Source organism: Xanthomarina sp. (genome assembly GCF_035306605.1).
Lineage (GTDB): Bacteria > Bacteroidota > Bacteroidia > Flavobacteriales > Flavobacteriaceae > Xanthomarina.
Map to the genome: position 1 here is coordinate 1 of NZ_DATGNR010000012.1, position 57,671 is coordinate 57,671.

The 57,671-nt window shown below is 34.8% G+C and carries 59 protein-coding genes, 1 tRNA gene and 1 riboswitch; of the genes, 45 read left to right on the forward strand and 15 right to left on the reverse strand.

Annotated features, from left to right (window positions below):
• Window positions 1–459, reverse strand: a 459-nt coding sequence (locus VKY41_RS01710) for an RrF2 family transcriptional regulator (protein WP_500812705.1), incomplete at its 3' end; no start/stop codon positions are given.
• A 280-nt stretch (window positions 460–739) separates the two neighbouring features.
• Window positions 740–1,216, reverse strand: coding sequence for a CBS domain-containing protein (locus VKY41_RS01715; protein WP_500812706.1), 477 nt, complete (start codon window positions 1,214–1,216; stop codon window positions 740–742).
• A gap of 113 nt (window positions 1,217–1,329) precedes the next feature.
• Between VKY41_RS01715 and VKY41_RS01720 the strand changes: the two genes are divergently transcribed.
• Window positions 1,330–3,627, forward strand: a complete 2,298-nt coding sequence (locus VKY41_RS01720) for a M28 family peptidase (protein WP_500812707.1) — start codon at window positions 1,330–1,332, stop codon at window positions 3,625–3,627.
• A 77-nt stretch (window positions 3,628–3,704) separates the two neighbouring features.
• Entirely contained in the window at window positions 3,705–4,403 is a 699-nt protein-coding gene (locus VKY41_RS01725; RefSeq protein WP_500812708.1) for a hypothetical protein, read from the forward strand.
• A 210-nt stretch (window positions 4,404–4,613) separates the two neighbouring features.
• Here the strand turns inward: VKY41_RS01725 and VKY41_RS01730 are convergent, their stop codons facing one another.
• From VKY41_RS01730 to VKY41_RS01740, 3 genes are all read right to left on the reverse strand, one after another.
• Window positions 4,614–6,242: a T9SS type A sorting domain-containing protein gene (locus VKY41_RS01730; RefSeq protein ID WP_500812709.1), complete on the reverse strand. Its 1,629-nt coding sequence runs from the start codon at window positions 6,240–6,242 to the stop codon at window positions 4,614–4,616.
• Between the two features lie 328 nt (window positions 6,243–6,570).
• On the reverse strand, window positions 6,571–8,667 hold the full coding sequence (locus VKY41_RS01735; protein WP_500812710.1) for a M13 family metallopeptidase: 2,097 nt from the start codon (window positions 8,665–8,667) through the stop codon (window positions 6,571–6,573).
• Between the two features lie 108 nt (window positions 8,668–8,775).
• On the reverse strand, window positions 8,776–9,285 hold the full coding sequence (locus tag VKY41_RS01740) for a hypothetical protein (RefSeq protein WP_500812711.1): 510 nt from the start codon (window positions 9,283–9,285) through the stop codon (window positions 8,776–8,778).
• 155 nt (window positions 9,286–9,440) lie between these two features.
• On the opposite strand from VKY41_RS01740, the gene VKY41_RS01745 reads away from it, so the two are divergent.
• Window positions 9,441–10,394, forward strand: coding sequence for an NAD-dependent epimerase/dehydratase family protein (locus VKY41_RS01745; protein ID WP_500812712.1), 954 nt, complete (start codon window positions 9,441–9,443; stop codon window positions 10,392–10,394).
• Window positions 10,395–10,488: 94 nt separating this feature from the next.
• Window positions 10,489–11,091 carry a hypothetical protein gene (locus tag VKY41_RS01750; protein ID WP_500812713.1) on the forward strand — a complete coding sequence of 201 codons (603 nt, stop codon included), beginning with the start codon at window positions 10,489–10,491 and terminating at the stop codon, window positions 11,089–11,091.
• A gap of 38 nt (window positions 11,092–11,129) precedes the next feature.
• Here the strand turns inward: VKY41_RS01750 and VKY41_RS01755 are convergent, their stop codons facing one another.
• Window positions 11,130–12,380, reverse strand: a complete 1,251-nt coding sequence (locus VKY41_RS01755) for an NAD(P)/FAD-dependent oxidoreductase (RefSeq protein ID WP_500812714.1) — start codon at window positions 12,378–12,380, stop codon at window positions 11,130–11,132.
• Window positions 12,381–12,474: 94 nt separating this feature from the next.
• Between VKY41_RS01755 and flxA the strand changes: the two genes are divergently transcribed.
• From flxA to VKY41_RS01925, 34 genes are all read left to right on the forward strand, one after another.
• Window positions 12,475–14,001 (forward strand): flexirubin biosynthesis tyrosine ammonia-lyase FlxA, encoded by a 1,527-nt coding sequence (gene flxA, locus VKY41_RS01760; protein ID WP_500812715.1) that lies wholly within the window; start codon window positions 12,475–12,477, stop codon window positions 13,999–14,001.
• 136 nt (window positions 14,002–14,137) lie between these two features.
• The gene (locus tag VKY41_RS01765; protein WP_500812716.1) at window positions 14,138–15,265 is read left to right on the forward strand and encodes a WG repeat-containing protein; all 1,128 of its coding nucleotides are present in this window, start codon (window positions 14,138–14,140) and stop codon (window positions 15,263–15,265) included.
• Between the two features lie 47 nt (window positions 15,266–15,312).
• The gene (gene flxB, locus VKY41_RS01770; protein ID WP_500812717.1) at window positions 15,313–16,044 is read left to right on the forward strand and encodes a flexirubin biosynthesis SDR family reductase FlxB; all 732 of its coding nucleotides are present in this window, start codon (window positions 15,313–15,315) and stop codon (window positions 16,042–16,044) included.
• Between the two features lie 13 nt (window positions 16,045–16,057).
• A complete protein-coding gene (locus VKY41_RS01775; RefSeq protein WP_500812718.1) occupies window positions 16,058–17,272 on the forward strand; it encodes a beta-ketoacyl-[acyl-carrier-protein] synthase family protein in 1,215 nt (404 codons plus the stop codon).
• A 10-nt stretch (window positions 17,273–17,282) separates the two neighbouring features.
• Window positions 17,283–17,525: an acyl carrier protein gene (locus tag VKY41_RS01780; protein WP_500812719.1), complete on the forward strand. Its 243-nt coding sequence runs from the start codon at window positions 17,283–17,285 to the stop codon at window positions 17,523–17,525.
• Window positions 17,526–17,545: 20 nt separating this feature from the next.
• On the forward strand, window positions 17,546–18,427 hold the full coding sequence (locus VKY41_RS01785; protein WP_500812720.1) for a lysophospholipid acyltransferase family protein: 882 nt from the start codon (window positions 17,546–17,548) through the stop codon (window positions 18,425–18,427).
• A gap of 10 nt (window positions 18,428–18,437) precedes the next feature.
• On the forward strand, window positions 18,438–19,358 hold the full coding sequence (locus tag VKY41_RS01790) for a dialkylresorcinol condensing enzyme DarA (protein ID WP_500812721.1): 921 nt from the start codon (window positions 18,438–18,440) through the stop codon (window positions 19,356–19,358).
• Between the two features lie 13 nt (window positions 19,359–19,371).
• Window positions 19,372–20,505, forward strand: a complete 1,134-nt coding sequence (gene darB, locus VKY41_RS01795) for a dialkylresorcinol biosynthesis protein DarB (RefSeq protein WP_500812722.1) — start codon at window positions 19,372–19,374, stop codon at window positions 20,503–20,505.
• A 2-nt stretch (window positions 20,506–20,507) separates the two neighbouring features.
• A complete protein-coding gene (locus VKY41_RS01800; protein ID WP_500812723.1) occupies window positions 20,508–20,942 on the forward strand; it encodes a hotdog family protein in 435 nt (144 codons plus the stop codon).
• Window positions 20,942–21,394: a hotdog family protein gene (locus tag VKY41_RS01805; protein WP_500812724.1), complete on the forward strand. Its 453-nt coding sequence runs from the start codon at window positions 20,942–20,944 to the stop codon at window positions 21,392–21,394. The genes VKY41_RS01800 and VKY41_RS01805 overlap by 1 nt, the downstream gene beginning before the upstream one ends.
• 7 nt (window positions 21,395–21,401) lie before the next feature.
• Entirely contained in the window at window positions 21,402–21,812 is a 411-nt protein-coding gene (gene DarG / locus VKY41_RS01810) for a flexirubin biosynthesis protein DarG (RefSeq protein WP_500812725.1), read from the forward strand.
• Window positions 21,802–22,800 carry a BtrH-related acyltransferase DarH gene (gene darH, locus VKY41_RS01815; RefSeq protein WP_500812726.1) on the forward strand — a complete coding sequence of 333 codons (999 nt, stop codon included), beginning with the start codon at window positions 21,802–21,804 and terminating at the stop codon, window positions 22,798–22,800. Before DarG ends, darH begins: the two co-directional genes overlap by 11 nt.
• A gap of 5 nt (window positions 22,801–22,805) precedes the next feature.
• Window positions 22,806–23,549: an ABC transporter ATP-binding protein gene (locus VKY41_RS01820; RefSeq protein ID WP_500812727.1), complete on the forward strand. Its 744-nt coding sequence runs from the start codon at window positions 22,806–22,808 to the stop codon at window positions 23,547–23,549.
• Window positions 23,542–24,810 carry an ABC transporter permease gene (locus VKY41_RS01825; protein WP_500812728.1) on the forward strand — a complete coding sequence of 423 codons (1,269 nt, stop codon included), beginning with the start codon at window positions 23,542–23,544 and terminating at the stop codon, window positions 24,808–24,810. Before VKY41_RS01820 ends, VKY41_RS01825 begins: the two co-directional genes overlap by 8 nt.
• Window positions 24,788–25,240, forward strand: a complete 453-nt coding sequence (locus tag VKY41_RS01830; RefSeq protein WP_500812729.1) for an acyl-CoA thioesterase — start codon at window positions 24,788–24,790, stop codon at window positions 25,238–25,240. Before VKY41_RS01825 ends, VKY41_RS01830 begins: the two co-directional genes overlap by 23 nt.
• The gene (locus VKY41_RS01835; RefSeq protein WP_500812730.1) at window positions 25,233–26,381 is read left to right on the forward strand and encodes a beta-ketoacyl-[acyl-carrier-protein] synthase family protein; all 1,149 of its coding nucleotides are present in this window, start codon (window positions 25,233–25,235) and stop codon (window positions 26,379–26,381) included. Before VKY41_RS01830 ends, VKY41_RS01835 begins: the two co-directional genes overlap by 8 nt.
• A 5-nt stretch (window positions 26,382–26,386) precedes the next feature.
• A complete protein-coding gene (locus VKY41_RS01840; protein ID WP_500812731.1) occupies window positions 26,387–27,448 on the forward strand; it encodes a methyltransferase in 1,062 nt (353 codons plus the stop codon).
• A 6-nt stretch (window positions 27,449–27,454) separates the two neighbouring features.
• The gene (locus VKY41_RS01845) at window positions 27,455–28,072 is read left to right on the forward strand and encodes a 3-oxoacyl-ACP synthase (protein ID WP_500812732.1); all 618 of its coding nucleotides are present in this window, start codon (window positions 27,455–27,457) and stop codon (window positions 28,070–28,072) included.
• A gap of 1 nt (window position 28,073) precedes the next feature.
• Complete coding sequence (locus VKY41_RS01850; RefSeq protein ID WP_500812733.1) at window positions 28,074–28,331, forward strand: phosphopantetheine-binding protein; 258 nt, start codon at window positions 28,074–28,076, stop codon at window positions 28,329–28,331.
• Window positions 28,332–28,455: 124 nt separating this feature from the next.
• On the forward strand, window positions 28,456–29,658 hold the full coding sequence (locus VKY41_RS01855; protein WP_500812734.1) for a beta-ketoacyl-[acyl-carrier-protein] synthase family protein: 1,203 nt from the start codon (window positions 28,456–28,458) through the stop codon (window positions 29,656–29,658).
• Window positions 29,659–29,697: 39 nt separating this feature from the next.
• Window positions 29,698–30,762, forward strand: coding sequence for a beta-ketoacyl synthase N-terminal-like domain-containing protein (locus VKY41_RS01860; protein ID WP_500812735.1), 1,065 nt, complete (start codon window positions 29,698–29,700; stop codon window positions 30,760–30,762).
• The gene (locus VKY41_RS01865; RefSeq protein ID WP_500812736.1) at window positions 30,756–31,532 is read left to right on the forward strand and encodes a polysaccharide deacetylase family protein; all 777 of its coding nucleotides are present in this window, start codon (window positions 30,756–30,758) and stop codon (window positions 31,530–31,532) included. Before VKY41_RS01860 ends, VKY41_RS01865 begins: the two co-directional genes overlap by 7 nt.
• Window positions 31,525–32,142, forward strand: coding sequence for a flexirubin biosynthesis/transport protein LolA2 (lolA2, locus tag VKY41_RS01870; protein WP_500812737.1), 618 nt, complete (start codon window positions 31,525–31,527; stop codon window positions 32,140–32,142). The genes VKY41_RS01865 and lolA2 overlap by 8 nt, the downstream gene beginning before the upstream one ends.
• A complete protein-coding gene (lolB2, locus tag VKY41_RS01875) occupies window positions 32,123–32,734 on the forward strand; it encodes a flexirubin biosynthesis protein LolB2 (RefSeq protein ID WP_500812738.1) in 612 nt (203 codons plus the stop codon). Before lolA2 ends, lolB2 begins: the two co-directional genes overlap by 20 nt.
• Window positions 32,731–33,357: a porin family protein gene (locus VKY41_RS01880; protein WP_500812739.1), complete on the forward strand. Its 627-nt coding sequence runs from the start codon at window positions 32,731–32,733 to the stop codon at window positions 33,355–33,357. Before lolB2 ends, VKY41_RS01880 begins: the two co-directional genes overlap by 4 nt.
• Window positions 33,358–33,574: 217 nt before the next feature.
• Window positions 33,575–33,940, forward strand: coding sequence for an ApeI family dehydratase (locus VKY41_RS01885; protein WP_500812740.1), 366 nt, complete (start codon window positions 33,575–33,577; stop codon window positions 33,938–33,940).
• A 9-nt stretch (window positions 33,941–33,949) separates the two neighbouring features.
• A complete protein-coding gene (locus VKY41_RS01890) occupies window positions 33,950–34,450 on the forward strand; it encodes a hypothetical protein (RefSeq protein WP_500812741.1) in 501 nt (166 codons plus the stop codon).
• A 26-nt stretch (window positions 34,451–34,476) separates the two neighbouring features.
• A complete protein-coding gene (locus VKY41_RS01895; protein ID WP_500812742.1) occupies window positions 34,477–35,133 on the forward strand; it encodes a hypothetical protein in 657 nt (218 codons plus the stop codon).
• 81 nt (window positions 35,134–35,214) lie between these two features.
• Window positions 35,215–36,411 carry a DUF2062 domain-containing protein gene (locus VKY41_RS01900; protein WP_500812743.1) on the forward strand — a complete coding sequence of 399 codons (1,197 nt, stop codon included), beginning with the start codon at window positions 35,215–35,217 and terminating at the stop codon, window positions 36,409–36,411.
• Window positions 36,404–40,096 carry an MMPL family transporter gene (locus VKY41_RS01905; protein ID WP_500812744.1) on the forward strand — a complete coding sequence of 1,231 codons (3,693 nt, stop codon included), beginning with the start codon at window positions 36,404–36,406 and terminating at the stop codon, window positions 40,094–40,096. Before VKY41_RS01900 ends, VKY41_RS01905 begins: the two co-directional genes overlap by 8 nt.
• Entirely contained in the window at window positions 40,093–41,637 is a 1,545-nt protein-coding gene (locus VKY41_RS01910; protein WP_500812745.1) for a phytoene desaturase family protein, read from the forward strand. The genes VKY41_RS01905 and VKY41_RS01910 overlap by 4 nt, the downstream gene beginning before the upstream one ends.
• Window positions 41,634–43,304 (forward strand): C45 family autoproteolytic acyltransferase/hydrolase, encoded by a 1,671-nt coding sequence (locus VKY41_RS01915; protein ID WP_500812746.1) that lies wholly within the window; start codon window positions 41,634–41,636, stop codon window positions 43,302–43,304. The genes VKY41_RS01910 and VKY41_RS01915 overlap by 4 nt, the downstream gene beginning before the upstream one ends.
• Window positions 43,301–44,599, forward strand: coding sequence for a flexirubin biosynthesis putative acyl-CoA ligase FlxY (gene flxY / locus VKY41_RS01920; RefSeq protein ID WP_500812747.1), 1,299 nt, complete (start codon window positions 43,301–43,303; stop codon window positions 44,597–44,599). The genes VKY41_RS01915 and flxY overlap by 4 nt, the downstream gene beginning before the upstream one ends.
• Window positions 44,600–44,762: 163 nt before the next feature.
• Window positions 44,763–45,434, forward strand: coding sequence for a hypothetical protein (locus tag VKY41_RS01925; RefSeq protein WP_500812748.1), 672 nt, complete (start codon window positions 44,763–44,765; stop codon window positions 45,432–45,434).
• 113 nt (window positions 45,435–45,547) lie between these two features.
• Here the strand turns inward: VKY41_RS01925 and VKY41_RS01930 are convergent, their stop codons facing one another.
• Entirely contained in the window at window positions 45,548–45,988 is a 441-nt protein-coding gene (locus VKY41_RS01930; RefSeq protein ID WP_500812749.1) for a DsrE family protein, read from the reverse strand.
• 309 nt (window positions 45,989–46,297) lie between these two features.
• On the opposite strand from VKY41_RS01930, the gene VKY41_RS01935 reads away from it, so the two are divergent.
• Window positions 46,298–47,794 carry an MDR family MFS transporter gene (locus VKY41_RS01935; protein ID WP_500812750.1) on the forward strand — a complete coding sequence of 499 codons (1,497 nt, stop codon included), beginning with the start codon at window positions 46,298–46,300 and terminating at the stop codon, window positions 47,792–47,794.
• A 69-nt stretch (window positions 47,795–47,863) separates the two neighbouring features.
• Here VKY41_RS01935 and VKY41_RS01940 read toward each other — a convergent pair whose 3' ends face one another.
• Both VKY41_RS01940 and VKY41_RS01945 read right to left on the reverse strand, forming a co-directional pair.
• The gene (locus VKY41_RS01940) at window positions 47,864–48,379 is read right to left on the reverse strand and encodes a hypothetical protein (protein ID WP_500812751.1); all 516 of its coding nucleotides are present in this window, start codon (window positions 48,377–48,379) and stop codon (window positions 47,864–47,866) included.
• Window positions 48,380–48,463: 84 nt separating this feature from the next.
• Entirely contained in the window at window positions 48,464–49,399 is a 936-nt protein-coding gene (locus VKY41_RS01945) for a metallophosphoesterase (protein ID WP_500812752.1), read from the reverse strand.
• 201 nt (window positions 49,400–49,600) lie between these two features.
• Window positions 49,601–49,699, forward strand: a riboswitch (SAM-I-IV-variant riboswitch).
• 208 nt (window positions 49,700–49,907) lie between these two features.
• Between VKY41_RS01945 and VKY41_RS01950 the strand changes: the two genes are divergently transcribed.
• From VKY41_RS01950 to VKY41_RS01965, 4 genes are read left to right on the forward strand one after another with little or no spacing between them, the layout of a single operon-like run.
• Window positions 49,908–50,117 carry a hypothetical protein gene (locus VKY41_RS01950; protein ID WP_500812753.1) on the forward strand — a complete coding sequence of 70 codons (210 nt, stop codon included), beginning with the start codon at window positions 49,908–49,910 and terminating at the stop codon, window positions 50,115–50,117.
• The gene (locus VKY41_RS01955; protein WP_500812754.1) at window positions 50,108–50,548 is read left to right on the forward strand and encodes a hypothetical protein; all 441 of its coding nucleotides are present in this window, start codon (window positions 50,108–50,110) and stop codon (window positions 50,546–50,548) included. Before VKY41_RS01950 ends, VKY41_RS01955 begins: the two co-directional genes overlap by 10 nt.
• A 20-nt stretch (window positions 50,549–50,568) precedes the next feature.
• Window positions 50,569–50,976 (forward strand): DUF6557 family protein, encoded by a 408-nt coding sequence (locus tag VKY41_RS01960; RefSeq protein ID WP_500812755.1) that lies wholly within the window; start codon window positions 50,569–50,571, stop codon window positions 50,974–50,976.
• Window positions 50,977–51,031: 55 nt separating this feature from the next.
• Window positions 51,032–51,904 carry a hypothetical protein gene (locus VKY41_RS01965; protein ID WP_500812756.1) on the forward strand — a complete coding sequence of 291 codons (873 nt, stop codon included), beginning with the start codon at window positions 51,032–51,034 and terminating at the stop codon, window positions 51,902–51,904.
• Between the two features lie 90 nt (window positions 51,905–51,994).
• Here the strand turns inward: VKY41_RS01965 and VKY41_RS01970 are convergent.
• A tRNA-Lys gene (locus tag VKY41_RS01970) sits at window positions 51,995–52,067 on the reverse strand.
• Window positions 52,068–52,201: 134 nt separating this feature from the next.
• Here VKY41_RS01970 and VKY41_RS01975 point away from each other — a divergent pair.
• Window positions 52,202–52,720 (forward strand): shikimate kinase, encoded by a 519-nt coding sequence (locus VKY41_RS01975; RefSeq protein WP_500812757.1) that lies wholly within the window; start codon window positions 52,202–52,204, stop codon window positions 52,718–52,720.
• Here the strand turns inward: VKY41_RS01975 and VKY41_RS01980 are convergent.
• Both VKY41_RS01980 and VKY41_RS01985 read right to left on the reverse strand, forming a co-directional pair.
• Window positions 52,712–53,215, reverse strand: coding sequence for a phosphoribosyltransferase family protein (locus tag VKY41_RS01980; protein WP_500812758.1), 504 nt, complete (start codon window positions 53,213–53,215; stop codon window positions 52,712–52,714). The two genes, VKY41_RS01975 and VKY41_RS01980, sit on opposite strands and share 9 nt — an antisense overlap.
• A gap of 68 nt (window positions 53,216–53,283) precedes the next feature.
• Window positions 53,284–53,655 (reverse strand): RNA-binding S4 domain-containing protein, encoded by a 372-nt coding sequence (locus VKY41_RS01985; protein WP_500812759.1) that lies wholly within the window; start codon window positions 53,653–53,655, stop codon window positions 53,284–53,286.
• 81 nt (window positions 53,656–53,736) lie between these two features.
• On the opposite strand from VKY41_RS01985, the gene VKY41_RS01990 reads away from it, so the two are divergent.
• A complete protein-coding gene (locus VKY41_RS01990; protein ID WP_500812760.1) occupies window positions 53,737–54,822 on the forward strand; it encodes an FKBP-type peptidyl-prolyl cis-trans isomerase in 1,086 nt (361 codons plus the stop codon).
• A 76-nt stretch (window positions 54,823–54,898) separates the two neighbouring features.
• Here the strand turns inward: VKY41_RS01990 and VKY41_RS01995 are convergent, their stop codons facing one another.
• The 3 genes from VKY41_RS01995 to VKY41_RS02005 form a co-directional block, all read right to left on the reverse strand.
• The gene (locus tag VKY41_RS01995; RefSeq protein ID WP_500812761.1) at window positions 54,899–55,489 is read right to left on the reverse strand and encodes a porin family protein; all 591 of its coding nucleotides are present in this window, start codon (window positions 55,487–55,489) and stop codon (window positions 54,899–54,901) included.
• A 45-nt stretch (window positions 55,490–55,534) separates the two neighbouring features.
• Entirely contained in the window at window positions 55,535–56,488 is a 954-nt protein-coding gene (locus VKY41_RS02000; RefSeq protein WP_500812762.1) for a transketolase family protein, read from the reverse strand.
• A 101-nt stretch (window positions 56,489–56,589) separates the two neighbouring features.
• A complete protein-coding gene (locus VKY41_RS02005) occupies window positions 56,590–57,435 on the reverse strand; it encodes a transketolase (RefSeq protein ID WP_500812763.1) in 846 nt (281 codons plus the stop codon).
• Window positions 57,436–57,671 lie beyond the last annotated feature (236 nt).

The following is a 57,671-nucleotide window of genomic DNA, read 5'->3' on the forward strand; positions in this document are numbered from 1 at the left end:
TAAAGAATCCTCCAGCACATCAAACCTTTTTAAGGAAATGTACCGGCCTTTTTCCTTAAACTCGTTTACAAATTGCGTTAGGGTTTTGTCTTTAAAATCTTTAAAAAGTTTTTGTTTGAAGGCTTGCACTGTAAAATGTACAGGACAGGGATTGTCATCGCCACACTTAGAAAGTCCTAAAAAACACTGATTAAATTTATCGTGGCCATCTATAGCTAGAACGACATCCCACACTGTTTTTTCCTTATTTTCAGGGCTTATATAAAAACCGCCATGCGGGCCTTTGTTGGAAGTTACTAGGTTGTTTTTGTTTAATTTCTGAAGTATTTTGGCCAAAAATGCTTGAGGCGCTTCTAATTCTTCAGAAATAACTTTTACGCCAACTTTATGGTTTTCATCTGAGCACATTTCTAAATACAGAATGGATCGAATGGCATATTGACAAGCGTTAGATAACATGGTTGTTTTTCTTCAAATATATAACAAGATGTTTTTATCCTCTATTAATTAACAATAAATTAGGCTCTACCTAATGTGTTTATTCAGGATATTGTTGAAGAGGCCTAAAACTATCGCTCGGGATTATATTTATACCTAAAAGAAGTTGATATAGATAGGAGTAAGAAGTAACAGCGGGGTGGCTTTATATTGGGATTGCGCACTAAAGCATGTACGAAGTACTGGCTGATTGCCGAAAGCCTGTATTTGTTTGGGTGTTATTTACACCAAGGCTGTGGCATTAGTAGGAATTGTTCCCCGTCATTCCTCTTAATTTCAGGGCTACTATTAAAATGTCTTTCTGACTAATTTGTCCGACAAGCTTGCCATCTTCTACTATAGGGAATCGTCTTCTTTTAGATTCTAGGAATTTGTTGGCCGCGTCAAGCACATTCATATTTCCATCAATGGTTTCAACGTCTTTTATCATGCGTTTTTCCACTAAATTATTTTCTATAGGCATGTTGTAATATCTGCTTTCGCTTATTTGTTTTAAACAATCTCCTTCAGAAATCATTCCTACCAACTCGTTATTATCATTTACTACGGGACCACCAGAAATTTTATGTTTAATTAATATATCTATTACTTCTTCTAGCGATTGCTTCGGTTTAAAAGTAATCAACTCTCTTGTCATGATGTCGCTTACTTTAAACGGAAACGCATCAGGTGTAATCGGTTGTTGCTTTCTAGCTCCTTGAAAACTCTTTATTGCCATATTGATTTTATTTACGGGTTAGTCTTAAATATACTAATTATTAGCGAGTTATCCTAAATTAATTAAGTAAGAAAATTTCTCTATTTTTATAAACCAAACCCATCGAAGAAATCATGATTAAAAAAGCAGTTTCCCTTTTATTACTTATAGCGGCTATTTATTGGAGTTTTTCGGCTTTAATGCCTCAAACCATTTCTACTCTAGATGCCCCTGACCAAAATTTTTCGACCCAACGTGCGCTAGTTCATTTAAAGGAACTATCTAAAACCCCGCATTATGTTGGAAGTCCAGATCATGAACGGGTAAGAAACTACCTTGTAGACGCTTTAGAACAACTTGGTTTGGAAACGCAAATACAAACAGATTATGTTTTAACCGATTGGGGCACCCTTACAAAACCCAAGAACATTTTAGCTAGAATTAAAGGATCGGACAATTCAAAAGCCTTGATGTTGCTAGCGCATTACGATAGCAAATCGCACGCATCTTTAGGAGCAAGTGATGCTGGTTCAGGCGTTGTTACTATCCTAGAAGGACTGCGAGCCTATTTGCATGAAAATAAAACGCCGAAAAACGATTTGATTATCTTGTTTTCCGATGCCGAAGAATTGGGATTAAATGGCGCTTCGCTCTTTGTTAATAAGCATCCTTGGGCCCAAGATGTGGGCTTGGTTTTAAACTTTGAGGCTCGTGGAAGTGGTGGGCCGAGTTATATGCTGATGGAAACCAATGGCGGAAACCAGAAGTTAATTTCTGGGTTTAAAGCTGCCAATCCGCAGTATCCTGTAGCCAACTCTTTGGCCTATAGCGTGTATAAAAAACTGCCTAACGATACCGATTTGACCCGTTTTAGAGAAGATGGGGATATAGAGGGTTTTAACTTTGCTTTTATAGACGATCATTTTGACTACCATACCTCGTTAGACTCCTACGAGAGGTTAGATAGAAACACCTTGGAGCACCAAGGCAGTTATTTGATGCCTTTATTACACTATTTTGCCGATGCCGATTTAACAGATTTAAAAAGTAAGCAAGACGATATTTATTTTAATGTTCCCCTGTTTAAATTGGTAAGCTATCCTTTTTCATGGATTAGCCCCATGCTTGTTTTTGCTTGGTTGGTATTTATTGCCCTCGTGTTTTACGGCATGAGTAAACGACGCTTAAACGCCAAAGAGATTGGTAAAGGAACGCTTGTGTTTTTGGCGAGCCTTATAATTAATGGCGGGATTGGTTATTTAGGATGGAACTTGTTATTGGTTATTTATCCAGAATACACCGAAATTCTCCATGGCTTTACCTATAACGGGCATGTTTATATTTGGGTATTTAGCTTGTTAGCGCTTGGGATATGTTTTTGGTTGTTCCACAAAGTTTATAAACCAGAAAACACCGCTAGTTTATTAGTTGGGCCGTTGTTTGTTTGGTTGCTTATTTGTGTATTTCTAGCCTTCGAGCTTCCAGGAGCTAGCTTTTTTATTATTCCCGTGTTATTTGGTTTAATTAGTTTGTTTGTTTTGGTTAGACAAAAACAACCCAATCTTTTTTTAATGGTATTTTTAGCGTTACCCCTTTTAAGTATCATGACGCCTTTTATTCAAATGTTTCCAGTGGGATTGGGCTTAAAACTTTTAATGGCCGCTTCGGTTTTAGTTAGTTTGATTTTTGGTTTATGTCTACCTATTTTTGGGTTTTACAGACATAAAAACAGGTGGTCATATCTCTTGTTTTTTATAACAGGTATCCTTTTTGTTTCGGCACATTTGCAATCTGATTTTAATGAGGAACGTCCAAAACCAAATAGTTTGATTTATTATTTAGATACAGATAATAACGATGCTGTTTGGGCTAGTTATGATAAGCTATTAGACCCTTGGACTAAAGCCTATTTATCGGATCATCCTGACAGCGATCACGCTATAACCAAAACCAACTTTGGCAGTAAATACAATACAGGATTTAGTTTTAGCAAAAAAGCAGAGCTTAAATCGATAGCACCCCCTTTTGTAGATATTAAAACCGATACCCTTATTGGTGAGCAAAGACATGTTAGCCTGTTTATTTCACCTCAACGCCCAGTGAACAGAATGGACCTACACACCACTTTTAAGTCTGCATTTAGCTCCTTTAAGGTAAACGGTTTAGACGTTACAGAAGATTTAAACAAGTCTGTTTTAAGCCATAGCAACCAAATTAGACTGTTTGAGTATTATGTGGTTGACGACAAGTTTTTAGAGCTAGAATTTTCTATTCCGAAGGGAGAGACCATTGACTTTACGTATTACGAAGCTTCCTTCGATTTGTTAAGCAATGCGTTGTTTAACCTTCCTGAAAGGCCGAAAAACATGATTCCGAAACCTTTTATTCTGAACGATGCCGTGCTGCTTAAAAAAAGTATTGAATTCAATTAATGTTTTACAAACAATTAGCATGACTTTAAGATAATACCCCGTGATTTTTTTTAGTTTTGAAAGTAAAACAACTAAAAATGAAACACATTACCTTAATTATCTGTATGGCCATGAGTTTTGGTTTAAGCGCCCAAAACAACCAAGAGTTACTAAAACACTTTGAAGCCTATTATAAACAAATGAAAGCTCAAGGGGATATTCAGGGTGCTATAAATGGATTGACACATTTAAACCTTTTAAAACCTTCAGATGCGAGGCAAGATACTTTAGCCTATTTTTATATGAATGAGGGGAAGTTTGTACAAGCTTTAAATGTTATTGGTGCTGATTTGTATGCTACAGATTCCGACATGGCCGTTGAGATTAAAGCTATTTCCTTAAAGGCTATCAATCGGCCAAAACTAGCCATAAAACAGTTTGAAGAGCTATTTAGACGACGTCCAGACGTAACCATTGCTTATGACTTGGCAGAGCTTTATATTCAAGATCAAAATTTAGCCGAAGCTTCTAAAAAAATAGAATACGGCTTAATGCATGTAGAAGCTACTACAACTAAAACCTACTACGAAGCAAGACAGCCTTATCAAGTGCCGTTAAAAGCTGGGTTTTTATACCTTAAAGGCTTACAGGTTTTTAATGAAAATAAAGAAAAAAATATTGATTTAGCCGTTTCCTACTTAGAGCAGGCATTAACTTTAGCCCCTAATTTCAATTTAGCTTTTGTTAGCAGGTCGGCCTTACTAGGGCAAAAAGAGCAGCCAAATAAAGAAGATTAATTGGTTTTGTGACGCGTATTTAGATTGAATGCCTCTCTGTTTTAAGGCATCCCTATATTTATAGCATAGTTATCGATTCGTGGCTTTACTAACTACCATCAGTACCAAAAAAAAAGCTGAACAATGAAAATCATTGCTCAGCTTTTGTTGTTCCTTATAATCTTTGAATACGCTGTACCGATTCCAAGATCTTTCTTCTAAAGGGTTGGGTTATTCTTTAACCAATCTAAGGGTATGCGTTTCAGTACCATGTTTAAGCGTTACCAAATACACTCCAGAGTTTAACTCGTTGTTTAAAGAAACTGTTACTTTATTGTCTGCAGCCGTTAAGGTGTTCGTAAAGATTCTTCTTCCTGCCATATCTGCAATATTCACTTCTACCTGCTGACCATTTAATTTTGGTGCATGCACATAAAAAGTATTATCGCTTAATGGGTTAGGGAATACACGTGTACCTACTAACATGTTATAATCATTAATACTTGTTGTTGCATCTTGTACTAAAACCGTATAATCTTCAATTTCTCCCCAATCGAACGAATTACATGGATCTGCCACATCTTCGTACCATCCAACTTTAACACGCATACGTGTGTTTCCAAGTACTGCATCAGCAGGAACCGTGATATCCATTGTGTGAGGACCCACACTACTTGTTGCTGAAGCTAGGGTGTACACCTCACCAGCATCATCTAGGGTTCCGTTTTGGTTCCAATCGATAAATACATACAGGTAATCATTTCCATCCACAGTAAGTTGTACTGAGATTTGATTTGTATCTCCTACATTTACGGTTGCCACTTGATTGGTAAAATCATTATACGGGGCATGCGAGGAGGTTGTATTATTAATTCCTGCATAAGTAACATTTGTAATATTCTCAAAATTTGGACTAGAATCTGCTGATTCACAATAAGCAATCACTGTTGTGAAAGTTGCCACTGTTGACATGGCTGTATCTCCAGATGCCGTACATGTTGAAACTAATCTCCATTCAACCACATCTCCAACTTCAGCAGGCGCTGTTGCGTTATACGCTAACACTTCATTTGTTGCCGCTCCTTCATCTACCCAACCTTGACCATTGGTATTAGATTGCCATTGAAATGACATTTCGGTTGCAGAAGAATATCCTGTTGCTGATACGCTATAGGCAGAACCAACTCCACCTGATGTCGGGCTAACTTGTGCCACTCCAGCGTCCGGCATCCCACTACATGCTGTAATGGCATCACAATCTCCATAAAAAGAGATAACCCCATCAGCCGTTTCATCAAATCCATTAACCGGATCTGAACCAGGTACCCAGACTCCATCAGCCAAGAAATAACTTTCATTAGGTGTGTTCATTGCTGTAACTACTTCTATATAAGAATTTCCGCCAGCTTGTACCAAAACTCCAATCCAAAAAATTGTATCTGTGGTTTCTCCCATAAAAGTAAACGGCACGGCTAAATCTAAATTTACCTGCACACGGTCGTGTCCGAATGCCTCACCAATAACTGTAGCAGATGTTGGAGCCTGCATAGCGGTAGCGCTTAATTCAACTCCTGGTCCGGTTCCTGATGTGGAATTTTTATAAAAATGTAATTTCACTCCATCAATAGAAACGCCTAGTGGAACCAAGGCATTAAATTGAACAGAATTAAGTGTAAACGCTTCATTTGCATTTACAACTAAATCGTTTGCAAATATCAGCGTATTAAGGTAACCATATCCATTCTCCACTGTAGTACCGGCCATGGTTTCCTGCGAACAGGACACAGACTGTGCATAAGTAGAAGTCCACATAAGCATGCTAGCCATGCTTACAAAAAATAGCAAAGTAATTTTTCTCATAATAATAACATTTTAAAATAATTAATTAGGTTTTATAAATACCGTCCAATTTCATGGAGACACGGGTTCAATTCTTCGTAAACTTATAATAAACATCTAACTGGCACTAGGTGATTTACTAATAGTATTACTGAAATATTTATTAAATTAACAAAGATTTAATACAATAAACAAATTAATAATTAAAAAATATATATAGTCTTCAAAAACCACCTCTAAGTCCAACTAAAGTTGCGCTTTCTTTGATTTAAAATTTCCTTTCTGACTGAAAACAAAAAAGCCAGCAGTTAGTGCTGGCTTTTTGATTAATAACATCTCAAAAAAGATGTTACCAAATTTTCACTCGTTTTTCTGGAGCTAAATACATGTTATCACCTTCTGAAATATTAAATGCCTCGTAAAATGCATCTACATTTTGTAAAGGCATTACTGCACGGTACATCCCTGGAGAGTGTGTATCTGTTTTAATTTGATTTCTTAAAGCATCTTCCGTGTATTTGGTTCTCCACACAGTAGCCCAGCTCATAAAGAAACGTTGTTCAGGAGAGAACCCATCAATATTTTCTGGTCTTCCGTTTTCAGCTAAATAAAGTTGAAGTCCATCATAAGCCGCATTTACACCACCTAGATCCCCAATGTTTTCACCTAAAGTAAAATCACCGTTTAACTTTACGTCTGGCAATGCATTTACTTCGCTATATTGAGCAGAAAGTTCTTTCCCTAAAGCTGTGAATTGCTCTAAATCTGACTCCGTCCACCAGTTATTTAAGTTACCATCCGCATCGTAACGAGAACCAGAATCGTCGAAGCAATGAGAAATCTCATGACCGATTACGGCACCAATACCACCATAATTTACTGCTTCATCCGCTTGGAAGTTATAGAAAGGAGGTTGTAAAATAGCTGCTGGGAACACAATCTCGTTGTAAGGAGGCATAAAATATGCGTTTACAATTTGAGGAGCCATTAACCATTCTGTTTTATCAACAGGTTTTCCTAATTTACCTAAGTCTTCTTTAAATCTCCATTCAGAAACATGGTTCATGTTTTCAAAGTAAGATCCACCTTCAGCAACATTTTTAACCTCTAAAGCGGAGTAGTCTTTCCATTTATCTGGATAGGCTATTTTCACGCTCATTTTATGAAGTTTTTCTATCGCTTTCTCCTTGGTTTCAGGTGTCATCCAATCTAAATTCTTGATTCTATTTTCAAAAGCAAGCATGATGTTTTTAATCATGTTCTCTGCTTTCTCCTTAGCTTCTGGTGGAAACATTTTATCCACGTATAATTTTCCTAAAGCTTCACCAACCGTTCTATTTAAGGTGTTTAATGCACGCTCTTCTCTTGGTCTTTGTTCCTTAGAACCTGTTAAATCTCTACCGTAGAACTCCCAGTTAGCCGTTTCCATTTCTGTAGTTAATTGTCCGGCTGCACCTCTTACAAGAGTCCAATTTAAATAGTCCTTCCAAACTTGAACGTTGTTTTGAGAAAACAAGTTATTTAAGGCTTTAAAATATCCAGGATCAGTTACAATTACAGTATCTAAATTAGCCACTCCAATTCCTGTAAAATATGCTTTCCAATCTATAGAAGGAGTCATTTTGTTTAAATCGTCAATCGATTTTGGATTGAAGCGTTTTCTTGGGTCTCTACTTTCTTCTTTCGTCATTCTAGGCTCCGCCATGCTTGTTTCGAAATCTAAAATTTCAACTGATTTCTTTTGAGCACTCTCTTGGTCTACGCCAATATATTGCAACATTCTAGCAATATGTGAACGGTACTTATCGCGTTTATCCTTTGTATCATCATCTTGATCTACGTAGTAATCTCTACTTAAACCTAAAGAACCACCCCCTAAATAAGCTGTGTTTAAATTACTGTCTTTAGGATGAGCACCCACTCCAAATCCAAAAAAACCAGCACCACCTTGTGGTTCCATTTCAATTAGATAGGCTTGTAAATCGTCCAGATTTTTGATGGCATTAATTTTCTCTAAATAAGGTTTTAGAGGTTCGATACCTAGATTATCTCTAGATACTGTATCCATGATGGTTTGGAAGATTTCTACTGCTTTTTCTTGATCGGATCCTGGAAGCACGGTAATTTTATCCATATCCTTATTATCGGACATGGCCGACTTTAAAATAGACAAAGCATCGGCATCTGTTTTTTTACGAAGCTCGTCGAAACTTCCCCATCGGGTTCTGTCTGCTGGAATTTCATTAGTTTTTAACCAAGTTCCGTTTACGTAATTGAAAAAATCTTGATTTGGGGCTACCGAAGTATCCATGTACTCTAGATTAATTCCCGGGACTTTTTCCAGATCGGCTTGCGCCAAGTCTTTCTTTGAATCGTCTTTACAGGCTACTAAGCCAGCAAAAGCCACAGCTCCATAAAGAGAAAGCTTTAAAAAATTTTTGTTCATAAGGTTTAGGTTGAATTTTAAAATGTGAAATTTACTAATAATTAAGAGTGATTAATACCGCTACTTAAATATTAACAAAAAGTTAAGAATTAAGTAATTGCATAATATCTAAGGTTTTATAATTTTTTGAGATTCCCTTTCTAGCTTTTTATTCATTTGAAGATTTAGGTCGGAGAAGGACACTAACACCTCTTTTATATGGCTTATTATGGCATCTGGTGTGGTATTAGAAAGGTTTACTACGCTTTCTAGTTTGTATAATTTCGTTTCTAAAGCAATTAGTCGCGACATAATACTAGGCGCGTTTAGTTGCTCGGGAATGTTTGCTTTTAAATCTTTAGTTAAGCTTTCTAAAATTTCATGGTTATCTTTAAAATAAGCCACATTAGCCTGTTTTAAATTCTCCATAATATTTTCTAGTTCATTATACTGCACCCAATTTTGTGTATAGGCTTTTACTTTAGCATCTTGAAGGTATTCGGTGAATTTTAAGTTTTGAACCTGTTCTTTCGTCAGGTTTGGTAAATTTGAATCCTCTTCTACATTGCCCGTGTTTTCTTCGGTGTTCCCGCAAGAAAGCAAACAGATAAGCAAACAAAAACTAATAAGTATTTTCATATTGACATTATAAGGAACAGCAAATATATAGATTTCGGTTTTTTATATGCTACTGTTTAGCACTTGATTAATAATTAAGAATGTTTTTTTAAGTTAATTTTATCAGTCTTGAGCAAAAATCTTATTATTTTTGACCCCAATAAAACCTTAAAAAAATGACTCCTAAAATATTGATTATTGGTGCTTGTGGACAGATTGGATCTGAGTTAACACAAAGGTTAAGAAGCATCCACGGAATAGATAATGTTGTTGCTAGCGACATTAGTTACAACAATTTGGATGTAGTAAATTCTGGTCCTTTCGATATTTTAGACGCTCAAGACTACACTGCTGTGAAGATATGTGTAGACAAACACCAAATTAATACGGTGTATTTAATGGCTGCCATGCTAAGTGCTACGGGTGAAAAATTCCCAATGAAAGCATGGGATTTAAACATGGATTCTTTATTTCATGTTTTAAACTTAGCCAAAGAAGGTTTTATTAAAAAAGTATTTTGGCCTTCGAGCATTGCTGTATTTGGCCCAACTACGCCTACAGAAAACACCCCTCAGCACACCATTATGGAGCCTACCACGGTATATGGTATGACCAAGCAAGTTGGAGAACGTTGGTGTGAATACTACAACAAACAATACCAGGTAGATGTTAGAAGTGTCCGTTATCCTGGAATTATTAGTTGGAAAACGTTACCTGGAGGAGGAACGACTGATTATGCTGTAGAAATTTATCATAAAGCTTTAGAAGAAAACACCTACGAATGTTTCCTTTCAAAAGACACAGAACTTCCAATGATGTTTATGGATGACGCCATTAAAGCTACCATAGATATTATGGATGCCGAACCAGAAGCTATAAAAATACGATCGTCTTACAATTTATCGGCGATTAGTTTTACTCCTGAGGACATTACAAAATCTATACAACAACATCTTCCAGATTTTAAGATTTCATACAAGCCAGATTTTAGACAAAACATTGCCGATACATGGCCAAACAGCATCGACGATTCTAGAGCTCGTGCGGATTGGAATTGGAAACACAGTTTTTCATTAGACGATATTACTAAGGAAATGCTTACTAATTTAAAGGAAAAACAAAGCGTATAAATCCTTGAATTTCTAAGAAATAGAAAAAATAAAGTTCCTGATTTTTAATAAAGTTATTTTATATTAGCTTTAAAATTGAAAAAAGCTAATACACATGAACAAACTATTACTATTTGCATTATTTATTTCGACCTCTGTTGCCTTTTCTCAAAAAGCGAAAGTTACGAAGGGCGATTGGTCTGATTTAAAAGGCATCACTGAATACAACCTGGTATTTGACTATTCTAATTTAGAAATCCCTAAATATGATTCTGAGGAGGCTTTTTTAGAAGATAAAATGGCTAAACGTGATGAGAAAGAGCCAGGAAGAGGTGAGAAATTTAAAGAATCATGGTTTTCAGACCGAGAAGAATTTTACGAGCCAAGATTTATTGAAACCTTTAACGACCGTTATAAGGATGGTTTAGTAAGTGTTGATAAAGACTTAGGAAGTGCCGAGTACACCATGAAAATCCATACAACCTTTATGTATCCAGGATACAATGTTGGTGTTGTTAGGCAAAACTCGAAAATTGAAGCAACCATAAGTGTTTACAAAAATGACCGTCCAAATGACGTTATTTTCTCGGCAGACTACACAAAAATCCAAGGTGCTGGTAATGGTGGTTTTGACTATAATTCTGGTCAAAGAATTGCTGATGCCTATATTATTTTTGCAAGAGCCTTAGTAAAACACATGTACAAAAACACAAAATAAACTTCCTCTTTATACCAATAAAAAAGCGAAACTACCTATCAATTAGTTTCGCTTTTTTGTTTTTCCATATCTATTAAATGCGCCAAGGATTTAACTATCCTATCGTGTTTTTTAACAAAGGGGTTGGTTTGGTCCCAAACATATCCTGCTAACACCGCACATATTTGACGTTTAACTTCTGGATTTTCTGGTCTGTGAAAAAATAAAGTTTGTAAATTTCCTGTGTACCATTCCTTCACATAAGTAGCGAAGACAGCCACTCCTGATTTTATATACTCCGAATAATCTGTTTCCCAATCTACTTTTTTACCTTGTAATTCTTTGGTGATTAATTTAGCTGATAGCAAGGCCGATTCTGTAGCAAAGGTGACCCCGGAAGAAAACACCGGATCTAAAAATTCGGCACTATTTCCAGTTAAAACAAATCCTTTTCCGTATAATTTCTTAACAGATTTGGAGTAGTTTTTTATATTAATTGGTTCGAATAAGAAATCGAGTCCTTTAAATCTGTCGTAATAATAATCAGATAGTTTTAGCATTTCCTGCATACGTTCTGTGGTACTTCCTTTAAACGAATCTAAATATTCCGTTTTACCCACAAATCCTAAGCTGGTAACGCCATTAGAAAACGGAATCACCCAAAACCAGGTATCCTTATCTAACACATCGAAAGTAATAAGTGTGCCTTCTTGACCTTCTGCTCTATTAACATCCTTTACATGTGTAAATAAAGATGAATGATCTGGCAAAGCAGAAGGTTTATCTAAATCTAACAATCTAGGCAACACCCGTCCGTAACCACTAGAATCCACTATGTACTTAGCCTGAATGTTATACATTTGCCCTGTTTCATCTTTAACCGTTGTTTTAGAAGTACCATCCTGGGCAATATCCACTCCTACCACTTCATGGTTAAACGACACATCCACCCCTTTTTTAACAATTTCCTTTGCTAAAATATGATCGAAATCGGCTCTTGGCACTTGCCAGGTCCAGTCCCATCCTTCGGTATGTTTTTCACTAAAGTCGAAATTACAAACAACATCGCCTCTTAAAAACCTTGCACCGGGCTTCAATTCAAAATTAGCTGCTTTCAAACACTCTAAAAGACCTACCTCTTCAAAATGATCCATACATCTTGGCAACAGACTCTCACCTATCACAAATCTAGGGAACACGCCCTTTTCTACCACTTTTATTTTAAATCCTTGACTATTTAAATATGACGCTGCGACACAACCAGATGGCCCAGCTCCAATAATTAAGACGTCAACATGTATATCGCTCATAGTCTTTAGTGTATTAATTAATTAATTATTATAAATTTGCAACCCAAATTAACTATTTTAGTTTTAAGATATAAAAATACAGAATAAATTATAGATGCTAACATTTAACGGAACATTAGAAGTAAAAGATTTTTATAAAGTTATTTTTGAAAATAGCAAGATAAAAATAGATAACGAGGTTTATAAAACCGTTGAAGCTAGCTTCCAGTTTTTAAAATCATTTTCAGAAGACAAGGTTATATATGGGGTTAACACGGGATTTGGTCCTATGGCCCAATACAAAATTAAAGATTCTGAACGCATTCAACTACAATATAATTTAATAAGAAGTCACGCATCTGGAACCGGACAACCTATAGCCCCTATGTATGTAAAAGCGGCTATGCTTGCTAGGCTAAACACCCTATCATTAGGTCATTCTGGTGTCCATAAATCTGTTATTGAATTAATGACAGAACTTATTAACCAAGATGTGACTCCGTTAATTTACGAACATGGTGGTGTTGGAGCTAGTGGAGATTTGGTGCAATTAGCCCATTTAGCCTTAGTATTGATTGGTGAAGGAGAAGTGTTTTATCAAGGTAAAAGGCAAGCAACACAAGAGGTGTTTCAGGCTTTGAACCTAAAACCTATTTCTGTAGAATTACGTGAAGGCTTAGCCTTGATGAATGGGACGTCCGTCATGACTGGTATTGGTATGGTAAATACCATTTACACGAGAAGGCTGTTGGATTGGATGACGTCATGTTCGGCGGCTATCAATGAAATTGTTAAGGCTTATGACGATCATTTATCATTTGAATTAAACCAATCGAAAAAGCATGGTGGGCAGCGTCAGATTGCGGAAGCTATGCGTACTCATTTACAAGACAGTCAGCTAACTAGAAAAAGAGAACATCATTTATATACTAAAAATGATGATGTTGATGTTTTTGAAGATAAAGTTCAAGAATACTATTCCTTACGTTGCGTTCCACAAATTTTAGGACCTGTTTTAGATACCTTAAACAACACGGAGCGTATTTTAATTGAAGAAGTAAATTCTGCCAACGACAATCCTATTGTTGATGTTGAAAAGAAACATGTGTACCATGGCGGAAATTTCCATGGAGATTACGTGTCCTTAGAAATGGATAAGCTAAAACTGGTAGTAACCAAATTAAGCATGCTTTCAGAAAGACAGCTTAACTACCTCCTTAATTCCAGATTAAACAACATGCTTCCTCCATTTGTTAATCTTGGGAAACTCGGACTAAATTTCGGGATGCAAGGTGTGCAATTTACAGCAACCTCAACAACGGCTGAAAACCAGATGTTATCAAATCCTATGTATGTTCATAGCATCCCTAACAACAACGATAACCAAGATGTTGTTAGTATGGGAACTAATGCTGCCTTAATTACTAAAAAAGTAATAGAAAATGCTTTTGAGGTGGTTGCCATAGAGTTAATAACCATAGTACAGGCTATAGAATACCTAAAAGTTCAAGATCAAGTATCATCAAAAACTAAAAAATTGTACGATGAAATTAGAGATTTAGTTCCTATCTTTACGGAAGACACTGTTATGTATCCTTATGTTAACCTTGTTAAAGATTACATCATTAACAATAGAACATAAATCTCAATTATTAATTTAAAATTGGGCTACATCCATTAAAATCATTGAAAATCAATTGATTTGAAAAAGTTTTGCAAATCACTTACTAAAAGCGCAAAACTTGGTAGGGCTTTATTTTTAGGAAAATCTTAAAATCATGAAAACAAAAATGCTATTAATCGCCATGCTATTTTTAGGCATGCAATTTCACGCTCAAGAATTGGCACTTGCCAATCAGAAAGGTAAATTCGGATATATTTCCAAAACTGGAGATTGGAAAATTGAGCCTACTTTTAAGGTGGCAAAAAATTTCTCTGGTGATTTAGCCGAAGCATCAGAAAACGGAAAAACTTGGGGGTTTATCAACCGAAAAGGAGAATGGGTGATTCAACCGACTTTTGACAAAACCAAAGAATTCAATTCTGGAATTGCTGTGGTGTTAAAAGACAAGGAATGGATTTACATCAACACTAAAGGAGAACAAATATTAAGCCATGTAAGTACTGATAAAGTATACGATTTTAAAGATGGTCTTGCTATCATTAGACAAGGGGATTTGGTAGGATTTATCAATACCAAAGGAGACATTGTTGTCCCTGTGAAATTTAAAAAAGTATTTGATTTTGAAAACGGTTATGCCAAAGTTTTGGAAGATGAAAAATGGGGCTTGGTAGATCCAACTGGAAACTATTTTGTGAAAACAGAATACGATGGTGTAAGTAATTATTACGACGGGAACGTAGTTGCCAATATCGGATCTGAGTATGGTTTGATTATCAACAAAACGTTTAAGGTAGTTCCAGGCGCAGAGAAAATATGGGATTTCTCATACGGATCCAAATTAACCTACGCCAAAAAAGATGGTAAATTAGGCTATATAAACAATCAGGGAGATTGGGTTATAGAACCTGCTTACGACAAAGCCCGTGCGTTTATTAATGGTCTAGCACCTGTTATGAAAGACAAAAACTGGGGTTATATTAACACCAAAGGAGAAACTGTTATTCCTTTTGAGTACAGGGATGCCGAAATATTTAGTGAAGACGGTTTAGCTCCTGTAAAATCATCTAAATTATGGGGCTTTATAAATAAAGAAGGTAACATGGTTATCCCAGACAATTACGACATTACCGCTGGTGGATTTTCAGTCTTCCAAAAAAACAATCCGAAAGGTTTTATAAACGGACTGGCTAGAGTAAAAGAGAAAAAATCTTGGGTATACATTAATACTAAAGGTGAAGTTCTTAAAGATTTACGCTTTGAAAACTTAGAGCTTTTCAATTAAGCCATGGCCTCCAAAACGAAACGAAACTTAACAATACTTGCAAGCAGATGAAATGTGCCTTAATAACTGGTGGCTCTAGAGGGATTGGGAAAGCCATTTGTATTCAATTAGCTAAAGACACCGATTACCATATTTTAATTAATTATAATAGCAATCAAGAAGCCGCACTTGAAACCTTAAAAGCCGTTGAGGCCGAAGGAAATACTGGTGAGATTCTTCAATTTAATGTTGCTGATGCCGAGCAGGTTACAAAGACTTTAGATGCTTGGCAAGATCAGAACCCAGATGCTATTATAGAAGTTATCGTAAATAATGCTGGAATTACGAAGGATGGACTTTTTATGTGGATGCCTCACAGCGATTGGCAGGATGTTATTAATACGTCGCTAAACGGTTTCTTTAACGTCACCAATCATCTTATCCAGAAAATGTTGCGAAACCGATATGGAAGAATTATAAATGTATCCTCTGTTTCCGGTGTAAAAGGGACTGCAGGACAGACCAATTATTCAGCAGCCAAAGGCGCTTTAGTTGCTGCAACAAAGGCTTTGGCGCAAGAAGTTGCTAAACGAAAAATAACGGTGAATGCCGTAGCACCAGGCTTTATAAAATCGGATATGACTGCCGAATTAAACGAAGCCGAACTGAAAAATTTAATTCCAATTAACCGATTTGGAGAACCCGAAGAAGTAGCTTATGCTGTATCGTTTTTGGCATCCAAAAAAGCTTCGTATATTACCGGCGAAGTTATCAATATCAATGGGGGAATTTACTCGTAAATTAAAGTAGAAGATGAGGAGAGTTGTGATATCAGGAATGGGAATATATTCTTGTATTGGAGAGAATTTAGAAGCAGTAAAAGAATCCTTATACCAAGGGAAGTCGGGAATAGCCATTGACCCAGAAAGGTCAGATTTTGGTTATCGCTCGCCCTTGACAGGTATGGTTAAATCGCCAAACCTTAAAAACTTACTTTCTAGACGGCAGCGCATTAGCTTAGGTGAGGAAGGCGAATATGCCTATATAGCCACTTTAGAGGCCTTAAAAACCGCTAACATTTCGGACGACTTTTTAGATTCACATGAATTTGGTATTCTTTATGGGAACGACAGTACTGCCAAGTCTATTATAGAATCAAACGATACGATTCGGGAAAAAAAGGATACTACTCTTGTAGGTTCAGGAGCTATTTTTAGAGGAATGAATTCTTCGGTTACCATGAATCTTTCCACCATTTTCAAATTAAAAGGCGTCAATTTCACCATAAGTGCGGCCTGCGCCAGTGGCTCGCATTCTATAGGAATGGCTTATCACCTAATTAAAAGTGGTTTACAAGATTACATAATTTGTGGTGGGGCTCAAGAAATAAACAAATTAGCCATGGGAAGTTTTGACGGCCTAGGTGTTTTTTCGACAAATATTGAAAATCCGAGTCAAGCATCCCGTCCGTTTGATGTGCATAGAGATGGTTTGGTACCAAGCGGTGGCGCAGCCACTTTGATATTAGAAACTTACGAATCGGCTATTGCGCGAGGTGCTACCATTTATGGAGAAATTATTGGTTACGGCTTTTCATCCAATGGCGAGCATATATCCACGCCCAATGTTGATGGACCTGCACGCGCTATGAAAATGGCCATCAACCAAGCCAATATCCTTCCACAGGACATTCAATATGTTAATGCACATGCCACTTCAACACCTGTAGGCGATGCCAATGAAGCTAAAGCTATCTTTGAGGTTTTTGGTGAAAATGGTCCTTATGTAAGCTCAACTAAATCTATGACAGGCCACGAGTGCTGGATGGCCGGAGCTAGTGAAGTTTTGTATTCTATTTTAATGATGCAAAACGATTTTATTGCTCCAAATATTAATTTAACTGAGCCAGACGAAGCAGCATCAAAATTAAATTTAGTTAACAAAACGTTAAACAAAAAATTTGATGTATTTTTGTCCAATTCTTTTGGATTTGGAGGAACAAATTCAGCCTTAATAATAAAAAAATAATAGTGTGATAATGAATAAAGAAGTTATTATTGAAAAAATAAACGACTTTCTTATCGACGAATTTGAAGTTGAAAGTGAGGATATTTCACCTGAAGCTAATTTAAAAGAAACTCTCGAATTAGATAGTTTGGATTTTGTAGATTTAGTGGTTGCTGTTGAGTCTAACTTTGGTGTTAAGTTAGTTGGAGAAGATTTTATAAACGTTAAATCCTTAAGTGATTTCTACACGCTTATTGAAAATAAATTAGCTTAAGACTATTTAGGCATTAAAATATGGCTGCAGAATGGCAAGGTAAATCCAAGGGAACCGTTCTAGGATATAAAATCTTCGTGTTTTTCATGAAGAAAGTTGGAATGAACGCAGCATACTTTATCCTGTATTTTGTTGCCGGCTATTTTTGCTTTTTTTCTAAGGAAAGTACCAAGTCCATTTACTATTATTTAAGACATCGTCTAAAATATTCCAAAAGAAAAAGTGTTATAAGCATCTTTAAAAGCTACTATGTTTTTGGACAAACCATTTTAGACAAAATTGCTATTTCTTCAAATCTCAGTCATAAATTCACTTATGAATCTGATGGTGTTCATTTTATAAATGACACCTTAAAACAAAAAAAAGGGGGTATTTTAATTAGCGCCCATGTTGGGAATTTTGAAATTTCGGAATACTTTTTTAACGAATTAGAAGAAAACGCCTCGATAAGTCTTTTAACTACGGACGTTGAGCACACGGCTATAAAAGAGTATTTGGATAGTGTAAAAAAGAAATCCAATATTAATTTAATCATCATTAGAGAAGATCTTTCGCATATTTTTGAAGTGAACGCTGCTTTAGCTAGAAATGAAATTGTTTGTATTACAGGAGATCGCTATATTAAAGGCTCCAAATTTTTAACAGAAGAACTTTTAGGTAAAGAGGCCAAATTCCCTGCAGGTCCTTTCTTGATAGCTTCTAGACTAAATGTGCCCGTTTTATTTGTTTACGTGATGAAGGAAACAAACAAACACTATCATTTATACGCTAGAAAATCGGAAGCCAAGCTTCGTGATGCTCAAGGGCTATTAAAAGAATACACAGAGAGTTTGACTTGGATGCTAAAAAAGCACCCGCTTCAGTGGTTTAATTATTTCGATTTTTGGAATACTTTAAAATAATATCGCGAAAATGAAAGAAGTTTTAGTTATACATTATTCACAATCTGGACAACTTACAGAAATTATAAACCGTATTGTTTCGCCGTTAAAAACCAATGAAACAAATTTAACTTTTTTGACTATTGAAATGGAAACGCCCTTTCCTTTTCCTTGGAATAAAAAAGAATTTTACGGTGTATTTCCTGAAACCTTTCTTCAAATACCGCAAAAAACAAAGGCTGTTCCTGAGGCCATTTTAAATAAAAAATACGACTTAATTGTTTTTGGTTTTTCGGTGTGGTATTTAACCCCATCCTTGCCAACCACCTCCTTCTTAAACTCGGAAGACGCTAAGAAACTATTTGCCAACACCCCAGTAATAACTGTAATTGGCTGTAGAAATATGTGGATCATGGCACAAGAGAAAATGAAGAAAAAGCTTCAAAGTCTCCAAGCTAATTTGGTTGGAAACATTGTTCTTGTAGATAGACATATTAACCATATTAGTGTAATTACTATTGCCCAATGGATGTTCTCTGGGAAGAAAGAGCGCTTTTTAGGCATCTTTCCAAAACCGGGAGTGGCCCAAAAAGATATTGATGCCTCAATTAAATTTGGCCCAATTATAAAAAAGTATCTTTTAAAGAATAATTATACTACCTTACAAACCGATCTATTAGAGGCAGATGCCGTAAAAATTAAACCGTTTTTAATAACAGTAGATAAACGTGCCAATGTTATTTTCTCTAAATGGGCGCAATTAATTAGGTCCAAGGGTGAGAAAAATGACACAAAACGTCAATTATTCGTAAAAATGTTTAATTATTACCTCTTATTTGCCATTTGGATTATTGCTCCTATAGTATTTATCTTATTTTTGTTAACTTATTTTCCTTTTTACAGGAAAATACAAAAAGAAAAAGAATACTATTCATCGGTTAAATTAAAATAGAAGGTTTTAAAAAATGAAGGAAGTTTATATTACTAAAATATCAAAGTTTTTACCAAATCGTCCCATTAGTAATGACGAAATGGAAGATAAATTAGGAATTATTGATGGGAAAACCTCTAAAGGAAGACGCATTGTTTTACGCAACAATCAGATAAAAACTAGGTATTATGCCATTGATGATGATGGCAACATTACTCATAACAATGCGCAATTAACTAAAGAGGCCATTGTAAAACTATACGATGACAACTTAAAGCCTGAGGATATCGAGTTGCTATCATGCGGTACATCTAGTCCTGATCAAATCCTCCCTTCCCATGCTGCTATGGTTCATGGCTTCCTGAAAAACGGGAACATTGAAATAAACTCCCCTTCAGGAGCTTGTTGCTCTGGAATGAATGCCTTAAAATATGGATTTTTAGCCGTTAAAGCTGGACAGACACAAAACGCTGTTTGTACTGGATCTGAACGAACCTCCTCTTGGATGAAATCGGATACTTTTGAAGACGAGTTAAAACATTTAAATACCCTTGAAGAAAATCCTATTCTAGCTTTTAATAAAGACTTTTTACGTTGGATGCTTTCCGATGGAGCAGGTGCCGTTTTATTAGAAAACGAAGCAAAAGGAGAACAACCTCTTAGAATTGATTGGATGGAAGGCTACTCCTATGCGTACGAATTGGAAGCCTGTATGTATGCTGGAGCTGATAAATTAGAATCTGGATTTTTAAAACCATGGAGTGAATATCCTTCTGACGAATGGAGTAAGAGGTCGCTATTTGCCATGAAACAAGATGTGAAGCTATTAGGCGAAAACATTCTAGTAAAGGGAGTTGATAGCTTAAAGAAGGCTATGGACAAACACGGTGTAAAACCAGAAGATGTAGACTACTATTTACCACATATTTCCTCCTATTACTTTAAAGAAAAACTCTACGAGGAAATGGTAAAACAAGGCGTAGAAATTCCTTGGGAGAATTGGTTCATCAATTTAACCAAAGTAGGCAATGTAGGTTCCGCCTCTATCTACATTATGCTTGAAGAATTACAAGCATCTGGCAAACTTAAAAAAGGAGATAAGATATTACTTTCTGTTCCAGAAAGTGCGCGTTTTGCTTATGCCTATGCGCTTTTAACCGTTTGCTAAAAATGATAAAGCAGCCACAATTACCCATAATCGACGTTTCCCACTTAATCCCTCAAAAAACACCATTTGTTATGGTAGATACTTTGTTGGATTTTTCAGAAAACAAGGTGGTATCCTCTTTTCAAATTAAAGCCGATAATTTGTTTGTTAATAACAATCGATTTTTAGAGTCTGGGCTTATTGAAAACATGGCACAAACCGTTGCTTTGCACACAGGTTATGATTTTTTCATTAAAAATGAAGACCCACCAGTTGGTTATATTGGGTCCTTAAAACGAGTTGACATTATTGAATTGCCCGTTCTAAACGATATTATTACAACCAAGGTTGATATTTTGCACGAATTTAATGGCGTTACTATGGTTTCTGTAAAAGTATTTAATGCCGCTAATAAAGAAATAGCCTCTAGCGAGATGAAAACTGTTGTTGCTAACTAATGAAGATTCACGAATTAGACATAAAGAAATTTTTACCTCATCGGCCTCCTTTTTTAATGGTGGATCATGTATTGACTATTGACGACGAACACGTATCTACCTCTTTCACTATAAAACCTGAATGTATTTTTAATGATCGCGGTTTTTTTAATGAAGCTGGCATGATAGAAAATGCTGCGCAAACCTGTTCTTCTATCGTTGGAAAGAGCTATTTTGACGAAGGAGATTTAGAAGGAGAATCGGCTAAACTTATAGGTTTTATTAGCGCTATAAAAAAAATAAACATTACTTCTTGCCCTCAAGTTGGGGCTACTATAAAAACTAAAGCCTTTATAAAATCACGTCTTAATACAGACCAATTTACCATGTGTTCCATAGATTGTTCTATCTCTGAAAATGGTGAAGAATTATTATCTTGTGAGATAAATTTGGTGATACAGGAGCTGAAATAAATTCGACATGAAAAAAGATGAAGTGCCTCAAGATAAAAGCAATTTAGAGTCGGCCAATTTTAAAGAATTGTGTTATGCTATTGATGAAAATGGCGAATACACAACCGTTAACAGTTCAGGCTGGGATCCAAAAACAATTGCATTAAACAAGGCTATTGAGGTTATAAATCAACGTATTGAAGACGCAAAAAAACGCGTTTTAAATCAACAAACCAGTCCGATAGAATATTACATGGAGCTTCATAAAATGGATCTTCCTATTTTGGCTAGTTATGTTGGTATGTGGAAATGTCGCGTAAAAAGACATTTTAAACCAAAGGTTTTCCAAAAATTACCTAACAAAATTTTACAAAAATATGCTGATACTTTCGACATAAGTATTGAGCAATTAAAAAACATTGAATTACATGGAAATTAGTTTCACACACCATCAATCTGCACATTGCGAAAACGGTGTGATTTCTAATTTAATGAAACATCATGGTTTTCAGATTAGCGAGCCCATGGCTTTTGGAATTGGCTCTGGTTTGCTTTTTTGCCACATTCCATTTTTAATGGTTAACCATGCTCCTGCTTTTACATATAGAGCTTTACCAGGAATTATTTTTAAGCGATTTGCCAAACGAGTTGGAATAAAAATTAAACGCGAAAAATTTAAAAGTCCAGAAAAAGCAAAAGCACGATTAGACGAGAATTTAAAGAACAACAATCCTGTTGGACTTCAAGTTGGCGTATATAATTTGGTGTATTTCCCCGATGAATATCGTTTTCATTTTAATGCACACAATTTAGTTGTGTATGGGAAACAGGACGACACCTATTTAATTAGCGATCCAGTTATGGAAACCGTAACCACGCTAAGCGATAAACAGTTAGAAAAGGTACGATTTGCCAAAGGTGCATTTGCTCCAAAAGGACATATTTACTATCCCATTGATTTTCCTAAGGAATTGGAATTAGAGAAAGCCATTATAAAAGGCATCAAGCATACTTGTAAAGACATGCTTGCTCCGGTTCCTGTGTTAGGAGTTAAAGGCATTCGATATACAGCCAAACTTATAAGAAAGTGGCCCAAGAAAAAAGGGGTTAAAAAAGCCAATCATTACTTAGGTCAGATTGTTAGAATGCAGGAAGAAATTGGCACTGGTGGTGGTGGATTTAGATATATTTTTGCTGCTTTTTTACAAGAAGCTAGTAAGGTTTTAAATAATCCAAAACTATCCGATCTATCTAAAGAAATGACAAGCATTGGCGATTTATGGCGTGACTTTGCTGTAGATGCTTCCCGTATTTACAAAAACAGAAGTGCCAAGGATGATGCTTATAACCAGGTTGCCACCCAGCTAGAAGCTATTGCAGATAAAGAAGAAGCCTTCTTTAAGAAACTAAGGAAAGCCATCAAGTAACTAAGATGATTAAGATTGAGCACATTTCTAAAAAATACAAGAATTCAGATAATTATTCCTTATCTGACTTAAACCTGCTCATTAATGAAAAAGAAATTTTTGGTTTATTAGGACCAAATGGGGCGGGTAAAACCACGCTAATTTCCATTTTATGTTCACTAATTAAACCCACTTCTGGCGCCTTCTCGATTGCTGGATTGACCTATCAGAAAAATAAAAACGAGCTCAAACAGCTTATTGGTATTGTTCCTCAAGAATATGCTTTATACCCATCGTTAACAGCTTTCGAAAATTTAAAATACTTCGGAAGTATGTATGGCTTGAAAGGAAAACCCTTGGATGAAAAAATCAATATATACTTAGAGCATTTAGGACTTTTAGCCTTTGCTCATAAAAAAATAGATACCTTTTCTGGAGGCATGAAACGTCGCATTAATTTAATTGCAAGTATTCTTCATCATCCAAAAGTTTTGTTCTTGGACGAACCGACCGTAGGTGTGGATGTACAGTCTAAAAACGTGATTATTGAATTTCTTCAAGAGTTAAACAATAACGGAACCACTATTATTTACACGTCACATCACCTCAACGAAGCGGAAACCTTTTGTACTCGAGTTGCTATTATAGATCATGGAAAACTAATTGTAAAAGGAAAGCCAAAAGAATTAATAGATCAAAATAAAGGTTCGCATAATTTAGAAGATGTCTTTATCAGTTTAACCGGAAAAGCCTTAAGAGATCATGCATAAATTAATAGCATCGGCACGTAAGGAGTTCTTATTGCTTGTACGCGATATTGGTGGTATTGCTATACTTTTTGTTATGCCTTTGGTATTAATTGTAACTATTACCTTAATTCAAGATAGTACCTTTAAAACAGTTTCCGATGCTAAAATTCCTATTCTTGTTGTTAACAACGACCGTGGTCATGTTTCAGAAACTATTTTAGAAGGATTAGAAACATCCAATGCTTTTGAGGTTCATATAAAAGCCACTGAAGACCTAGCAAAAGACTTAGTATTTAAAGGAAAATACCAACTAGCCATTGTTATTCCTGAGAATTTAAGCTCTGGTTTAGAGCAAAAAGTTGCCCAAAATGTCGATGGTATTATTGCCAAGTTTGGATTGGAAGACGCAAGTGATGAGAGTCTAAAACCGATGGTAGAAAGTAAAGAAGTTAAACTTTATTTCGATCCTGCCACTCAGTTAACATTTAAAAGCTCCGTTAAAAATGGCATTGATAAAATGGTGTCTCAAATTGAGACCCAATCTATTTATAAAGCTTTTCAAGAGCAAATTTCTGACGATCCAACGGAAGCTATTTTCGAGACTGAAAACTTTATCACCTTTAAAGAAATTTTACCTATAACCAACGATAAAGAAATCATACCTAACTCTGTACAACACAATGTCCCTGCTTGGACTTTGTTTGCTATCTTTTTTATTATAGTTCCTCTTTCAATAAATATAGTGAAGGAAAAAAGTCAGGGCACTTTTGTAAGGTTACGAACCAATCCGGTTTCTTATGCCACTGTTTTAGGAGGGAAAACCTTAGTTTATTTAGTGGTTTGTCTGATTCAATTTGTTTTAATGTTATCGGTTGGTGTTTTTCTATTTCCTGCCATTGGCCTACCTACCTTGGATGTATCCGGAAGATTAGCCTTACTTTTTGTGGTCGCGATTTTTGCCGGCTTAGCCGCCATTGGCTTGGGACTGTTATTAGGAACCATTGCAAAAACCCAAGAACAATCGGCCCCTTTTGGAGCCACTTTTGTAGTTATTTTAGCTGCACTTGGTGGTGTATGGGTTCCGGTATTTATTATGCCTAAGTTCATGCAAACACTTTCTAATATTTCGCCAATGAATTGGGGCTTAAACGCTTTTTACGACGTATTTTTGCGTCAAGGAACTTTATTGGATATATTGCCCGAAATTAGTTTGCTATTCTTATTTTTTATAGCAACCACACTTATTGCCATTGTTTATAATGAAAAGAAAAACAGCGTTTAAACCAAAAGAAATCACGCATACTAGCCAAGTACGAGTGCGCTTTGTGGAAACAGACCCTTTAGGGATTGTTTGGCATGGCAATTATATTCAGTATTTTGAAGACGGTAGAGAAGCTTTTGGCAGGCATCATGGTATTTCTTATTTAGATCAAAAAGAATACGGCTTTGCCACTCCAATCGTTAAATCCAGTACCGACCATAAACTCCCTTTACGCTATGGCGATATTGCAACTATCAAAACAATTTATGTAGATAGTTTGGCTGCTAAAATGGTGTTCCGATATGAAATTTACAACCAACACGACCAATTGGTATGTACCGGTGAAACCATTCAGGTATTTGTAGATAAAATTGGCGAAGGCGATTTATGGCTAACCATTCCTTCCTTTTTTATGGATTGGAAAAAAAACGTGGGTTTATTAGATGAATAAAACGTACGTTTCATATAATAATATTATCTCTTCACTTGGGTTTAATAGTGAAGCTGTGGTTGAAAACATTCACCAAGAAGTTTCAGGTTTGGAATTAATTAAAAATTCACAAGTCCTTCCTGACCCTTTCTATTCAGCTTTAATTCCTTCTGACAAATTAGAAGAAGCCTTTCAAGCCCTTCAACCTAAAAAGGATTATACCCGTTTGGAGAAAATGATGATATGTTCTTTACATGAGGTTATTCAAGCTTCAAACCTACCTTTAAACGATCGCGTTGGATTGATTATTTCCACAACAAAAGGAAATATCGATGCTTTAGATGACACTAATCCATTTCCAAAGGAACGCGCTTATTTAAGCGAACTAGGCAAACATATCAAAGAGTTTTTCGGATTTAAAAATGAGGCTATAGTTGTATCAAACGCCTGTGTCTCGGGGATTTTAGCAGTAGCTATTGCAAAAAGATACCTTCAACAAAACACGTACGACCATGTTTTTATAGTTGGTGGAGATGTGGTCACGGAATTTATCCTTTCTGGTTTCAATTCGTTTCAAGCATTAAGCCATGAACCATGTAAGCCATACGATAAAAACAGGACTGGAATTAATATTGGTGAGGTAGCGGCAAGTGCCCTTATCACTACTAATTCTGAAAATCTAGTAAAAGAAGCTGTTGAGATTCTTGGTGAAAGTTCTTGTAACGATGCCAACCATATTTCTGGTCCATCTAGAACCGGTGAAGGGTTATACCGCAGTATGAAACAAGCTTTAAATCAAGCAGATTTAACTGCTCAAGACATCGACTATATTTCTGCACACGGTACCGCCACCCTGTTTAACGACGAGATGGAAGCCATAGCTATAAACAGATTAGAATTACAACAAGTACCCCTAAATAGTTTGAAAGGCTATTTCGGGCATACCCTAGGCGCATCCGGGCTATTGGAAACCATTGTAGGAATGCACTCCTTAAAAAACAACACACTTTATGCGTCTAAAGGTTTTGACACTCTAGGAGTTTCACAACCCATTCATGTGATCAAGAAAACCACATCCAAACAATTAAACACCTTTTTAAAAACAGCCTCCGGATTTGGAGGTTGTAATACGGCCATTATATTTAAAAAAATAACACCTTAGAAATCATGTCTAAAAACCCTATAAAAGCTATAGATGCTATTCAAGAAGCTCAAAAAATTGCTTTTGCTCCCTTTGTATTCCAAGCAGTTGTTTCCTTGAGAAACCTTGGTATTTTCGACCTTATTTTTGAAAGGAGAAGAAAAGGAGGTATTTCAATAGAAGATATTGCGAAAGAATTATCACTTAGCACTTATGGCGTAGGTGTTTTATTAGAAATTGCAGAAAGTTCAAATATTGTTTCAAAAGATGACAACAATCACTACGAATTAACAACTATTGGGTACTATTTAAATTCCCATAAAACGGTAGATGTTAACATTAACTTTACGCAAGAAGTATGTTATAAAGGATTGTTTCATTTAGAGGAAGCTATTCAAACAGGAACTCCTGCAGGTTTAAAAGAATTAGGCGATTGGAATACCATTTACGAAGGCCTATCGAAATTAACGCCAAAGGTTCAAAAAGCTTGGTTTGAATTTGACCATCATTATTCAGACGATGTGTTTCAAGAAGCTTTAGAAACGGTTTTTAGAAACAACCCAAAAACCATATACGATGTAGGTGCAAACACTGGAAAGTTTACTATTAGTGGTAGCAAATACAACGATACGGTTTCTATTAAGATGGTGGATTTACCAGGGCAATTAAAAATTGCTTTAAAACATGTAGCCGAAGCAGGATTTGCAGACAGAGTAACACATCATGAAATAGATTGGTTATCAGAAAACCCTCAATTACCTAAAGGTGCAGACACCATTTGGATGAGTCAGTTTTTAGATTGTTTTTCGGAAGTTGAAATCCTAACCATATTAAAAGCTTGTGCCGCTGCAGTCAATGATGATGGAGAAATTCTCATCATGGAAACTTTTACAGACAGACAGCGTTTTGACAATGCCAAATTTATACTTGAAGCCACTTCGTTATACTTTACAGTTATGGCCAATGGAAACTCTAAAATGTACCCTGCCAAGGTATTTATGAAGCTTATAGATGAAGCTGGATTGGCCCTTAAAGAAGATATTGCTGTTGGAGAATACCACACCATACTAGTATGTAAAAAAAAGTAATTACTAATGACAACTAATTATAACATAAGCTCTTATTGCCATATAAAGAACCATCAAGTTTCTTTAAATGGTTCGGTTGTATTTAGTGAAGAACATTCAAGTTTCTCTGAATTTATTAAAGCAGCATACAAAGCCCAAGAGACGAAGTATCCTAAGTTTTTTAAAATGGACTATTTAAGTAAGTTGGCCTTTTTAGCCGCAGATATTTTACTTAAAAACCAGTCTTTAGATTCAGAAAAAGAAAACAACATTGCATTGGTGTTTTCAAATAAAGCATCAAGTTTAGACACAGATATATTACATCAAAAAGCCATTCAACATAAAGATAATTATTATCCTAGTCCAGCCGTTTTTGTATATACCTTACCGAATATTTGTTTGGGAGAGATAAGTATTAAATATAAGCTATATAGTGAGAATAGTTTTTTTATCTTTGAACGCTTTAGCGCCGACCATTTATTCACCTATTCCACTAATTTGTTAGATACAAATAAAGCAGAATCAGTACTTTGTGGTTGGGTGGAATTAGAAGGAGAAAATTACGAAGCCTTTTTATATATGGTTTCAAAAGAAGGTGCAATAGAACACAATAAACAGAACATAATAACATTATATAATACATAATATGGAAGATTTAAAACAAGAATTAAAAGAAAACATTATCGAGCAATTAAACCTTGAGGACATGTCTGTAGAGGATATTGCTGATGATGACATGTTGTTTGGAGATGGTTTGGCCTTAGATTCAATAGATGCTTTAGAATTAATTGTCATGCTTGATAAAAACTACGGTATCAAATTAACAGACCCAAAAGAAGGTCGTGCTATTTTTGAGTCTATCAATACTATGGCTGCGTATATTACTGAACACCGATCTAAGTAATTAAACATTACTACTTAGCTAGAAAATAGAAGGTTCAGCTTACCAAAGCTAAAAAAATCAATCGTTATCAAATAAAACAGCTTCCTGTTTAGCTGCTATTCAGCAGACAGGCCCTGTAAACACTATGAACAAAGGAGTTGCAATTACTGGTATGGGTATTATTTCTGCTATTGGAAACAATGTAGAAGAAAACTATCAGTCGCTTGTGGGTGCTAAAAAGGGAATTTCCAGAATTTCTAAAATAGAGACCATTCATAAAGACGAGATTATGGTAGGTGAAATTGCCTATACCAATACGGAGTTGGAGCAACTTTTAGGATTAACACCAGACAACAATTATTCAAGAACTGGTTTACTTGGTGCGCTTGCTGCCAAAGAAGCCGTTTCAAACGCTGGAATTAAAGATATTCATAGTTATAAAACCGGTTTGATTTCGGCCACTAGTGTTGGTGGTATGGATATGACCGAAAAGTATTATTACGATTACTTAGAAAACGAGTCCCATCGTAAATATATTGCTAGTCACCACGCTGGAGATTCCACTCAAAAAATTGCCGAACAATTAGGCATAGAAAAAAGTTTGGTAACTACTATTAGTACTGCTTGTTCCTCGGCCGCAAATGCCATTATGTTAGGAGCTAGACTTATAAAATCCGGTCAATTAGATCGTGTTATTGTTGGCGGTTCGGACTGCATGTCCAAATTCACCATTAATGGTTTTAAAACCCTGATGATTCTTTCGGACACCTATAACACCCCTTTTGATGATAATAGAAAAGGATTAAATTTAGGAGAAGCCGCTGCTTTTTTAGTTTTAGAATCTGAGGCCGTTGTAAACGCTGAAAACAAAACCGTTTTAGCATATGTAAAAGGTTATGGTAATGCCAACGATGCCTTCCACCAAACAGCCTCTTCAGATCACGGAGATGGCGCTACTTTAGCTATGGAAAAAGCACTTGAAGTTGCTGGCTATACACCTCAGGACATTGATTATATCAACGCACACGGAACAGCTACTGGAAACAATGATTTATCTGAAGGACGTGCAATAACTCGTGTTTTCGGGAATGAGGTTCCCGAATTCAGTTCCACAAAAGCTTATACCGGTCATACTTTAGCAGCAGCTGGAGCCATAGAAGCCGTATATTCCGTTTTGGCTTTACAGAACAATGTTATCTATCCGAACTTGAATTTTAAAACCCAGATGAAAGAATTGAGTATCACCCCTCAATTGGAACTAAAAGAAAAACCTTTGCAAACAGTTATGTCCAATTCTTTCGGTTTTGGAGGAAATTGTTCCACTGTTATTTTTTCAAAAAAACCATAACTCGTTTAGGTTTTAAAAACGTACTAGTTTAAAGTAACTATGAAAAAAGTCTACATCAATAGCATCTCGAGTATTACCGCTCAAAACACCTTTGATAATTCAGAGTTTCTTGACGAGGTCATTGAACATCACAGTCAGGTTGTTTTTGCTGTTGAACCAAAATATAAAGATTTTATACCACCAGCTGCAGCACGACGCATGGCAAAAGGTATTAAAATGGGAGTTTCTGCCTCTAAAATGGCCTTACTAGAAGCTGGACTTGAGCAGGTGGACGCCATTATCACTGGAACAGGAATGGGTTGTGTACGCGATTCTGAAAAATTTTTAGCCGGAATTATAGATAATAACGAGGAGTATTTAACACCAACCTCCTTTATTCAATCCACGCACAATACGGTTGGTGGGCAAATAGCTTTAGAGCTCCAATGCAAAGGGTATAATTTTACCTACGTTCATGCTAGCAATTCATTTGAGTCCGCTTTATTAGACGCAAAAATTCAACTAGAATTGAACGAAGCACAAAATATTTTAATTGGAGGTGTGGATGAGTTGGGAGATCACACAACCAAATTAAACCAAATTATTCATCATATTAAAGATGAAAATACACCTTCAAAAGAACTTTTAAAGTCAAAAACCAAAGGAACTATTTATGGTGAGGGAGCCAATTTCTTTGTGTTATCAAATAAAAAGCAAGAATCTTCGTATGCCGAAGTTGTTTCGGTAAGGATGTTTAATACTTTAGCTTTAGCTGATGTGACAGAAGAAGCCTTACAATTTTTAAAAGACAAGCATCTTCGTACGGAGGATATCGATGCGGTTATTTTGGGCTATAACGGGGATGTGGATTTTGATGGGTATTACCATGAATTAGCTTCAAGTGTTTTTAAAAACACCCAACAAGTGTATTACAAGCATCTTATTGGTGAGTTTCATACCGCTTCTCCATTTGGTGTAAGTATAGCTTCAAGAATACTAAAAACACAGCATATTCCTGAGGTTTTAAAATTAAATCATCTGGGCACATCAACATTTAAGCACATCTTACTTTACAACCAGTATCGTGGAGAAAATCATAATTTCACTCTACTTAAAACATGTTAAACTTTAAAACAGTAAACAGCTTAGCACTTATTATTTTAATAAGTTCCATAGTCGCTTACTTTTTAATTGGCCTTTCCTTATGGTGGTTCATCTTATTAGGATTGTTTTGGTTTTTACTAACCGCCTTAGGTTCTGGAAAAATTGGATGGAACTATCACATTAAAGCCCTTAACAGTCATCCCTCTGTTTCAAAAAATCAAGTTGCTATCACTTTCGATGATGGTCCACACCCCAATTACACCCCGAAAGTTTTAAATCTTTTAAAAAAGTATCAGGCCAAGGCCACATTCTTTTGTATTGGATTGCATATAGAAAGTCATCCAAAACTCTTAAATAAAATTATAAACGAAGGACATACTGTTGGAAATCACACCTATTCCCATAACAATATGTTTGGTTTTTTTAGTACCAAGCAAGTTATTGAAGAATTAGAGCAAACGAATACCTTGGTTTTTAAAAAAACCCAGTTAAAACTAAATCTCTACAGACCAGCTTTTGGCGTTACCAACCCACGAATTAAAAAGGCTTTAAAAGTAGTGAATCTCCAAGCCATTGGTTGGAACAAACGTTCCTTGGACACCACTAGATTAAGCAAAGAAGCCATTTTAAAACGAGTGACAAAAAACCTACAAAAAGGCGATGTTATTCTACTTCATGACACAAGTGAGAAAACCTTATGGGTTTTGGAACAGTTATTGTTAATTTTACAAAAGAAAAATTTAGAGGCTGTAACTATCGACACCCTATTTAATATAGAACCTTATGCGTAAAGTTGTTTTCCTATTATTTTTTGTTTCCCTTGCTATTCAAGCACAAACAAAAATGTCTGTTACCGAAGCCGAGGCCTTAAAAACTTTAGTAAAACAGCAGGCCTTAACCACCAAAACCATTTACAGCGATTTTACCCAATACAAACATTTAGACTTTTTGTCCAACGACATTGTAAGCAAAGGAAAACTGGCCTTTAAAACCCCAAATCTTGTAAAATGGGAATATACGGAACCTTATAACTATGCGGTAATTTTTAAAAACGAAACTCTTTTTATAAACGATGAAGGCAAGAAGAACCAAATAGATATGGGTTCTAACAAAATGTTTAAAGAGTTAAATACTTTAATAATAAACAGTATAAAGGGGGACATGTTTGATGATACAGCCTTCGATATTTCCTATTACAAAAAAGACAAACACCATGAAGTCCATTTTATTCCAAAAGATAAAAAGTCGTCCAAATACATCCAGGCCTTTCAACTTATTTTCAACACAAAAGGAGATGTTATTGAAGTAAAAATGATAGAACCTTCGGGAGATTTCACAAAAATCGTTTTCACAAACAGAGAACTGAACAAACCCCTTGCTGATGCGGTTTTTACTAATTAGTATTTGCTTTCTTTTTATTTCCTGTGGAAGTTACCCTAAAAAGCAACACCTGGAATTAAGTGATACCCCTTTAAAAAGTATAGAAAATCCATATTTCTCGGATGCGAGTATCGATTATGTCTATAAAGCATCCATTGATGTTTATAAACGAAATTTTAGTGGACTATTAATCATTAAGAAAATAGCAGAGGAACAACATCGAGTTGCTTTTACAACCGAAATGGGTAATAAGTTATTCGATTTCACTTTTACGGAAGACAACTTTCAGGTAAATTTTATTTTAGAAGAACTTGATAAAAACCTACTCATCCAGGTTTTAGAAAAAGATTTTAGAGTTTTGGTTACTCAAAACCTAATCATTTCTAACAGTTATACGAATATCCAGTATCCTGTTTACCAAACCCAGATTAACAATAAAAACCACTATTATTTCTTTGAAGACAATGAACTTACAAAAGTCGTTCGTTCCAAATATGGAAAAGAAAAGGTTCGTTTTCTATTTTCTGAAATAAAACACCGAATAGCTCACCAGATTAAAATAAAACACCAAAATATTCCACTCGAAATCAACTTAAAATCAATTATCCAATGAAAAATCTACTTTTAGTCGCCCTATTCACTGCACTTAGTTTACCTATATTTTCTCAAGTCAAGGTCCGTCCAGGTTTACGTATGGGTTTAAATGCTTCTAAAATTACAAATACGTCTAACTCCGAAAGAGTCATGGGACTTAATGCTGCCATGTTTGTCAACATTCATTTATCAGGATTTTATGAATTACAACCAGAATTAACCTACTCTAATCAAGGCGCTAAAGGAGAACACTATTCATATATTGATCCTTATTACGGAGATCTTGTAAGTGTAAAAAATGAAGATTTAAGCACCCATTATTTAGGAATGGCACTAGCTAATAAATTTTATTTTGTAAAAGATTTAGGATTGCATTTTATAGTTGGACCAGCTTTAGAGTTTAATGTATCGGATAACACTCATTCAGATATAACTCCTGTGGATTTGTCTTTATTTGGTGGAATTGGTTACGAATTTCCTATCGGTCTTGGAATAGAAGCTAGATTTAAACAAGGAATTATAGATGTAAGAGATGGATATTACGACTATTATTACGATGATACTAACAATGACTACTATAGCGGAAACAACAAGTTAAACTCCGTTTTTCAATTTAATGTGTATTACAAATTTGGTATGTAATACGTATCATCCACTAGACTAGATTATAGATTTTTGGTTTTTCAATTTAACCATCAGAAGGGATTAAAACCAAGTTGTATAATTAAGTACTTTATAAAAAAGGTTTCATTGAGGTATATTCCGGGTCTTTTCATAATTTTGACTTGAAATTATATCCAGAGAGAAACCTATTAAAATAGGTCTTGCTTATAAATTTAACCTAACAAAAAAACTAGGTATGTTGTTAAAAGATTTTTATAAAATAAACTCGCTTACTGTTGCCGAAAATTTAGCAACGGCTAAAATTACCATCAACAAAAATCATGAGATTTTTAAAGGACACTTTCCTGGGAACCCTGTTACTCCTGGGGTTTGTATGATGCAGATAATTAAAGAGCTTACAGAGCAAATTGTCGCAAAAAACCTGTTTATGGAATCATCTAGCAATGTTAAATTTATGGCGATTATCAATCCTGAAGTAACGCCAGACTTGGTGTTGGAATTAGATATCACAGAAACAGAAACCGGTTATAAAGTAAAGAACCAAACGACTTTTGATGATACTGTGGCATTAAAATTGACTAATACCTATAAAGTCATTTAAAACAATGTTATGATTAAGTTTTTATCAGTTTTTATATTTATTATAGGTTTATTTACCCTTTCTCAAAATTTGAGTGCCGTTCGCGTTGCCTATAAAGAAGCTGCTCAGGACCAAGAAAAAGTCCTAACTTTTTACAACATGCTTTCAAATGTTACTAAAGAAAGTCCTGTTGCGTTAGTAGCTTACAAAGGTTCTGCTATTGCTTTAAAAGCAAAATATGCAGGAAGCTTAAAGGAAAAAAAAGACGGTTTTACTGAAGGCGTTTCATACATAGAATTTGCTATAGAAAAAGAGCCAAACGCTATAGAACCTCGTTTTATAAGACTAGGTATTCAAGAAAACACTCCTAAAATTTTAAAGTATAAAGACCAAATAAGTGAAGACAAACTCTTTTTACTTAAACAATACCAGTACATTTCTTCAGAAAATTTAAAAGGCCATATAAAAGACTATATTTTACAGTCTAAGGTCTTTACAGATGAAGAGAAACAAATCCTTATCAGCCAATAACAACTATTTACAAGCTATTAAAACAGATGCAGCACTTTACATTCCTTTTATTCTTCTTTTTCACATTAACTCTATCGGCACAAGACCTTATTATCACCACAGATAATGAAGAAATTGCTTCAAAAGTGGAAGAAATTCACATTGAAACTATTTCCTATAAAAAAACAGATAACCTAGCAGGACCTACATACTACATTAAGAAATCGGAGGTGTCGAAAATTATTTTCGAAAATGGAAATGAAGAAACTTTTGATGTTACAGCAGCGAATGGAGAACACCGTGCAATTTCTATGGAAGAAACCGAGGCATTTATAGAAGAATACATGGGACTATACTGCTACGACCATAATGGTTATTTGAAAAATCAATACAAAGCAAAGGTTGAAGGAGACTATTTAAGATTGACCTTGTGGAATAAAAACAAAACCAAAGAAATAAGTAGTTATTTATACGATTTTAAACGCGTATACAGCTTTAGGAAACCTGATGTACGTAGTGGTGATCTTGCCTATTTAAACATCCATGTTCCTGTTTTAGTAAACGAGAAAAAAGACAAGTGGGAAAGACTAAAATTAGTTATCAGTGTAGAAGGCCATGATAACGCCGAATCCATTATAAATGCATTAAAACATTACAACTACCTACTAAAAAATAAAAGTAAAAAACCTGGTCAAAAATTTTAGTCCTAAATATTATAACTATCTCTTTGAATAAGAAGAAAAATCAGTAATTTCGGAGCTATAACTAAATAAGGCCTCCTATAAGTGAACAACGAGCTTATTAGACAAAAAATTACCGATTTACATGTATGTGTTATCATTCCAACATACAATAACCATCGTACCCTAAAACGGGTTTTAGATGGGGTTTTGGAATTAACCAATAACATAATTATTGTTAACGACGGTTCCACCGATGCCACTGCCAACATTTTAAAGGATTACCAAGAGCTACACCAAATACATTTCCCTCACAATAAAGGCAAAGGAATTGCTTTGCGAGAAGGATTTAATCAGGCAATTTCTTTAGGTTATCATTTTGCTATTACCATTGATTCCGATGGGCAACATTTTCCTAGTGACATTCCAAATTTCATTAACGAACTAGACACACATGAAGGCGAAGACCTTTTGATAATTGGTTCTCGAAACATGGAGCAAGAAGGTGTTCCAGGAAAAAGTAGCTTTGGAAATAAATTTTCAAACTTTTGGTTTTGGATAGAAACGGGCATCAAGCTTAAAGACACCCAATCTGGCTTTAGGTTGTATCCTTTAAAAGTTATTAAAGACCTGAAGTTTTACACCTCAAAATTTGAGTTTGAAATTGAAGTTATAGTAAAAACGGCATGGAAAGATATTGAAGTAAAAAACATGCCTATTAAAGTTCTTTACGATGAATCTGAGCGTGTATCTCACTTCAGACCCTTTAAGGATTTTACTAGAATTAGCATTTTAAATACCTGGTTGGTTTTTTTAACAGGAATCTATTATTTTCCTAGACGGGTTTTTAGACATATTAAAAAAAAAGGCTTTAAACGATTTTTTACTGAAGATTTATTAGGTAGCAACGATTCGCCAAAAAAGAAAGCCCTATCCATTGCCTTAGGGACTTTTATAGGCTTCTCGCCACTTTGGGGGCTACAGACTTTTTTAGCTATTACCCTAGCTATTTTTCTTAAATTAAATAAAGCCATATCTTTTGCTTTTTCCAACGTTAGTTTACCTCCCTTTATCCCCTTTATTATTTACGCAAGTTTAGAGTTGGGTCAGTGGATTTTAGGCGAAAGAATCTCCTATTCTATAGAAGAAATGATAGAAAATTTTGAGGCATTTGAACATCTAAAAACGTATATTGTGGGCAGTTTTACCCTATCCCTTATTGGAGCCCTTGTTTTTGGTCTTATAGGATATATTTTCTTCAGTTTTTTTAATAAGAAGAACATGGCGTTAAAGAATGACTAATTTTTTTTATAACATACACACCTACTTAGCCTCAAGGAAAATTGTAGGCTTTTTTGCCTTAATTCTAATCGTTTTTAGTTTAGGTTTTCTAGCTTCAAATATTACTTTTGAAGAGGACATCACCAAGCTTATTCCTATAAACGAAGAAAACTCCGACGCCCAAAGAGTTTTAAAATCTGTTAATTTTGCCGATAAAATAATTGTGAATATCAAAAGGGAATCCTCGGGTTCCATCAATGATTTAACACAATACGCCACCCAGTTTATTGATAGTATAAACCATAACTCAAGCAAGTATTTTACTAAAATTCAGGGGAAAGTTGCTGACGAAGACATACTCAACACCTTAGATTTTGTTTATAACAACCTACCCCATTTCTTAGAAGCATCCGATTATAAAACCATAGAAAACAAGCTTCACAAAGACAGTATTGAAGCCATCACCGTAGCCAATTACAAAACCTTGATTTCACCTTCTGGCATGGTTGCTAAAGAAACCATATTAAGAGATCCCTTAGGTTTATCGTTTTTAGCTTTAAAAAAATTGCAGCTCTTAAGTTTCGGCAACGATTTTACCATGCAAAATGGTTTTCTAATAAGTCAGAACAAAAAGCATATTTTACTATTTATCACGCCTACTTACCCCTCTAGCGAGACTTCGGAAAACGCCATTTTTGCAGAGCAACTTTACCATATAAACTCTAAATTAAATCAAGAGTTTCATGGCAAAGTAAGTAGCGAATATTTTGGTGGTGCTTTAGTAGCTGTTGCCAATGCCAAACAGATAAAAAAAGACATTCAATTAACTGTGGGGATTGCCATTTCAGTTCTACTGTTAATTTTAATCTTGTTCTACAGAAAATTAAGTGTGCCTGTCATTCTCTTTATTCCTACAGCTTTTGGTGCCTTACTAGCTGTCGCTTTACTTTATTTAATTCGGACAAAAATCTCGGCAGTTTCCTTAGGAATTGGTTCGGTATTGCTTGGTATTACACTTGATTATGCTTTGCATATTTTAACTCATATTCGCAGTAACAGCCATATAAAAGCCCTGTATCAAGAAATTACCAAGCCTATTTTAATGAGTAGCTTAACAACGGCTTTGGCATTTTTATGTTTGTTGTTTTTAGATTCGCAAGCACTTCAGGATTTAGGACTTTTTGCTGCTATTAGCGTTCTTGGGGCTTCAACTTTTGCGTTAATTTTCATTCCTCTAGTTTACAAATCAAAAAATGAAGCGGTAAAAAAAGCCACAGTTTTAGACAAAATAGCTTGTTATCCACTTCATAAAAACAAATGGGCATACATTGGTTTGGCGCTCCTGTTTTTCATAAGTTATTTTACCTATAAGCAAGTAACTTTCAATAATGATTTAGCTAATTTAAACTTTGAACCTACCGAGCTTCGCGAAGCACAAAACAGATTAGATGCTTTAACCAACATCAATTCCAAATCGGTTTATATTGCTGCTTATGGAACTAATGAGCAAGATGTTCTAGAAGCAAATGACGGGGTATTTTCAACCTTAAAAAGCCTAAAGGAAAACGATAGCATCATAGGATTTAGCTCGATAAGCACTTTAATAAAATCTGCCGAAATCCAAAAGCAGCAGCTAGCCGATTGGAGAAACTTTTGGACTGAGGAAACCAAACAACAAACTAGAGAAAACCTAATTAAAAGCGGATTGGAATTAGGCTTTAAGCCCCATAGTTTCGAAGAATTTTACACCCATTTAAATTCTGATTTCGGAGTTTTACATGCCGTAGGGTTCAAAGATTTTAATCTTATTTCCATAGATGATTATATAGCAAGCAAGGACAATTTTACAACTATTACCACCTTAGTAAAGTTAAAAGATGAACACGCTGATAACTTATTCAAAAAGTTTGAAAATTCCCCGCAAACTCTGGTCATAGACAGAAAACAAATGAATGAAACCTTTTTAGGAAATCTAAAAACCGATTTCAACAACTTGGTTGGTTATTCCTTTTTTGTTGTGTTGATTCTTTTGTTGCTCTTTTATCGAAGCTTTTCTTTAACCTTAATAACCCTACTTCCTATTGCCTTAACTTGGGTACTAACCATTGGGATTATGGGTTTACTGGGTGTAGAATTTAATATTTTCAACATTATTATTACCACGTTTATTTTTGGTTTAGGTATTGATTATAGCATCTTTATTACCAATGGCTTACTCCATGAATTAAGAACAGGGGAAAGCTCTTTACCAACACATAAAACTTCTATTTTACTTTCTGTAATTACCACTATTTTAGGTGTTGGGGTTTTAATATTTGCAAAACATCCAGCCTTACATAGTATTTCATTGGTATCGTTGATTGGTATCTTATCGGCCATGTTTATTTCGTTTACCTTACAACCCCTTCTATTCATGTTTTTTGTAGGAAGTAAGCATAGCAAACCTTCACCATTTCTCATGTTCGTTCATTCTTCCATCTCATTTACTTATTATGGTTTGGGTGGATTATTTTTATCCCTACTCGGAATTGCTTTTATGAAGGTGGTACCAATAAGTATGAAAATTAAAATGAATTGGTTTCATAAAATCATGTCGAAGTTTATGAAATCTGTTTTGGATTCTTATCCATTTTTCAAAACCAAAGTTATAAACGAGACGAAAGAAAACTTTGAAAAACAAGCCGTAATTATAGCCAATCACACCTCATTTTTAGACATTTTGGCTATAGGAATGCTGCATCCAAAAATGATTTTCTTGGTTAACGATTGGGTTTACAACTCTCCATTCTTCGGAAAAGCTGTGAAATTAGCAGGCTTTTATCCAGTATCTAGTGGCATTGAAAAAGGGGTTGACCATCTTCAGAAGAAAGTAGACCAAGGTTATAGTTTAATGGCTTTTCCAGAAGGAACCCGTTCTTATACCAACAAAATGAAGCGCTTTCATAAAGGAGCTTTCTTTTTGGCTGAACAATTTAAACTAGATATTGTACCAGTAATTATTCATGGAAACTCAGAAGTTCTTCCGAAAGGAAATTTCGTTATAAAAAAAGGGGTTATTACGGTTAAAATCTTAGAACGAATTCCATTTGAATCTGAGATGTTTTCTGGAACCACTAGAGATACCACAAAACTTATCAGCAGCTATTTTAAAAATCAGTTTCATGCATTTAGAAAGGAAACTGAAGATGAAACATATTTTCATAAAATGGTTTTAGAAGAATTTAGGTATAAGGGAGATGCCTTATACCAACGGGTAAAATCAGACCTAAAAGCAAATAAAACGGTTTATAAAACCATCATGGATTCGGTTGGAGAAAAAGACACTATTCTGCATGTTTCAAAAACATGTGGACAGTTAGACTTCTTATTGGCTTTAGATGGTCCGGATAGAAAAATTTTCACATATTTTGAAGATGCACCCGTTGGTAAGATTATTAAAAACAGTTACCTCAGCAACAACCATTATAAAATTTCAGTTTTTGATACCCTTGAAAAGGTATTACAACAACAAGCGAACCTGTTGATTTTAGATGAGATCCCTTTCACAAACAAGCAGCTTGAAGCCGTTATTTCAAATGGGGTTACTAAAATTATTTTGTTACATTCAAACTTAGAGTTATCTTCAGAAATAATTAAAAATCAATTATTTGAAGTGAGTTATCAAACTGAAGACGTAATGATATTAACCAAAACAGGAGGTATTTGAAACCAAAATCAAAATACGATGTTGTTATTGTAGGCAGTGGTTTAGGTGGCCTTGTATCGGCAGTCATTCTTGCGAAAGAAGGTTACAAAGTTTGTGTTTTGGAAAAAAATCAGCAGTATGGCGGCAACCTTCAAACCTTTGTTAGAGACAAGTCTATTTTCGATACTGGAGTACATTATATTGGGAGTTTAGATCAAGGGCAGAACCTATATCAATACTTTAATTATTTAGGGATAATGGACGAACTTGCCCTAAAAAAAATGGATGAGGAGAGCTTTGATGTTATTACTTTTGACGACGATAACAAAGAGTATAATTATGCGCAAGGCTATGAGAAATTCTCAAAGAATTTAATTGAAGACTTTCCTGAAGAAGCTAAAGCTATTCACGCTTACTGCGATAAAATAAAAGAAACCTGTGACAAATTTCCCCTTTACCGTTTAAAACTTGGCAGACCATATGCCGATGGCGTTTTTAAATTACAAATTCGTGAATTTCTAGAATCCATTACAGACAACAAACGCTTGCAAGCAGTCTTAGCCGGCACTAATTTTTTATATGCTGGTGATGGCTATAAAACCCCTTTTTATGTGCATTCCTTATCTGTAAACTCATACATTCAAAGTGCGTATAGATGTTTAAATGGCGGTAGTCAAATCACCAAACTATTAATACGAAGACTTTTAGAAACCGGGGGCGAAGTTTATAAATATCATGAAGCCACAAAGTTTCAATTTACGGACGATAACATACGTTCTGTTATTTGTGAGAACGGCAATGAGATTCAGGCCGACCTATTTATTTCCAACATCGATCCAAAAGTCACACTAAAGCTTATTGAAGACGGAAAGTTAAGAAAATCATACACAAACAGAATTAAAAACATAGAAAGTACCATTGCTGCTTTTAGTTTATACATTGTTTTGAAACCTGGCAGTTTCAAGTATTTAAATAAAAACTACTATCATTTTAAATCGGTAGATGCTGTATGGAATGCCCAACATTACACCCAAGAGAGCTGGCCTGAAAACTATATGTTATCCATGGGTGTTAAGAAAAACAACGATGCATATGGCGATAATATTACCATTATGACCTACATGCGTTATGAAGAAGTAGAACCTTGGGAAAACACTTTCAATACGGTTGCTAACAAAAACGACAGAGGGCAAACCTACGAGGAATTCAAAAAAGAAAAAGAAGAAAAAATCATTAAAGAATTAGAGAAAAAATTCCCAAATATTCGCGAGTGTATTCTTGAAACTTATAGTTCATCACCACTATCGTACAGAGATTATATTGCCACAAATCGTGGTTCTATGTATGGTTACTCTAAGGATGTTAATAAGTCTATGCAAACCTTTATTTCGCCTAAAACTAAAATTGAAAACTTATTATTTACGGGCCAATGTATGAATATGCATGGTATTTTAGGTGTTACTATTGGAGCTGTTGTAACCTGTTCCGAAATTTTAGGTCAGGAATATTTGTTGAATAAGATTATTGAAGCTAACAAGCCATCAGAATCAACACAAGCATGAGACTAAGTCATTACATTTTATCCTTATTTACACTCCTCTTTTTAATGTCGTGTGGTGTGGCGAAATCTTTAAAAGATTCACCAGATGTAAGCGCATACAACACAAATATTCCAACACGTGAAAAAATTTCTGACACTTCCTTTACTACCGAAAACGGGTATTTAACAAAAAACAAATTTGGACAATGGGAATTATATATTGCTGGAGATCCTTATCAAATAGGTCTAAACACCGGAAGTTTAACTGAGGAGCTTTTTATAAAACAAGAACATGCCTTTTTGAGCAAAGTGGATGACTTGGTACCATCAAAATTTAAACAATATTTACTACGAAAAGTATTGGCCTGGTACAACCGTAAAATGCATTTACATATACCTGAAGAATACAAGGCTGAAATATTAGGCATTTCAAAATATGCCGGAGACACTTATAATTATGTAGCAGACGATTATTTGCGAATCCTTTATTTCCATAGTGCGCACGATATTGGTCACGCCCTTCAAGATTTGATGTTGGTTGGCTGTTCATCTTTTGCTGCTTGGGGAGATAAAACCGAAGATGGGCAATTACTTATAGGAAGAAATTTTGATTTTTACGCTGGTGACGATTTTGCTAAAGACAAAATAATTGCCTTTGTAAAGCCAACCAAGGGCTACAACTTTATGTCGGTTACGTGGGCAGGCATGATAGGTGTCGTTTCTGGCATGAACGACCAAGGATTAACTGTCACCATAAACGCTGGAAAATCGGATATTCCTTTTGTAGCCAAAACTCCTATTTCTATACTTACTCGAGAAATTTTACAATACGCTTCCACTATTGAAGAAGCCATTGAAATTGCTAAAAAGCGCCAAGTTTTTGTGTCAGAATCCATTTTAGTGGGAAGTGCTAAGGACAATAAGGCCGTTACTATTGAAGTCTCACCAAAGAATTTTGGGGTTTATGAAGTTGAGAACACCAATCAATTAATTTGCAGCAATCATTTTCAAAGCGAAGCTTATGCGAATGATAAAAACAACAGCAACCATATCGCAGAAAGTCATTCCCAATATCGTTACGATCGTATGGAGGAACTTTTAAATAAAACCCCTAAACTTACCCCACAACTAGCCGTGGATGTGTTACGGAATAAAGAAGGATTAGAAAACAAATCCATTGGTTATGGAAACGAAAAGGCCTTAAATCAGTTATTGGCTCATCATGGCATTGTTTTTAAACCAAAAGAAGGCTTGGTTTGGGTCTCTTCAAATCCCTATCAATTAGGCGAATTCGTGGCTTATAATTTAAACACTATTTTTAGGGAAGGTCCAGAAAATAAGCAAGCCAATCCTTTAAATAACAAAGATTTGACTATTGAAGAAGATCCGTTTCAATACACAAAAGCATATTTAAACTATGAAACCTACCGGATTTTAAGAAGGAATGTTGCTAAAGCCATAAATAATAAGGAGCATTTGAGTACAGACCAACTCCTTGAATTTCAAAATACCAATCCGGAATATTGGGAAGTTTATTATTTAACGGGAAAGTACCTTTATGGTAAAAATTATTACAGAGCCGCATTGCGTGCTTTTGAAAAAGCAAAAACTAAAGAAATTACAACAGTTCCTGACCAAGAACAGATAGATTTGTACATTAAAAAGATTAAAAGGAAATTAAACAAATGATTCCCGAAATAGAAAAAGCATCAGCCCAAGATATAAAAGCCTTTCAAGAGGAAAAATTGAGAGACTTATTACAGTATTTAAACACGCATTCGCCCTATTACAAGCGCGTGTTTAAAGAACAGCATATTGATATTAATTCTATCCAAACTCTTGAAGATTTAACCAAGATTCCAACCACTACCAAAGATCAGTTGCAACAATACAACAACGATTTTTTATGTGTGCCAAAAAATAAAATCATCGATTATGTTACCACATCTGGTACTTTAGGAGATCCTGTAACTTTTGCTTTAACTGACAACGATTTAAACCGTTTAGCCTATAACGAAGCAATATCATTTGCCTGTTCAGGAGTAACGGAAAATGATGTCATGCAACTTATGACCACGATAGACCGACGTTTTATGGCCGGTCTAGCCTATTTTCTTGGAGCTAGAAAATTAGGAGCAGGAATTATTCGCGTTGGTGCTGGAATACCTGAGTTGCAATGGGATTCTATTTTAAAATTTAAACCAAGCTATTTAATTGCTGTTCCCTCCTTTTTATTAAAATTGATAGAACACGCCAAACAAAATAATATTGATTTAAAAAATTCTGGAGTAAAAGGAGCCATCTGCATTGGTGAGCCTTTAAGAAATCAGGATTTCTCATTAAATACCTTAGCAGAAAAAATAACCTCTCAATGGCCCATTGAATTATATTCTACTTACGCGTCAACTGAAATGAATACAGCGTTTAATGAATGTGAAAACCAACAAGGTGGGCACCAACATCCTGAATTGATTATTGTTGAAATTTTGGATGAAAACGACCAAGCAATTTCAGGAAAAGAGGTTGGCGAATTAACCATTACCACTTTAGGAATTGAAGGTATGCCATTGCTTCGTTTTAAAACCGGAGACATGGTTCAAGCACATACAGAAGTGTGTGGCTGCGGAAGAAACACCATGAGATTAGGCCCTGTAGTTGGTAGGAAAAAGCAGATGATAAAATATAAAGGCACCACCTTATATCCACCAGCTATGGATAATATTTTAAACGATTTTAACGAAGTAGACTGCTATGTTATTGAAATTTCAAGCAACGACATCGGTACAGACGAAATCTGTATTAAAATAGCCACCAACACGCCAACAGACAACCTATTAACGACAATTAAGGATCATTTTAGAGCCAAACTAAGAGTTTCACCACGCATAGAAATTCACGATAAAAAGGAGATTCTAAAACTGCAGTTCCCAATTATGAGTAGAAAACCTGTTATGGTTATTGATAAACGTCATAGTGAGGCTTAAACTTTTAGGGACACTTTGTTTTAATTCCCTACATTTTTGAATAAATAACTTTTGCCAAAATCATATATAAAATTTACTTATTTTAGTCCTAATCAAAATAGAAAATGTTTTTATAGCTTTCATGTATAAAATTATCAAAGCTGTTCATTAAAAAAATAAAATTATGTCAGAACAAAAAGTATTTCAAGCAAGTCCGGAAAGTATAGGAAAAGCAAAGCAATTACGCCTTTTCGCTTTTTTGGCTTGGATTGTGGCCATAGCCCTGCAGGTTTTTGCCATTTTTAAATTAATACACAATGAAACCATGGTTTGGTTAATAGTTTCTATTGTGGTTATTTTAGCCTTGTCCATTACCGGATCAATGCTTTGGAAAAAAGCAAACCGATTAGATCCTGCTTCAGAAAAAGATAAGGTAAAGTTCTTTGTTCAAAACCAATTAGGAGCCATCATGGGTGTTTTAGCCTTTTTACCTTTGGTTATTCTCATTTTCATGAACAAAGATCTTGATGGAAAAACTAAAGGAATTGCAGGTTCTGTAGCGGTGGTTGCCATGCTTATAGCTGGTATTTCTGGCGTTGATTTTAATCCTCCTTCTATTGAACAATACACTAAGGAAATTAACGAACAAACTAGTGTTTTAAAAGAGCTTAATTATGATAAAGACCAGGTGTATTGGACCAAGGCAGGAAATAAATACCACATTTTTGAAGATTGTCAACACATTAAAGGAAGAGATGAAATAAGCCATGGTACCGTAAAAGAAACTTGGGAACAAAAAGGAATTTCAGAGCTTTGTAAAACTTGCGAAAAGAATGCTAAAGCAAAAATAGAATAACCTTCAAACCTCTGATTAAGATTTACCAAAAAAAAAACGCTTGTAACTTTTATTTACAAGCGTTTTTTTGTTCTAGTTATCTTTGTTTAGGATATACTAGCACACTAACTACATTATAAGGTAATTGTTTTAAAGCCGTTTTCTTGCAAACCAAATAAGTAGATAAACCCATCCGGTGAAAATGCTATAGAACTGTGGAAGTCTGATTTCTTCAATTTCAGGTGATTCATCGCTGCTTCACAAACAACCAAGCGAATTCCAGCTTTTTCACTAGTTTCAATCGTAGACATTAGGCTCTCATCGGTAGCTACATCTTTAACTACGGGTCCAATTAACACCACTTCAAAATTTAATTCTGGATTAGAAGCTTTTAGTCCTACCCCCGTTCTAACTGCTGCTTGAAAGTAACGAGAATTGGAAACGAGGATGGCGTAATTCCCATCCTTCTTTACAGAATTCTCAATATCCGATACACTTAATGATTGTGCCATCATTGGACTGTAAAAAAGAGATCCCACAACAACAAAAAGGATCATTAAAAACTGTTTTTTCATAGGTTTATTATAAAATTAGATTAATACTAGGCTGAACTAACATTGTTATTCCAAAGATAGGCTATCCTTGGGATTCTAAATGTAACCTATGTTACCGAATGACCTTTATTAGTGAAACTTTAATAAGGTTTATTTCGCAAGTAGCACGACAAAATTAATCATAGTACTTGATTGGAGTTCCCTTCCTAAGTTGTCTTCAAGTACCTAGGTGCGACTTCATTTATATAGAAAACAATCTCCGTATTAAAACGTCCGATTATTCTATTAAGTTTTAACTTCGCGCAGAAGAAAATTATAAGAATTATCTCTATGAATAATCAGGGACAAAGCAAAAAAGGAAGAGCTTGGATTCTAGCTGCTTTAATGCTTACTATGGCATTAGCTGCCATGGATGGAACTATAGTAGCCACCGCTATTCCTCAAATTGTTGGTGACTTAGGTGGGTTTTCATTATTCAGTTGGTTATTCTCCATTTATCTACTAATCCAAACAATTACGATACCTATATATGGTAAACTAGCTGATGTATATGGACGTAAACCCATTCTTATTTATGGCGTCATTGTATTTCTATTGGGATCTGCTGCTTGCGGTGGAGCTTGGGACATGGTAAGTTTAATTGTATTTAGAGGACTTCAGGCTGTAGGAGCCGGTGCTATTATGGCTACCGTTAATACCATTGCAGCTGACATATATACCTTAGAAGAGCGCGCTAAAATTCAGGGATGGCTATCTAGTGTTTGGGGCGTTTCCGCTATTTTAGGCCCAACTTTAGGCGGTGCTCTTGCCGACTACGCTTCTTGGCGTTGGATATTTCTAATTAACATTCCAATAGGCATAGGATCTATTATATTGATTAACATTTTTCTTACAGAAAACAAACCTACAAAACATATTAAAATTGATTGGCTTGGTGCTTTAGCCTTATTGGTTACAGGAGCTTTTATTATGTTTGGTTTGATGCAAGGCGGACAATCATGGGAATGGATATCCTATGAAACACTGGTTTTTATAGGAATAGCTCTTGTTTTGGTTATAACCACTATGAAAATTGAATCCCGTGCTGAAAGTCCGATACTACCAAGATGGGTGTGGCGAAAACGCGTGCTTGTAGGTGCTAATCTAGCTACTATTGGGATGGGATGTATGACTATGGGGCCCAATATGTTTATACCGGTTTTTTCACAATCGGTTATAAATGTTGGTGCTATTGCTGCTGGTTTTATACTGGCTAGTATGAGTATTACATGGCCTATATCCTCATCCCTTTCCGGAAAATTATATTTACGAATAGGATTTAGAAATACAGCTCTTTGCGGAATCTTCATAGTACTTATAGCTGTTTCAAGTTTCTTATTTATGCCATTCCCTGGTTCAGTAAGAGCATTGGTTGCAATACAATTACTTATGGGAGCTGGTTTTGGACTTATTTCCACCCCTTTAATGGTTGGTGTACAATCGACAGTGGAATGGGGACAACGAGGAGTTGTTACGGGTGCTAGTATGTTTTCAAGATATTTTGGGCAAAGTTTAGGAGCCGCCATTTTTGCAGCTATTTTCAATTCGGTGTTATTTGATAAATTAACTGAAGCGCCAGAAAATTTGCAAAATTCTCTACCCAAGGTGAATGAGGTGGTAGAAGTATTACAATCTGCCCACTCTAACGATACGGTTCAAAACTATTTGCAACAGTCATTTTTTGATTCAACCCATACTGTTTATATTGGTATACTTAGCGTAGGATTCCTAACACTCTTCGTGTTGCTGTTAACTCCAAAACACTTTGCAAGAATTGAAACGTTTTAGTCTAACTACGAAAATCTTATGCACAGTAACACCTTACTTAAGGGTACTGCAAGGAGTTATTCTATAATACTACTTTAGGGTAATACCATACTGTAACAAGAGCTCATTATTTATATCATTCTCTTTCAAAATATTTTCCAATAATTCTTCGGAAAGGTTATAAACCATAGCATTGATAAGTGTTTCAGTTGCCGACGGCATAGGTTTGTAATTAAATCTATCCGAATTCAAGTATCCTTTTTCCCAATTTCCATTATACCAATTGGCGTTTTCACACTCACAGAAATCATACTTAAAACTGCAATTACACGTTGGAAGCTCGACTCTATCCGGAAACAACAAGCCTAAAGTCAATCTATTATTAACCGCTCTATTTTGCTGTAATATTTCCCAATCCCAATAATATTCAAACTCTTTTATTACATGATAATTCCAGTCCATAACCTGATTAGCTGAAATTTGCTTCCAGTCTAAAATGGTTTTGAACTTATTTAATTGATTACTACTAAAATTAAAACTTATATAAATTTTATCCTTTAGTAATAACAACAGGTAATCTTTAGGAATATTCACTAGATACTTCAAAGTTATTTTACTTATTGCTTTTAATAATTTAAAATGAACGAAATTTCTACTATTTCATCGTAACAAGATAATCCTTTAGGCGTTTTAAGCTTTCTTTACATAGGTGAAGTTTTCCTTATCTAAAGTTAATTCGTCATTTAAAGTATAAGCAACTAAATGCCCTTCTTTAGCCACACTATAATCTAAACAACAAATATTATCCCTAAATACAGTTGGCTCTTCGCCATCTTTGAATTCCAACCAATAGTGACCAAAAAAGACCATCTTATCATCCTTTTTGTAATAGTTATTATCTTTTATGGATGTTGAATCAATTTTTATGTTTGGAAGATTTTTAATTTCCTGAACACTCATTTCCTTGTAGGTCTTATTCTTTAAGTCTTCCCACCATTTAAATCGCATTTCATTACGACGATGCTTGTACTTATCTAAGAAACCCTCTCCTGGAATTGTAATTTCTTTTCCTTTTAAGGTATTTTCAATCGCTCTGTACAATGCTCCTTTTTCGGTTTCCGATTCACGAATTAAAGCATCTGTAAGTTTGTTGTTTTCGAGATTATTTTTGAGATAATCAATACTATCATAATCCCAACAAGCATGAACGGCTCTAAAAGTTTCTGTTTCATAAAACAAAGGCAAGGTTTTAAACCACTCTAAATACATTTTAAATTCCTCTGGCCTGTCTTTAAAATGTTCTATTGTTTTGATATGTTGTTGGGTGTTTTTTTCTGAATGTTCTCTTAAATACTCTCCGTTGGCATCTTTCAAATGAAAACATAGCGCGTTATATTCATGGTTACCCATTAGGGCTATGGCAGTTCCATTATCTACCATATGCTTTACAATTTCTAAAGTTTCTCTATTTTTTGGCCCCCTATCAATATAATCGCCCACAAATAATACTTTCCTATCAGGATTTGGGTGGGAATAAAACTTGTGTTCCTTAGTATATCCTAACTTTTTAAGTAACATTTCTAGCTCATCTGCATGGCCATGAATATCTCCAATTAAATCAATCATTTTTTATTATTAGGTTGTTAGTTTTCGTTTATAAAGGTTGAATATAAACATCCAGTAGAAAAATTACAAAGGAACTTACTCTTTGATTTCAATATTTATAAGTTCAAAACAAATCGGCATAAAGCATCCCTAAAAAACATATTTAAAACGAATTTTCTTACAAAAAAAGTAGGATTTTTAAAATTTATTTCTTATATTGAGAACTCTCATTAAGAATCACATGAGGTGATAGCAACCTGCCCTAGCAGGCGAAGGTGCTAAAAACAATGAGCCTAACTTTTAGGAAAAGTATGTCAACAACCCAATTTCTTACTGATTTTATTACAACGTGTTTATTATAAACTAATAAACATAATGAGCCGTGTGTTCAGAAACCTAAAGTTCTAACAAGAACAGCTAGCTTTCTGTTGTGCAACGCTCTCAAATGAAGCCTGTGCTTGTATAGGTCCCTTGTGGTCTAGCTATATCGCATGCGCATAAACCATGAATTAATTTAAACCTACAAACTATGACAAATTTAACTTTCAATGAATTATTAAAAGAGCACAGGGACCTTCTTGATGATTCTACTTACGTTAATGAATTTGAATTCTATACAAGAGGAAAAACAGATGCCGAAAAACTTCAAAACCTCTTATTTATCGAAGAAACATATTGGATTTATGATTCAAGTTGGGACAATATAACTCTAAAAAGCGCAATTAGTATATGCCTGTAAGACTTAAAAATATTGAAAATATCATTCTAAAGAAGAAAAGCGAATCAACACTTGCATCGATACTAATCGAATATGCCACCTTAAGTCAAAAATTTGCAACCGCAGATAGTCAATCTTGGTATTTTAAGCAAGCTCAAGAATCGACAAATAGAAAACTAGAATCCTTACTAGAACGCTATAAAGAAATCCGAAGTTTATTTAATGAAAACAGTATAGACTACTTCATTCATAAAATCAATAAAAACAATTCCCATATAGCTCATCTCAAAGAAAATGGCATGAACTCTATAAGCTATTTAACCTGTACCTCATTGTCTGATGAAAATGCATTTATCACAGAGCTCATTCGCCTTAAAAGCAAAACAAAAACACTTATGCCTATAGACTATTATTTACAAAAGCCTGAGGAATTATTGATACTTATAAATTAATCATTAAAACCCAAGAAACTATGACCTTAAAAGAACTCCTACAAAACCATACATGGAAAAATGTATCTGCTAAGTTTTTAGAAATCTATCCTGAAGCCGAAGAAAATATAAAAGGCTATGAAATGGTTTTTGAAAGATTAAAAAAGATGCAACCTGAAGAAAATGATTTCGCCATTATAATTACAAAAGAAACGGATGAAGATGATGACTACTTTGAAGTTTCCGGTCTGCATAAACATCCAAAAACCAAAGAAGAAACGTATCCGCAAGAAATAGAATTTACTCCCTGGAGACAATGGTTAGGAATGGATATTTACCAAGCCAGTTTAGATAATTTTTCAGAACAGGAAATTGTGGTTCACTGTCTTTACGAAATGACTTTTGTAAGTTTTTCAGAAGAGGAAATACAAAAAGTACTCAAACGATAAGTAAGTGAGCGTATTAACTAACAAAATTAATTATTAACCAACAAAAATTAAAATTATGAAAAAAACGGACAAAACTAACAACCGTATCACCTTAGGAGGTGTAGATTACCCAAAAAACAATACCGCCGTTATTATGATGGGTGCTTTGGGAACCAAGAAAAAAGAAGTCGTAGAGGAACTACTTAATATAGAAGGAGAAGTATTTGGCTACGAGCGTGGCTTTCAAGACGTTTTAAAATCTGAAAAAGCGATAAACTATGCTAAAAGCATGAATAAACTAGACATTACAGCACTTGATATGTCAGATCCTATAGATATAACTAAGGCATTTAACGCGCTAAGTGACCATCCAGATTTTAATAGAGGAATGCCGCGTGAATTATCCTCTAAAATTGCATTAAGCGATAAAACCAATAAACCCAACCTCATCTTTTTAGATAAAGTTGGTGATGCCATAAACTATATTAATCTGTCCTTTAGTTTAACTAATAAAAGCTATGATTTAAAAGACATACACATCGTTTGGATGATCGAAGATTACCATAAGGTTGTTAAGAGGAATAAAACTGCTGATGGAATAAGATATCCCGACCTCATGTTAGAATCGACGCATAAAGGCATTGCAGATACTATGGAAAGCATTCTTACAGATCCATCTTATAACAAATATATGGATGGGGATATTTGGATTATTTTAGACAATAACGAAAAGATTCGCATTAAAGAAGCTGGTAAAGCCATAGACAGGACATTATTAACTCCTGAACTAATGGAAATAATTGAGCGTTACAAATTGAGCGTAAACCCCCAAAAAAATAAAACATCTAAAAAAGAAAAGAATAGAGAAATAAGAGAGAGGCTTTATCGTGAACAAAAGCAAGGTGATGTGGATGAATTATGGGATGAGATTGCTAAAAAATACTATTAATAGGATATCACAAACTATTTAATCATTTAGAAAGAACCTAGTAATAATAAAAAACCTCGATATCATGATGATATCGAGGCTAGTTTTTTGTGACCGGGCTGGGGCTCGAACCCAGGACCCTCTCCTTAAAAGGGAGATGCTCTACCAACTGAGCTACCAGGTCTTTCAATTTGTCTCGCTGTAACGAGGGTGCAAATATAGAAGCTTTTATTAATATTCCAAACCTTTTTTTAAAATTTTTTTCTTTTTTTCTTTTGTTACTTTGCAATGCTTAATAAATACTATAATCTTAGATTTATGAAAATTATTTTAATAGGATATATGGCTTCTGGAAAGTCGTTAATAGGTAAGGAATTAGCTGAGTTTTTAAAATTCGATTTTATAGATCTAGATCAGTTTATAGAAGAAAAGGAAGGGAAAACTATACAGGAAATATTCTCAGATAAAGGCGAGATTTTTTTTAGAAAAATTGAACACACTTATTTAATAGAAGTTTTATCTTTAAAAAGTAATGTTGTTTTGTCTTTGGGAGGAGGTACTCCATGTTTCACCAATAATTTGCAACTAATTTTAGATAACCAAAATCTGAAAACTTTTTTTCTAAATGTTCCAATTAATGAACTTTCAAAAAGATTAATGGCCGATAAAGAGAACCGACCTTTAATACAGTATGTATCTTCTGAAAATGATATGTTGGAGTTCGTAGGAAAGCATTTATTTGAGCGCTTGCAATTTTATAATCAAGCTAATTATAAAATTGATGCCAATAAGCCCAAGGAGGATGTAGTACGAGATATTATTTCAAAACTATTTTAGATAGGCTTTATACGACTCTCCATTTAAAACAACATCTACGTGCTCGCTTAATGAAGTAGATAGTGAGATGCCTTTAAAATCCGCTTTAACAGGGTATTTTTTATGATTCCTATTTACCAACACAGCTGTTTTAAATTGTTTTAAAGGAACTTCAAGGAAATGTTTAACACCATAAATTAAAGTAGTACCTGAATTTAGCACATCGTCAATTAATACTACCGATTTGTTTTGGTAATCTTCAGCTTTAATAGACGTTATAATTTCTTGTCTTGGATTCTTTTTATTAATAGTAACTTTACATAAAACCGGTTTTATAGGTGAAATTTCACTTAAAACGGCCTTTAGTTTCTCAGCAAGAATATAACCGTTACTTTCAATGCCGGCTAAAACAATTTCAGTTTCGTTAACATTGCTTTCGTATATCTGGTAAGCAATTCGTTTTATTTTATGATTAATTTCGTCGTGGTCTAAAATCACATTTTTAGTTAAAGCCATGTTTAGTAAAATTTTGTTTTGTTACTCGTTCAAAGATAAAACACTAATTTAAATCGTAAGGTGATTTTTTACTCATTTTCGTCCTGGTAGTCGTCAATGTCTCTTCGATCCTTTTTAGTTGGCCTTCCGGTTCCTTTTTTTCTATAATAATCTTTAGCAAATTTTAAAAGATCTTGAGCTTCAAAAGCCTCTTTTGGAGTGGTATCAACCCTATAAATATCAACCAATTTGGCGCCAACTCTGTTTGAAGGAATGTCGTTTACTGTTAAGGTATAATTTATTTGGTCTTTTCTAACTTGTATCTTATCCGTCGGGAAAACTTCTCGACTTGGCTTAGCAACATCTCCATTTACTCTTATGTGTCCCTTTCTGCATGCTGTGGTGGCAATACTTCTTGTTTTGTAGTACCTTACACACCATAAATACTTATCAATTCGCATAATATTTATCTAAATCAACGTTAATCTTCTTGTGCAAAATTATTAATAAATTGTATCTTGCACCTCAAAAAAGTAGCAATAATGAAATTTAGAAATTTAATAACAGCAATATTGTGTTTTTCAGTAGTTGTCGTGTCGTGTAAAAAGGATGACGATAGTGATGAACCTGATGTAGTTCCAGTAAGGGATCGTCAAGAAGTTTATAATGAAAATATTCTTGAAATTGAAGAGTATTTGTCTACACACTTTTATAATTACGAAGAGTTTCAGGATAACCCAACATATAGTGATTTAAGTGTTTCTCCTTATAATGTAACCCCTAACGATAGTTTTGAAATAGTTTTCGATACTATAGCAGGAGTAAATAGCGATAAAACACCTTTAATTGATCAAGTTGAAAGTAAAATAGTAAAGGACTCCGAAGGTGTTTCTTATAAAGTATATTTTCTAAAGGTTAGAGAAGGATTAGGTGGAGATATTCATCCGGTTGACCAAGTTTTTGCTAATTATAAAGGGTATTTAACAGACGGTTCTCTTTTTGATAGTACTGTTTCTGGAGTGCCTTTTCATTTAACTACAGTAGGGAATCTTTTCGGTGTGGTAGATGGGTTTAAAGAGGGAATGATAGAGTTTAAAGCAAGAGAAGGATTTACTGCAAATAATGACGGAACTGTTACTCATCATAATCACGGTATTGGAGCTGTGTTTGTTCCTTCAGGATTGGGTTATTTTTCTTTGCCTCAAAGTTCGATACCAGCATATTCGAATTTAATTTTTGCTTTCCAAGCGGAAAAGAGAGTCTTATTCGATCATGATAATGATGGCGTGTTTTCTTATTTAGAAGATATAAATAATGATGGAGATAACTTTAATGATGATACAGATGGTGATGGTAGACCAGATTTTTTAGATATAGATGACGATGGAGATGGCGTTTTAACTAAAGATGAAATTGTGCAAAATACGTATACTGAAAATTCAGATATGCAGCCGTTTACAACCTATGAATCGGCTGAAGCATATTTTAATGAAAATGCGGCTCCTGGAGAGTTGTTATATAGTATAATAGATAATAATGATGGAACTTTTACTTTAAAAACTGTCATATACACAGATTCTAATGGTAATGGAACGCCTGATTATTTAGATAGCACATATCCTGGATAGGAATAAGGTATTAAAACACAAAAAAAGCCACTTAAATTGTTTTAAGTGGCTTTTTTTTATGCTTGTATAAATTAGATTATAATATAAACGACAAGCTTAAAATAAGTTGATCTGGTCTTGTGTCAATTCTGCTTTGTGTTGTAGGAGAAATATTTTCATTTAGGAAGGTTGCTTCATTTTCGTTTAAACCTCTTTCATATCTTAAATCGATTCCTATTTTATTAAAGCTAACACCAACTCCAAAATTTAACCCTACGGTAAAATCATTTTTAATATCTTTTACATTTACGCCATCAAACTCACTGTCTAAAATGTATTGAAATGACGGTCCTGCAAACACATTCAACATTTTTAAGAATTTAACTCCAATTAAAACAGGAGCATCTAATTTTTGCATTTCAAAAGTTCCTGCTGTATAATCACTTTTAGTTTTTGTGTAAACAAGTTCTGGTTTAACAAAAATAGTTCCACCAAGCTTACCAAAAACACCAAAATGATAACCAATATTTCTATCAGGATTTTCTGAATTACTATCTATAGATTGAAAGTAATCTCCATTAGCATTATAATTAATACCACCTTTAAATCCAAAACCTATAGCATTTTGGGCTTGAGAAAATGTAGTAAACAATAAGCATGCTAATCCTATAAAAAGTGCATTTTTCATGAGTTTCAATTTTGAGTTAACCTATTTAACGAAATAGTTTAGTAATTATTTTCTTTTAATTACTGCTTCAGCTGCTTTTACAATGGCAGCACTATTTAAACCGTATTTTTCCATTAGTTGTTCTGGAGTTCCAGATTCACCAAAAGTATCATTGGTCCCAACAAATTCTTGTGGTGTAGGTTTGTTAGTTGCTAATACTCTAGCAACGCTTTCGCCTAGTCCACCAATAACGTTGTGTTCTTCAGCGGTAACAATACATCCTGTTTTTGTAACCGATTTGATAATAGCTGCATCATCTAATGGCTTTATGGTGTGAATGTTTATTACTTCAGCTGAAATTCCTTTTTCATTTAAGGCTTTTGATGCTTCAAGAGCTTCCCAAACTAAATGTCCTGTTGCAACAATGGTTACATCTGTACCATCAACTAAATGAAGCGCTTTTCCTATTTCAAATTTCTGGTTCTCAGGCGTAAAGTTTGCAACTTTAGGTCTTCCAAATCGTAGATAAACTGGACCTTCGTGTTCAGCAATAGCTATAGTGGCCGCTTTTGTTTGGTTATAATCGCACGGGTTGATTACTGTCATTCCTGGCAACATTTTCATCAAACCTATATCTTCAAGTATTTGGTGTGTAGCGCCATCTTCACCTAAAGTTAATCCTGCGTGTGATGCACAAATTTTAACGTTTTTATTTGAATAGGCAACACTTTGACGAATTTGATCGTAAACACGACCTGTAGAAAAGTTAGCAAAAGTTCCTGTAAATGGAATTTTTCCTCCTATAGTCATTCCTGCGGCCAAACCAATCATATTGGCTTCAGCAATTCCTACTTGATAAAAGCGCTCTGGATGATTTGCTTTAAAATCGTCCATCTTTAAAGAGCCAATTAAATCAGCACATAGTGCTACTACATTTTCATTAGTTTTTCCAAGTTCGGTTAATCCATCTCCAAATCCTGAACGTGTATCCTTACTTCCTGTGTTTGTGTATGTTTTCATAAGCTTCCCTAAATCTCTTTAATAAAGAGATTTTTTTAGGTAATATTTATTAAATTTTGTAAATCATTTTTATATTGACTCAATATTGAGGCGTAATAGGTTTAGTAGTCTCCTAAAGTTTCAGGATTCTGAGCTAATCCGCTTGCTAATTGTTCGTCGTTTGGTGCTTTTCCATGCCATGCATGTGTGTGCATCATGAAATCAACTCCATTCCCCATGACTGTTTTCAATAAAACGCAAACAGGTTTTCCTTGTCCTGTTTTAGATTTTGCTTCGGCCATTCCTTTTAAAATAGCCTCTATATCGTTCCCTTCATTAATTTCAACAACAGTCCAATCAAAGGCTTCAAATTTTGCTTTTACGCTTCCCATAGGAAGTACGTCATCTGTCGATCCGTCAATTTGTTGACCGTTTAAATCTATCGTCGCAATAATGTTGTCAACTTTATTTCCAGCTGCATACATGATAGCTTCCCAGTTTTGCCCTTCTTGTAATTCTCCGTCACCATGTAAACTGTACACTAAATGAGAGTCGTTATTTAGTTTTTTAGTTTGTGCAGCTCCTAAAGCCACGGACATGCCTTGACCTAAAGAACCAGATGCAATTCTAACTCCAGGTAAGTCTTCATGTGTTGTTGGATGCCCTTGTAAGCGCGAGTTGATTAAACGGAAGGTGTTTAGCTCTTCAACAGGAAAATATCCAGATCTAGCTAAAACACTATAAAAAACTGGAGAAATATGACCGTTGGACAAGAAAAATAAATCTTCTCCCATTCCATCCATATCAAAACCTTCGTTTCTATCCATAATCTCTTGGTAAAGTGCTACAAAAAACTCAGCACAACCTAAGGAACCTCCAGGATGACCAGAGTTTACTTTGTGTACCATACGTAAAATATCTCTACGTACTTGTGTTGTTAAATCTTTTAATTCTTGTGTGTTTGACATGTTTAAATAGTTAATTATATACCTGCAAAAATAAAGTTTTAATATACGGAATCAAAAAGAGATGTAGCGCACTTATTAACCAATTGTGTGCATTTGCTAACAATTAAGTTTTATTTTAAAGTTGTTTGTAAGGATCTACTCATATTTGATTGTTATAAGGTAGTCGTAGTGAAGTTAAGAAAGGATTTTATTTTTAATATGAATCAATTTTATTAAATGTTTAAGAATCTATACAC

Excerpts from the sequence above, each read along its gene's own strand:
- VKY41_RS01975 (WP_500812757.1), top strand. The coding sequence starts at position 52,202 with ATGAAAATTATTTTAATAGGATATATGGCTTCTGGAAAGTCGTTAATA.
- VKY41_RS01740 (WP_500812711.1), bottom strand. The coding sequence starts at position 9,285 with ATGAAAATACTTATTAGTTTTTGTTTGCTTATCTGTTTGCTTTCTTGC.
- VKY41_RS02000 (WP_500812762.1), bottom strand. The coding sequence starts at position 56,488 with ATGAAAACATACACAAACACAGGAAGTAAGGATACACGTTCAGGATTT.
- flxB (WP_500812717.1), top strand. The coding sequence starts at position 15,313 with ATGAAATGTGCCTTAATAACTGGTGGCTCTAGAGGGATTGGGAAAGCC.
- VKY41_RS01835 (WP_500812730.1), top strand. The coding sequence starts at position 25,233 with ATGAATAAAACGTACGTTTCATATAATAATATTATCTCTTCACTTGGG.
- VKY41_RS01735 (WP_500812710.1), bottom strand. The coding sequence starts at position 8,667 with ATGAACAAAAATTTTTTAAAGCTTTCTCTTTATGGAGCTGTGGCTTTT.
- VKY41_RS01780 (WP_500812719.1), top strand. The coding sequence starts at position 17,283 with ATGAATAAAGAAGTTATTATTGAAAAAATAAACGACTTTCTTATCGAC.
- VKY41_RS01840 (WP_500812731.1), top strand. The coding sequence starts at position 26,387 with ATGTCTAAAAACCCTATAAAAGCTATAGATGCTATTCAAGAAGCTCAA.
- VKY41_RS01925 (WP_500812748.1), top strand. The coding sequence starts at position 44,763 with ATGTCAGAACAAAAAGTATTTCAAGCAAGTCCGGAAAGTATAGGAAAA.
- VKY41_RS01935 (WP_500812750.1), top strand. The coding sequence starts at position 46,298 with ATGAATAATCAGGGACAAAGCAAAAAAGGAAGAGCTTGGATTCTAGCT.
- VKY41_RS01730 (WP_500812709.1), bottom strand. The coding sequence starts at position 6,242 with ATGAGAAAAATTACTTTGCTATTTTTTGTAAGCATGGCTAGCATGCTT.
- VKY41_RS01820 (WP_500812727.1), top strand. The coding sequence starts at position 22,806 with ATGATTAAGATTGAGCACATTTCTAAAAAATACAAGAATTCAGATAAT.
- VKY41_RS01715 (WP_500812706.1), bottom strand. The coding sequence starts at position 1,216 with ATGGCAATAAAGAGTTTTCAAGGAGCTAGAAAGCAACAACCGATTACA.
- VKY41_RS01845 (WP_500812732.1), top strand. The coding sequence starts at position 27,455 with ATGACAACTAATTATAACATAAGCTCTTATTGCCATATAAAGAACCAT.
- darB (WP_500812722.1), top strand. The coding sequence starts at position 19,372 with ATGAAGGAAGTTTATATTACTAAAATATCAAAGTTTTTACCAAATCGT.
- VKY41_RS01725 (WP_500812708.1), top strand. The coding sequence starts at position 3,705 with ATGAAACACATTACCTTAATTATCTGTATGGCCATGAGTTTTGGTTTA.
- VKY41_RS01785 (WP_500812720.1), top strand. The coding sequence starts at position 17,546 with ATGGCTGCAGAATGGCAAGGTAAATCCAAGGGAACCGTTCTAGGATAT.
- VKY41_RS02005 (WP_500812763.1), bottom strand. The coding sequence starts at position 57,435 with ATGTCAAACACACAAGAATTAAAAGATTTAACAACACAAGTACGTAGA.
- VKY41_RS01990 (WP_500812760.1), top strand. The coding sequence starts at position 53,737 with ATGAAATTTAGAAATTTAATAACAGCAATATTGTGTTTTTCAGTAGTT.
- VKY41_RS01800 (WP_500812723.1), top strand. The coding sequence starts at position 20,508 with ATGATAAAGCAGCCACAATTACCCATAATCGACGTTTCCCACTTAATC.
- VKY41_RS01720 (WP_500812707.1), top strand. The coding sequence starts at position 1,330 with ATGATTAAAAAAGCAGTTTCCCTTTTATTACTTATAGCGGCTATTTAT.
- lolB2 (WP_500812738.1), top strand. The coding sequence starts at position 32,123 with ATGCGGTTTTTACTAATTAGTATTTGCTTTCTTTTTATTTCCTGTGGA.
- VKY41_RS01890 (WP_500812741.1), top strand. The coding sequence starts at position 33,950 with ATGATTAAGTTTTTATCAGTTTTTATATTTATTATAGGTTTATTTACC.
- VKY41_RS01825 (WP_500812728.1), top strand. The coding sequence starts at position 23,542 with ATGCATAAATTAATAGCATCGGCACGTAAGGAGTTCTTATTGCTTGTA.
- VKY41_RS01765 (WP_500812716.1), top strand. The coding sequence starts at position 14,138 with ATGAAAACAAAAATGCTATTAATCGCCATGCTATTTTTAGGCATGCAA.
- VKY41_RS01830 (WP_500812729.1), top strand. The coding sequence starts at position 24,788 with ATGAAAAGAAAAACAGCGTTTAAACCAAAAGAAATCACGCATACTAGC.
- VKY41_RS01980 (WP_500812758.1), bottom strand. The coding sequence starts at position 53,215 with ATGGCTTTAACTAAAAATGTGATTTTAGACCACGACGAAATTAATCAT.
- VKY41_RS01755 (WP_500812714.1), bottom strand. The coding sequence starts at position 12,380 with ATGAGCGATATACATGTTGACGTCTTAATTATTGGAGCTGGGCCATCT.
- VKY41_RS01930 (WP_500812749.1), bottom strand. The coding sequence starts at position 45,988 with ATGAAAAAACAGTTTTTAATGATCCTTTTTGTTGTTGTGGGATCTCTT.
- DarG (WP_500812725.1), top strand. The coding sequence starts at position 21,402 with ATGAAAAAAGATGAAGTGCCTCAAGATAAAAGCAATTTAGAGTCGGCC.
- VKY41_RS01855 (WP_500812734.1), top strand. The coding sequence starts at position 28,456 with ATGAACAAAGGAGTTGCAATTACTGGTATGGGTATTATTTCTGCTATT.
- VKY41_RS01750 (WP_500812713.1), top strand. The coding sequence starts at position 10,489 with ATGAACAAACTATTACTATTTGCATTATTTATTTCGACCTCTGTTGCC.
- darH (WP_500812726.1), top strand. The coding sequence starts at position 21,802 with ATGGAAATTAGTTTCACACACCATCAATCTGCACATTGCGAAAACGGT.
- VKY41_RS01790 (WP_500812721.1), top strand. The coding sequence starts at position 18,438 with ATGAAAGAAGTTTTAGTTATACATTATTCACAATCTGGACAACTTACA.
- VKY41_RS01955 (WP_500812754.1), top strand. The coding sequence starts at position 50,108 with ATGCCTGTAAGACTTAAAAATATTGAAAATATCATTCTAAAGAAGAAA.
- VKY41_RS01995 (WP_500812761.1), bottom strand. The coding sequence starts at position 55,489 with ATGAAAAATGCACTTTTTATAGGATTAGCATGCTTATTGTTTACTACA.
- VKY41_RS01805 (WP_500812724.1), top strand. The coding sequence starts at position 20,942 with ATGAAGATTCACGAATTAGACATAAAGAAATTTTTACCTCATCGGCCT.
- lolA2 (WP_500812737.1), top strand. The coding sequence starts at position 31,525 with ATGCGTAAAGTTGTTTTCCTATTATTTTTTGTTTCCCTTGCTATTCAA.
- VKY41_RS01775 (WP_500812718.1), top strand. The coding sequence starts at position 16,058 with ATGAGGAGAGTTGTGATATCAGGAATGGGAATATATTCTTGTATTGGA.
- VKY41_RS01960 (WP_500812755.1), top strand. The coding sequence starts at position 50,569 with ATGACCTTAAAAGAACTCCTACAAAACCATACATGGAAAAATGTATCT.
- VKY41_RS01945 (WP_500812752.1), bottom strand. The coding sequence starts at position 49,399 with ATGATTGATTTAATTGGAGATATTCATGGCCATGCAGATGAGCTAGAA.
- VKY41_RS01895 (WP_500812742.1), top strand. The coding sequence starts at position 34,477 with ATGCAGCACTTTACATTCCTTTTATTCTTCTTTTTCACATTAACTCTA.
- VKY41_RS01860 (WP_500812735.1), top strand. The coding sequence starts at position 29,698 with ATGAAAAAAGTCTACATCAATAGCATCTCGAGTATTACCGCTCAAAAC.
- VKY41_RS01865 (WP_500812736.1), top strand. The coding sequence starts at position 30,756 with ATGTTAAACTTTAAAACAGTAAACAGCTTAGCACTTATTATTTTAATA.
- VKY41_RS01985 (WP_500812759.1), bottom strand. The coding sequence starts at position 53,655 with ATGCGAATTGATAAGTATTTATGGTGTGTAAGGTACTACAAAACAAGA.
- VKY41_RS01745 (WP_500812712.1), top strand. The coding sequence starts at position 9,441 with ATGACTCCTAAAATATTGATTATTGGTGCTTGTGGACAGATTGGATCT.
- flxY (WP_500812747.1), top strand. The coding sequence starts at position 43,301 with ATGATTCCCGAAATAGAAAAAGCATCAGCCCAAGATATAAAAGCCTTT.
- VKY41_RS01965 (WP_500812756.1), top strand. The coding sequence starts at position 51,032 with ATGAAAAAAACGGACAAAACTAACAACCGTATCACCTTAGGAGGTGTA.
- VKY41_RS01915 (WP_500812746.1), top strand. The coding sequence starts at position 41,634 with ATGAGACTAAGTCATTACATTTTATCCTTATTTACACTCCTCTTTTTA.
- VKY41_RS01905 (WP_500812744.1), top strand. The coding sequence starts at position 36,404 with ATGACTAATTTTTTTTATAACATACACACCTACTTAGCCTCAAGGAAA.
- VKY41_RS01885 (WP_500812740.1), top strand. The coding sequence starts at position 33,575 with ATGTTGTTAAAAGATTTTTATAAAATAAACTCGCTTACTGTTGCCGAA.
- VKY41_RS01850 (WP_500812733.1), top strand. The coding sequence starts at position 28,074 with ATGGAAGATTTAAAACAAGAATTAAAAGAAAACATTATCGAGCAATTA.
- flxA (WP_500812715.1), top strand. The coding sequence starts at position 12,475 with ATGCTAACATTTAACGGAACATTAGAAGTAAAAGATTTTTATAAAGTT.
- VKY41_RS01880 (WP_500812739.1), top strand. The coding sequence starts at position 32,731 with ATGAAAAATCTACTTTTAGTCGCCCTATTCACTGCACTTAGTTTACCT.
- VKY41_RS01950 (WP_500812753.1), top strand. The coding sequence starts at position 49,908 with ATGACAAATTTAACTTTCAATGAATTATTAAAAGAGCACAGGGACCTT.